This is a genomic window from Puia sp. (assembly GCF_036500295.1).
In the GTDB taxonomy this organism is placed as follows: Bacteria; Bacteroidota; Bacteroidia; order Chitinophagales; family Chitinophagaceae; genus Puia.
Genome location: NZ_DASYCH010000079.1, coordinates 1 through 57,671 on the forward strand (window position 1 = coordinate 1; position 57,671 = coordinate 57,671).

Genomic DNA, 57,671 nt, shown 5'->3' on the forward strand with positions numbered 1-57,671 from the left:
TCATCCCCCCGCAATGTCCCCGCCCTGGACTACCCATCATTTTACAACTGGACGCTCGCCGCCAGCCCTCGCCGTTGTACATTTATCCCAAAGAAAAAAGCACCATGAATATTCAATACAAAACCGGCCTCATCCCCACCACCGCCGAGATCATCGAAGTCTACGACAGCTCAGGCATCAACCGCCCGACAAAAGACCCCCATCGCATCGCGGGCATGTACGCCCACTCCAACCTCGTCATCACCGCCTGGGACGACCATCGATTGGTCGGTATCTCCCGCTCCTTGACCGATCTGCATTACTCATGTTATCTCTCCGACCTCGCAGTCCGCAAGGAATTCCAGAAACAGGGCATCGGCAAAGAGCTCGTCAGGTTGACAAAAGAAGCGCTCGGCCCTACCTGTATGCTCCTCCTGCTGGCCGCACCCGCCGCAATCGATTACTACCCGAAAATCGGAATGGACAAATTAGACAACGCCTTTATGATCAAACGGGATCATTAGTCTCAGCCGTTCATCCCATTGTCGCATTTCCCCCCAAAACTGTCTTGATCTCCACCCTTCGGGCAAAGGAATTATCGATAGATTTACGCTACTATTGCTAACATAAAATATCACACACAATGACAGCGTTCAACATTTATTTGAATTATCCCGGTACCAGCGAAGAGGCTTTCAATTTTTACAAATCTATTTTCGGCGGTGAGTTCACAGCAGTCATGCGTTTCGGCGACGGCCCCGAAGCAGGCCAGCTGCCGCCGGATGCCAAAAACAAGATCATGCACATCGCCCTGCCCGTGGGTAACGGCAATGTGCTGATGGCGACCGACCTGATGGAAGGCTTCGGCCCCAAATACGCTCCAGGCAACAACTTCAGCGTTAGCGTAAGCCCGGACACCGAAGAAGAAACAAAACGCATCTACGACAGTCTCTCCGCGGGTGCAACCATCACGATGCCCCTCGGCCAGCAGTTCTGGGGACTCTTCGGCTCCCTCACGGACCGCTACGGCATCAACTGGATGATCAACCATATGCCCAAAAAATAAGCGCAATCGCACTACCGCCGTTGATTAGCCGCCCGGTTGGTCAACGGCATTTTATCTCCCTCGCCATAACCTCCCCCGCATCGTCGTCTCATCGCGCTCGTCCCCCCATCATCGTTGCCCCCCGCAGTCCCCCCAGCAGCGTCATCCCCCGCGTGTGTCCCCGCATCCTCATTCCCCGCCCCTCCCTCAAACCCGCATCTGCTTCCGAAAATCCGCCGGCGACTGCCCCGTCTGCTTCTTAAAAAATGCGCTGAAATGCGTCGACTCCCCAAACCCCAGCGTATAGGCGATCTCCTTCACCGGCACCGACGCCTGTTGCAAAAGCGACTTCGCCTCCGAAACCGTCTTCTCGGCAATCCATACCGTTATCGGCTTCCCCGTCTTACTCTTAATGACGTTATTCAGGTAACTCGGATGCAGGCTTTGCAGCGCCCCATAGTCGCTCGCCCGAAGCACCTTATCCGCCTTCCCATGCACCAATTCGCGAAAATGTTTCTCCAGATCCCGCTTAAACGACTTCACGATCTCCGACCCCCGGTTTCCCTCATAGATCGGATTGTAATCGGTCCAAAACCGCGCCTTGATCTTCAGCAACAACACGACGAATAAATTCCCGATGATCTTCTTCTTGTAGGGTGAATCCCCCTGTTGCTCCGCATAGATCTGCAGGTACAACCGCTCCATTTCCACAAAAGCGCCCGCATCCAGCCGCAATGGCCGGATCGTCTCCGTTAACAAAAATGGAAACTCCCCATAAATATCCGGGTGCACATTCTCCTTCAGATAGGATTCATTAAACGTGATCAGATAAGCCTCCCCGATCTCCCTCCAGCCAAAAGTGCGGTAAACCCCCGGGTTGGTAAAATAGATGGTACCCGGCTCCAGATCGAAAGCCATGTTATCGATCGTACAACGGCCACGCGCATCCTTTATGAATAAGAAGTTGAAGAAGTTCGGCCGGAAGCTCGGCGACGTATAGGGCAACTCGGGAAGCAGCTCGCGCACGTTATGGATCGTAAACTCATCCCTGGGGTCGAGAAGACCCAGGGGCAGACCCAGCGAACGGTATAATTCATATAAGGTGTCGGGGATGATTTCCTTCCGGCTCATCCCCAAAAATAGCCCTTTTCCCCATCCCTCGTTTTGTCGTAACTTGAGGATTAAATTCCGACTGTGAAAGTGTATTTTACCTCTGGCATCGGCGCTGATCACCGGCTCTTCACCCATCTCCGTCTGCCCGAAGGATTCGAAGCGTCCTATATTCATTGGATCCCCCCGCTTGCCGACGAATCCCTTTCCGAGTACGCCATCCGGCTCAGCAAACAGATCGACACCAGCGAACCCTTTGTCCTGGCCGGGCTCTCCCTCGGCGGCATCATGTCCGTCGAAATGGCCAAACACCGGAAGCCTCTCTGCACCATCATTATAAGCAGCGTCCCCGTCTCCGCCCACCTTCCCCGCTATTACCGGATGGCCGGCCAGCTCGGTCTCGGCAAGATCATACCCGCTTCGCTGCTCAAAGCCGCCACTGCGGTAAAACATAGCCTGATGCTACGGTCCGCAGCCAACCGACGGCTAATGATGGACGTGATCCGGTCGGGTGATGACCACTTCATCCGCTGGGCCCTCACCGCCGTGCTCGAGTGGGAGAACACCGAGATCCCCCAGCCCCTTTATCATCTTCATGGCAGCCGCGACGAGGTCTTCCCCATCGGCCTCACCAAACCAACCCATGTCATCCGGAAGGCAGGCCATTTGTTCCTTCTCTATAACGCAGACGCCGTCAACCGCATCCTCAGCGAGATCCTGCTTCCCGTTCATCCCAAAGCGGACATAATCTAATCGAAAGCGAACAGTCGCTTCTCCCCCTAAAGTCATAAGACCCTGATAATCAGCGTCGGGCCTTTATGGCACCCGTCTGGCATCTCCCTATCCGACCCCGGCAGGATAAAAGTTCAACCAGCCGGCGGGTAAAAAAAACATCATGAAACCGATCAATACAGCCGCCAGCCACCCTTCATCCGTCATTTTTTACCGCTCAAAACAGTATTATGCCTTTCATGGTACTATGTATTGTCAAGTACCTGCTTTGAACACTATCTTTGTTATGCAAACCAACCGGAAAAGAAAGAAAAACTAGAGAAAAGATCGAAACAACCCAATCAACAAAATTTCGCAAAACTATAAAACCTAAGTATATGTCACTCTCAATCAAAACATTCGCCTTCGTAGCCATGCTCCTGACCGCCAGCAGCACCTTTGCTACCCCCACCCACGACAGCAACGAAGCCGTCCGGGTCGCCTTCCACAAAGACTTCAAAAAGGCCGAACTGATGACCTCCGAAGTCAAGGCCACATTCACCAAACTCACATTTAAAATGAACGGCGTAGTCATGTATGCCTTCTACTCCGATAACGGTCAGTTACTCGCCGTAACCCGGAACATCACCTCCAACCAGCTCCCCATCCAGTTGCTCCTGGACCTCAAAGCCGACTACGCCTCCTACTGGATCAGCGACCTGTTCGAGCTCACCGGTGAGGGCGCCAGCAACTACTACATCACCGTCGAAAATGCCGACCAGCGCGTAACCCTGCGCTCCAACGGCAGCGGCTGGGATGTCTACGAAAAGAAATCAAAAGAATAAGGGCTTCGCGCCTGCCTGTTAAAAACACCAAAACAGCCCCGCATCGCCGGGGCTGTTTTATTTGTATTGCGTATTGTATTCCTATTAATGTCGCGTCCTGGCGTCCCCGCCAACTAGTATAATTTCTTATCCCCCATCACCCGCCACAACCCAAACAACTCCGTCGCCGCCTCCACCGGCTGATGCACAAACGGGATCTTCCGCTCTCCCCCCTCCAGGCCGATCTCCCGGTAAATAAACGCATCGTCAAACCCCGCCTCCGCCGCCTCATGCCGCGTCGCCGCATAGATCACCCGCCGCGGTCGTGCCCAATAGAGGGCCCCAAGGCACATCGGACAGGGTTCACAGGAAGTATAAACATCGCAATCGGTCAACTGGTAATCCCCAAGCCGCCGGCACGCATTCCGGATCGCCACCACCTCGGCATGCGCCGTCGGATCGTTGGTAGACGTCACGCCGTTACAACCCTTCCCCACAACCACCCCATCCTTGACGATAACACACCCAAATGGCCCGCCCTTGCCGCCCTCCACTCCCTCCCGCGCCAGATCGATCGCCTGCCGCAGGAACTGAATATCCGTTTCGTTGATCATATCTCAAAATTGAATTATCGGCAAAAAATTTATGCAATTTAATTTTTTGCCTCAATACCATAAATGTCTGCCCTTCTGGCGAACCGGATTCCATCCGGTTCAAAGTAATCCCTGTTGCATCTTAAACATCAACTCCAACCCAAAACCGCTGATCAGCATCCGCTCCTTCTTATTCGCCAGCAACTGCTGCGTCCAATCCACAAACCCGCCATCGGCAATCTCCCACTCCGTTCCACCCCAGCCAATATATAATTTGAATTGGACCCCGCGATAATAATTGCTCTCCGCGGGTGGGCCCTCTTGTCCGGCCTTTTCGCTGTCGCTCGTATCCCGTTCGGCCGCTTCGCTGTCGCCCGGATGTCGTTCAATGTCTACCCCTTTCAACCGTTCCCCCAAAACCCCCATCACCCGATCCATCACCGGACTCCGCTCATCATACCCACCGCGTCTCCTTAACACCAGTCTACACGTCTCCACACCATATTTTTCCCTCAACAACTCCACCAAATTCCCAACATGCTCCGACAGCCCATCGCTCTCAAACTCATAACCACCCATATCCCTCCCGGCCGTAACCATACACCCGATCACAAAATGCGGCAAAAATCGCTTATCCGCAAACGTCTGCGTCCGCACATGCCTATGAACGGTGCAACACCTCATCCTCCCCCCGCCATCCGTGCTGTCCCTGGTCTTCCCGCCGCCATCCGTGCTGTCCCCGGTCTTCCCGCCGCCCCCGCCCCCTCCCTTCCGCCGGTCCGCCATATGCAATGCGATCGCATTCGTCGCATCCGCTACGACCTCCGTATTCCTCACCCCGGAAATTATCTTATCCTGACTCACCGTAGCTATAACCGAACAACTCCCCAACGCAGAAACCGGCGACAACTCCACCGGCGAAAACCCCCGGTCCCGAAAAAACCGCAACGTCTCCAGCTCCGCTTCGAGCAACGCGATCATATCCAGATCCGAAGGTTGCACCAGCCGGTTCCGCGCGTACTGCGCCAGCAACTCCGCCGGATCCATCTTCTCTGTTTTACGCTCGTATACCGCCAGCAACAATGAGCTCAGCTCACTGCCCGACAGCCCCGCGAGCACCCCGGCGATATCCGCCACCCCGACCTTCCCCGCGATCTTGTTGAGAATCGTTTCATTCATAATATTGCTGCCCAATTGTACCGGTCTCCCCACCACGCTGAGGAAATAACTCTACAAACGTCGACCCATTTCCTCATTTTTCCAAGCGCAAAAACCCCGCTCCCGTTTAGAAATATATTGGACCATATTTTGCTTTAGTATTAAGGCTTTTAATAGGATATTGGATTTTAGCAACGGCCTGGATATCTATCTGGGCTTCTTTTTTTTTATAAGGCGTGGGCGCCTCCATAGGACCGGGCTTTCCGCTGCAATTCGTCGCCCTCGCAAACTCGGGCTCCGGGCTTTCCACTGCAATCCCTGGCGCGGGCAAAATCGATATAGCACCTCATCCCTTAAAGATCTTGTCGATCAGCAAATTCAACACCTCCAGAAAAACCAGCACGATAATGATCCATTCCAGAAAAGTGCTGTTCCGGTATTGCAGCAGATCTTTAAATAATTCCAAATTCTCCTTCACGATCTCCAACCCCTCCCGGATATCCCGGTACCGCTCCTGCAGATCAAAGGTCCTTTTCAACCCCAGATCTATCCGGTTAAGATTCTCATCATCCCAGGTCTCCGGCGGCGAATCGAAAATATACAGGTTCTCCGAAATGCGGTTCTTCAGATTCAGCGTCTTGCCGATAAACATCTTCAACGATTGCCCCGTTATCGCCAGCCGCCCCCTTCGCTCCAGATTCGACGTATGGCTGTTGGTCTCCTCCAGCAACAGGTTCGTCTGCTCCGAATAATAATCCAGCGAGACCGACTGACTCACATTCAGCATGATCAGCCGAAGCACCTCGATATCCGGCTGGAGGATCTCGATCTTATTGTACCCGAACTTGTACTCCTTCGCATCCGTCTCCACCTCAAACTCCTCACTCAGCTTCAGCTCAAACGCATTCCTGCAGAATCCCGCGATCCGCTGCAAAAACGCATCCCGCTCCGCCTCACTGTAGTTGAGGAAACAAACCACCCCATACTTGAAAACGTAAACAAAAGATAACTCGCCGGTCTTGTAGAATAATTCATCGGCGTCATAATGATAGATCCCCTCCTTATAGCTCGCCCTAAACCCCCGCACATCGATGCTATCCGCTATCTGGTATGACACAACATGTAGCATACTTCAAGGTAGGCCTTTCCCCTGCAAAATAAAATACTAAAAAAATGCGTATTTGAACTAATTATTTTAGTATATTCGATAAAAAAACACCACCATGGAATCCCTTGCTCCCAATCTGTTCGTAAAAGACATGAACACCACCCTCGACTTCTATCGCCTCCTTGGCTTCCAGGTCACCATGTCCGTTCCCGAAAAAGGCCAGGGCCCGCTCGTCTGGGCCATGATGACCAACGGCAGGGTCACGATGATGTTCCAGACCATGGAAAGCCTCGGCGACACCCTCCCGCCCATCAGCCGCAAGGACGGCGCCTCCCTCCTGCTCTATATAAACCTCACGGACATCCGCGCTTTCTTCGAGTCCATAAAAGACAAGGTCACCGTCCTCCAGGGCCTGGAAAAGACCTTCTACGGCGCAACCGAATTCTCCATCGTCGACAACAACAACTACGTCCTCACCTTCGCCGAACACGAACAGCACTAAACCCGGCAACACCTGTTTGGGCTCATCGCCTCCGATGTCCGCGATCCCTCGGCCCGGCCTTTATTGTTTCCCTTTCAGCTTGTCCAGCTCCGCCGGACCAAGCTTTTCTTTTTCCATCAGGTCGATATCCCGGTTGATCATAACCATCTCCCCGCCATTCAAAACCTCCGGCTCATTATCGGTATCGGAATGATAGGATTTGCTTGCCCGCAAACGCCCCTCAAGCAGATCGGCCTCCTCTCCCGGCCTCGACCGGTTCGCATCCACATGAAACCGCGCCCCGCCATCCAACACCTCGAGCACGAGATCCCGGGTATGCACCCGGAATGGTAAGGACGTCGCACCGGAAACCTCGAGCATCACCTCCCCATCGACTTCCATATCCCGGTTTTCCTTCCCAAACCCCTTGGCCAGGGCAACCGTCGTATTCGGCATCACCAGTACACTACTCTCATCCGGCAACGCGAACCTCCGCGGATACCCCGCGCCGACATGAAACGAAGTACCCCCGGCCAGGGTCTTCCCAGGCCCCCCATGACAGGCCGCCACCAGCACCCCCATAATTAATAATCGATATCGCATGATCCGTGAAGCTACTAAATCTTGGCCCTATTCGCACATAGAATGTTACCTTTACCGCTATGATCCGAGTCGGTGAATACAATACATTACGGGTAAAAAAAGAACTGGGCTTCGGCCTCATCCTCGATGACGGCCAGGAAGGCATCCTCCTGCCCACACGCTTCGTCCCAAAAGGCGCAAAACCCGGCGACGAACTCACCGTATTCCTCTATCATGATGGCGAAGACCGCCTCATCGCCACCACGCAGCATCCCAAAGGTGTCCTCGGCGACATCGTCCTGCTGAACGTCGTCAGCCTCACCCCACAGGGCGCCTTCCTCGACTGGGGCCTGATGAAGGACCTCTTCGTCCCAAAATCCAAACAGCTGAGCGGCATGCGCCTCGGCGGGGACTATCTCGTAAAGATCTATCTCGATGAAAAAACCGGCCGCCTCGCCGCCACCGAAAAGATCGAGCCCTTCCTCAGCAACAAAGACGTCACCCTGAAAGAAAAAGACCTCGTCAACCTCATCGTCTACCGCCGCACCGACATCGGCTACGTCGTCATCATCAACAACCACCACACCGGCGTCCTCCATTTCAACGAGATCTTCCGCGATATAAAGGCGGGCGATCGCCTTCCCGGATTCATAAAGAACATCATCGACCCCGACCGCTCCGCCTCCGGCGAGACCGAGATCGACGTCGTCCCCGGCAAACCCGGCTATGAAAAGACCGAAGACGCCGCGGCAAAGATCCTCCGCCTCCTCAAAGAGAACAAAGGCCACCTGCCCTATCACGACAAGTCCGACCCCGAAGCCATCTACTCCTTCTTCGGCATGAGCAAAAAAACCTTCAAAATGACCACCGGCCGCCTCTACAAGGAAAAAAAGATACTCATCACCGACGACGGCATCCAGCTGGCCCGCTAACCCGTCCCCTAACTAAATAAATACGCCACATCCTCACTCGTCAGTTGTTTCACAAACCCACTTTCATCCGCCACCAGGTCCGCAGCCAGACTCCGCTTCCGCTCCTGCAACTGCAGGATCTTCTCCTCCACCGTATCCTTACAGATCATCCGGTACGCAAATACTTTCTTCACCTGGCCAATCCGGTGACTACGGTCGATCGCCTGCTGCTCCACCGCCGGATTCCACCACGGATCGACAAGATAAACATAGTCCGCGGCCGTTAGCGTCAGCCCCACTCCCCCCGCCTTCAGGCTGATCAGAAACACCCGCGCGGACCCCTCCCGCTGAAACTCCTCCACCGACTCCCGCCGGTCCGCCGCCGCCACACTCCCATCCAGATACAGATACGGTATCTCCCGCTCGGAAAGCGCGTCCCGGATCAGCCCTAACATCGAAGTAAACTGCGAAAAGACCAGGCACTTATGATCCCCCGTATTCTCCGTCACCTCCCGCACCAACTCCTCCAGCTTCACACTCGCATTCGGCCATGAGCGCGAATAGGCCTTCCCATCGAATGTAGGCCTATCCTCGCTCACCGCTAAAGTCTGACCTTCGGTCGAGGCCCCGTCAGGGCCTCCTGGTCCCCGCAATAAGGCCGGACTATCACAGATCTGCCGCAGCTTGGTCAGCCCTTCAAGAATATAGATACTGCTCTTCCCCATCCCCTCTTCCGCGATCCGCTCCAGCAGACTTTCCCGGTAATGGTCCTTATGACTGTCATAGATCTTCCGTTGCTCATCCCCCATCTGACACCAGAGGATCATCTCCGTCTTGTCCGGCAGATCCCGCGCCACCTGCTCCTTCGTCCGCCGCAGGATAAAAGGATAGATCAGCTTCCGCAACCGCTGCGCCGCCTCCTTGTCCCCATTCCGGTCGATCGGCCCCGCAAACTCCGCACGGAAAAAATCCGCGCCCCCCAGCATACCCGGATTTAGAAAATCCATCTGCGCATATAGATCAAAGGTGTTGTTCTGCACCGGCGTCCCGCTCAACGCAAGCCGGTTACGCGCCTGCAGCTGCTGGATCGCCTTGCGCACCTGCGAAGCAGGGTTCTTTATCGCCTGACTCTCATCCAGGATCACATAGCCAAACCGCCTCCGCGAAAAATGTTCGATATCGTTCCGCACCATGCCATAGCTGGTGATGATCACATGCGCCCGCCGGAAGCGTTCCTCATCCAGCTCCCGGTCCGCCCCATAATGCAGATAATAATCCAGCCCCGGCACAAATTTTTTCAGCTCCCCCTCCCAGTTATACAAAAGCGATGTCGGACAAACCACCAGGTGCGTCTCCTCGGGATATCGCTCAACGACATGTTGCAAAAAGCTCAGCGTCTGCAGCGTCTTCCCTAGACCCATATCATCCGCCAGGCAACCACCCCAACCCATCTCATCCAGCAGACACATCCATTGAAATCCCGCCACCTGATAGTCCCGCAGCTGCGCCCTCACCCCCGCCGGCATGGCCCATTCCTTCCCCGTTTCCAGTGACGCCCACCGCCGCTTCTTCTCTTCCAGCTCCGTCTGCAACGCCTCATCGGCGCCCCCGCCCGCCTCCGCCAGTATCGTCCAATGCAGCGCCGGCAGCCGGATCCCCCCTTCCCGGACCTGCCCCATCCGCAGCAGGAGCGAATATTTCTCCAGCCACTCTTTCGGCAACATCCCCAGGCTTCCATCAGACAATAGTATAAACTCCTGCTTCCCCAGGATCGCTTTGCGCAGATCGGCCAGCGGCACCACCAGTTCTCCATAACTCACGCGGATCGTCAGGTCGAACCAGTCGATCCCCTTCCCCGCCGTGATCTCCATCTGCGGGATATTCGTGTTGTATTTAAACTTCCGCAGTTGATTCATCCCCAGCACGGGGACATCCATCTCCTGCATCAGCTGGTAAAATCGCAGGAACCAGCTCTTCTCCAGCGCTTCTTTAAAATTCAGGTAGTAATAGCCGTTACTCTGCCCGGCAAACTTGGGATGCAATCCCCTCAACGCCTCCGCCAGCCGCGCCTCCTCTTCCTTCATCCGCGCGATGAGCAACACCCTGTCGTCCCGTTCCACCCTCGTCTCGGCCTCCTCATCTTCTTCCAGCTCTTCATCGGCATACAACCACTTCGGCCGGATCATCAGGAAGTTCTCGTTCAGCTCGCTGACGTACACCCGGCCCTGTGGCTGCTCCTCGATCTTCTCCATTCGGATCACCGCATCCATATTCACCGGGTAACGCTCTGCCAGCGGCCTCACCACCGTCGCCATAAATCGCGGCATCCCTTCCTCTCTCGCCTCGTAGTCCCCCGCGCGATATCGCTCCAATGCTTCCTGGTCCTCGCGCCGCAATAAAAAGAATTCATTCCCGCTTCGCAGAAAACAGCCCCATTGATGAAGATCCTCCAGCGGATAAACCCCGTTGTTGATCACTACCCGCACCCGCAGCCGCAGCCGGCCGGATTCCTTTTCCAGTACAAACTGCAGACCCGGGCTGGCCGCGCTCATCGACGCAGGGCGTATCGCTGTGGAATGGTAGGCTTCGGTTGGCGCGAGATAAAAAAGATATTTGATCGCCGGCGCCAGCGGCTTGAGTTCCTGCAACACCTCACTTATCCATCGCCGCAACAACGGGTAATGCCGCTCATCCAGGTGTTCAAACGGCTTATCCGCATCCCGCAGCCAGCCAAATCCGCTCTTCACCAGCTGCTCGATAAGCACCTCGTCGCCTGCCCGTCGCAACACCGCCGCTACCGGCGCCGGGAGTCCCTGCACATAGTTCTTGTAATGCGTTCCGGAAAGGGGGATCCGCTGATAACTTCTCCCCTCTTTTTTCTCCATCACCAGGATTAATTCCAGCGCGATGCCACCCCTTCTTTCCTGATTGAAATTCAATAATATGCCCGTAACGGGACTTCCGGCTAAAATGATCGTCTTCTTCGGCGTACTCAACTTTTGTTAATTAATTGTAAAGGGCGAAAACCCGTCCGCAAAAATAATAACAAAACCGGCCTCCCGTTGGTATATTTGTAGGCTCAATTGATTACGTACCGATTGACCTTGCCGGAAAAGTAAAATGGAATGTTATGAGCACTGTAGTAAGCAAGCAATCAAACATCTCGACGAGAATAAAGACCATCATCCACGAAAAGCTTGGCGTGGAAGAAACGGCCCTGGTGGACAATGCGGCCTTCTCAACCGACCTGGGTCTCGACTCTCTTGATGTACTGGAAACCTTTATGGCTCTCGAAAAAGAATTCTCGATGAAGATCAGCGACGAAGACGCCGAAAAGCTCACAACCGTCGGCTCCGTCATCGACTATATCACAAAACACACCCGAAGATGAAGTTCTTCCTTCGCATCCTGAAAGCCATCTTCATCCGCAAAAAGGACTGTTGTAAATAGCCCTGCGGTCCCCTCATACCCCGTAGCGATCCGCTCACCTACCCCCCATCCCCCTCCGATACTCCACCGGCGTCATCCCCACCTTCTCCTTAAAGATCTTACAAAAAGTAAGCGCGTCCATACTCAGCTCCTCAGCAATCTCCTTGACCAGCCGGTCCCCCTCCCCCAGCAACTCCTTGGCCTTTTGTATCCTTAACCCGATCAGGTACTGCCCCGGCGCCATGCCCATATATTGCTTAAAAGTTTTTCGAAAAAGCGAATAACTCACCTCCAACGTCTGTGCCACCTCCTCCGGAGATATTTTCTCACAAACCCGCTCCCGGAATAGCGCGCACGCCTTGTTGACCATCATCTCGACGCGATCGGCCGCGTGACGCCGGCTCTGCCGACTTTCCGCATGGATAAGCCCCAGCAGATAGATAATGACCCCGGAAATAACCGGCTGATAGCCGGGCTTCTCCTCTCTCGAGAACCGGTGAATATCGTTGAACAGGTTGACGATGGTCTCATTATAGCCGATATGAAAAAGAGCCTTCCCCGGTTGGAAAGGGTTCTCCCGAAGCAGATGGTCCACCAGCTCTCCGCGAAACCCAACCCATGCCTCATCCCATCCCGAGTCAGGATGCGGCCGGTAACGATGGCGTTCCCCTGGCTGCAACAGGATCACGGTCCCCGCGGTGATCTCTTCCCGGCAACTCTCCGATTCGAACAGCCCACCGCCATGCGTGATATAGATGAGTTGATACTCCTCCAGCACGCGGCCCTGGGTCCAATCGAAGTTATGGTGGGAGGGATGCGCCGTAGGCGGGTAACTACTGTTCTTTTCGATCCGGGTGCAACCGGTGTTGAGCACCGTAAGGCCTCTCGACCCCTCCCTTTCACCAACCGGGAAATAGAGAAAATAATTATCCATCGGTGTTGATTGACGGTACTAAGCTAAAAAAAAATGATCGGAACGCCGCATTCCAAAAATATCAGATCCGGCAACAGAAATGCCAAATAAGCCTACCCGCCAACGAAAACGCGCGCCTATGTTTGCGGAAATTCCCCACCATCATGAGCCACAATCTAACCATCGGCCTCTTCGGCATCGGCCTCGAGGCCTATTGGGACCAGTTCGAAGGTCTTGAAGAAAGACTCCGCGGATACCTCGCCGTCGTCGAAAAGAACCTAAAAGCGATCCATCCCGGGGTCATCAACCTGGGCCTGGTCGACACGCCCGAGAAAGCCTTCAAGGCCGGTGCCGAATTCCGGAAACAGGACGTCGATCTCATTTTTTGCTATGTCACCACCTACGCCCTCTCCTCCACCGTACTCCCCGTAGTACAAAGAGCGCGCGTCCCGGTGATCATCCTCAACCTGTCACCGGAAGCGGCGATCAACTATGGCCACTTCAATAAAATGACCGACCGGACAAAAATGACGGGGGAATGGCTGGCTTACTGCTCACCCTGCCCCGTGCCCGAGATCGCCAACGTCTTCAACCGCACCGGCATCCATTTCCACCAGGTCACCGGCATGCTGCACGACGATCCGGTTTGCTGGACCGAGATACAGGAATGGGTGGAAGCCGCCGGGGTCGCCCATGCGATGGCCTACAACCGGCTCGGCTGTATGGGTCACTACTATAGCGGTATGCTGGATATCTACTCCGACCTGACCCTCCAATATGCAAGTTTTGGCGGCCATATCGAACTATTGGAGGTTGATGAACTCTCCGCCTTACGAAAGACCGTCACCACCGAACAGCTCACCCAACGCGTCGCCCTCTTCCACCGGGAATTTGAGATCCAGCCGGACTGTACCCAAAGCCAACTCCTCCGGGCAGCCCGCACCTCCCTCGCGCTCGACCTGCTCGTAGAAAAGTATCAGCTCAACAGTCTCGCCTATTACTATAAAGGCACCGGTAACCCCGACAACGAAGACACCATCAGCTCCATCATCCTCGGCAACAGCCTCCTCACCGCCAATCACGTTCCCGTCGCCGGCGAGTATGAAATAAAAAACGCCCAGGCCATGAAGATCATGGACAGCTTTGGAGCCGGCGGCTCCTTCACCGAATACTATGCGATGGATTACAAGGATGACGTAGTCCTGATGGGCCATGATGGCCCCGGCCACATCGGGATTGCCGAAGGAAAGACCAAAGTGCGCCCGCTGCAAACCTATCACGGCAAGGTAGGCCGCGGGCTGTCGGTGGAAATGTCCGTGAAGAACGGCCCCGTCACCCTGCTCTCGGTCGTCGAACAGCCACTCAAAGGCAAGCTGATGCTCCTCGTCGCCGAAGGGGAATCCGTCGCCGGACCGACCTTGGCCATCGGCAATACCAATAGCCGGTATAAGTTCAAAAGCGGTGCAAGAAAATTTGTAAATGATTGGAACAGCCACGGCCCCGCCCACCATTGCGCCGTCGGCATCGGCCACATCGCCTCAAAACTCGAAAAACTGGGCGCCCTGCTGCAATTGGAGGTCGTAAAGGTCGGTTGATCGGGGTCGGCGCAAGTCGGCTAACCCGCCGCCTGGTCGGCTAACCCGCCCCCTGGTCGGCTAACCCACCCCCTGGTCGGCTAACCCGCCCCCTAGTTAATAAAATTAAACAAAAAGCAAAAATAATTAAAGATTAAGCTATTCTTATCTTTTGATTAATTCAGCCCCAAAACCCCACAGATCGTTTAATTTTATTTCCCTTCGTTTAATTTTATTTAAAAATAGGCTCAAAACCAATTTAAAAACATTTCCAAAACTTTAAAAGCATGATAGTACAGGATTGTTTGTTAACTATCTTAAACTATTTTAGAACTGTCGATTCCCGACTTAGAAACTCAAACCTTTCTAAACCAACTAGTTTGCCATTATGAAAAAGAATGTCTACCAACCATTCGGAAGGCTGCTTATTGTTTGCGCACTGCTTATAACCTTCACCGGAACTGCCCAGTCCCAAAATAATCAGCCCCCCACCGAACAAACCCGCAGCAAGATCACCGGCCGCATCACCGACGAAAAAGGCCAGCCCCTGCCCGGCGCAGCCATCATCGTAAAAGGTACCACCAAAGGAGTGGCCACCAACGCCGAAGGCTTCTTCGACATCGCAGCCACACCCGGCGCAACCATCGTCGTCCGCTCCATCGGCTACCAAACCAAAGAGATTATCCTGCAATCGGAGAAAACCCTGGCCGTCAGCCTCAAAGCCGTCGCCACCGAACTCAACGAAGTAACGGTCAGCTACGGGAAACAACGCCAGCGCGAAGTCACCGGCTCCATCGCCACCGTGAGCACCGAAAAACTGCAGGACCAGCCCGTCATGCAGTTCTCCCAGCAACTCGAAGGAAAGGTCGCCGGCGTTTCCGTCATGGAAAGCAGCGGTCAGCCCGGCCGTGGCGTCGACTTCCGCATCCGCGGCGCCGCCTCCTTCTATCTCAACAACCAACCGCTGTTCGTCATCGACGGCCTGCCCATCACCGGCAGCATCAATAACATCAACCCCGACGAGATCGAAACCTTTACCGTTCTAAAGGATGCCTCCGCCACCGCCCTCTACGGCTCGCGGGCTGCCAACGGCGTTATCCTCATCACCACCAGACACGCCAAAGCCGGCGACGCGAAGATCGAAGCCAACTCCAACTACGGCGTCCAAAGCCTCCCGCGCAATAAAGTGCCCAAGGTGATGAACGCCCGCGAATTCGCTACCTTCATGAACGAACGCTACCAGGATATGCGAACCTACGAAGGATTCACCGGCGCCATTCCCGCCGAATACCAAAACCCGGCACAATATGGCGCAGGCACCGACTGGTACAAACAACTGACTCACGACGCGCCCATCCAGAACTATGACGTCACCATCCAGTCCGCGACGGATCACTCCTCATCGACAGCCGTATTCGGCTACCAGGAACAACAGGGGGTATTGATCAACACCGGCACCCGCCTGTTCACCGGCCGCGTGAACAAAGATCTCACCACCGCCAACGGCAAAATAAAAATGGGCTTCAATATCGCCCCCAGCTACCGGCTCGATCACAACAACCGCCTGTCGACCGACGGCGTGGGAGGTCTCTTCGAACGCCTTTTCGAAGCCAGCCCCCTCATCTCACCCTTTAACCCCGACGGCACCTATCAACGCAACGTGTACTCCTCCGGCATGGTGGCCTACATCAACCCGCTGGCCACGTTCAAGCTGACAAATGATGATTACAAGACCACCCGCATCCTCGGCAACGGCTATTTTAATTATGAATTTGTCCGCGGCCTGCAGTTGAAGATCAACACCGGCATCGACAAAGGCGGCGAAACCCGTCAATATTATCAATCCGGCCAGGTCACCTCGACAGTCAACAACCCCACCGGCACCAGCAGCTCCGTCGACAACGGTTCCTATACGGCGGAAGGCTACCTGGATTATAAAAAGACCTTCGGCCAGGATCACAACCTCGAGATCCTCGGCGGCTATTCCGCGCAGAAATACAGCTCCACCAGCAACTCGCTGACCGGACTCGGATTCCCCAATGACGATATCCCCTACCTGACGGCCGCAACATCCGTCACGGGAAGCAGCTCGTACACGGCGTACTCCCTGGTCTCCGCCATCGGCCGTATCAACTACAGCTATAAAGGCAGATACCTGTTGCAGGCCGCCATCCGTAACGACGGTTCCTCGCTCTTCGGCGCCGATTCCCGCTATGGTACCTTCCCCTCCGTTTCCGCTGGCTGGATCGTCACCGACGAACCCTTCATGGAGCAATACCGGGACATCGGCTTCCTGAAGCTGCGCGCCAGCTACGGGATCACCGGGAATAATTCCTTCTCCGGCTACTACTCCGCACAGTCCACGACCTCGAATTATTACTACAACTTCAACAACACGATCACCCAGGGTACGACCATCGGGAACCTCGGTAACGCCGCACTCCAGTGGGAACGCAATAAACAGCTCGATTTCGGCATCGACCTCAGCATCCTGAAAGATCGCATCTCCCTGGCCTACGATTATTACCACAAGAATACCGACCACCTGATCCAAACCCGGCCGCTGCCCACCTCCTCCGGCTATTCCTCCATCCTCGACAACGTCGGCGCCATCGCCATGTGGGGCCACGAGATCACCCTCAACACCGTCAACCTCACCGGCCAGCTGAGATGGACCAGCAGCCTGAATCTCTCCTTCGACCGAAACCGCATCAAGGCACTCGTCGCCCCCGGTTACCTCAGAAGGAACAACACCGTTACCTCCGACTACTACCGCCAGCAGGTGGGTCATCCGCTCGGCGCCTTCTATGGTTTCAAGTTCCTCGGCCTGTACAAGAACGCCGACGACCTGGCCAAATCCGCGAAATATCTCGCAACACCCTCCAATCCAAACGGCTCTTCCGATATCGGAACCATCAAGGTCAGGGATATCAACGGCGATGGCGTGATCGATGACGTCAACGACCGCACCTTTATCGGCGACCCCACCCCGACCTTCACCGGCGGCTTTACCAACTACCTCAGCTATAAAAAGTTCGACCTGAGTATCAGCACGGCCTTCGACGTCGGCGGCCAGATCCTCAACGCGGCCAAATGGGCCTACCAAACCAATATGGACGGCTCACGCGTCCCCCTGGAAGCTGCCCTGAATCACTGGCGCTCTCTTTCCGATCCCGGCTCCGGCATCTATCCACGTACCAAAACAGGTACGACGGCCATCGGCCGCGAAGTGAACAGCCAATGGCTGGAAAGCGCCACCTACCTGTCGATAAAGAATCTCACGCTGGGCTACAACCTGAACATGCGGCACAATTCGATGTTCCGCAGCCTGCGTGCCTATGCTTCCGTACAGGAGCTGTTCGTATTCACCGGCTACAGCGGCATGAACCCGGAGATCAGCCTCAGCGGTCAGGACCCGACCCAGGGCATCAAAGTGGACGAGGAAGGTTATCCCATCCCCCGCACAATTTCCATCGGTTTGTCAGCCACATTTAAATAACCTATCTAACAGTCGACAATGAAAAAAATATATTTCCTTATTGCGATGGTGGGCCTGGCCACGGCGTCATGCAAAAAAAGCTATACGGACCTGGCGCCAAAATCATCCTACTCCGACGCCAACTATTTCCTGACCACCCAGCAGTTCAGCTCTGCCGTGACGGCCGCCTGTGCACCCTTGCGCGATGTGGTGGTGAACGATTACCTGATGAGCGAAATGCGCTCCGACAACACCATCTACCAGAGCCTCCTGAGCAATCGCGGCACCGCCTATACCGATCGCGAAGCACTCTGCAATTTCAGGGATGCCTCGACAAATTCCTATACCGCGCTGGAATGGCAATATTGCTACCAGGTCATCTCCCGGGCCAATATCGTGATCTCCCGCCTGCCCGCCGCCACCGCCGTTCCCGCCGACTCCGCCGCCCTGTACGACGGGCAGTGCAAGTTCCTGCGGGCGCTGATGTACTTCAAATTGGTTCGGCTATTCGGGCCCGTTCCCCTGTTCCTGAAAGAGGTCAAAACCCCCGATGACGCCTTCCTGCCCCGAGACTCCGTCGTCAAGGTCTACGCGCAGATCGCCGCCGATGCGGGCGATGCTATAAAGGAACTGCCCGCGCCTGCCGGTTTCCCCCAGTCGGGTGCCGCGACAAAAGGGTCCGCCACCATGCTGTTGGCTGACGTCGATGTCTACCTGAAAAAGTACCCCGATGCAGTTTCCCTCCTCAACACCCTACCCGCAATGGGCTATACGCTGAACGCCAACTACGCCGATGCGTTCCAGCCCACCGGCAAAAATGGCAAGGAGTCCCTGTTCGAGGTCCAGTTCCTGGGCGGCACCGCTACCGGGTCCACCCCCAATCCGCTGCTCTTCCACTTCCTGCCACGCAGCACCAGCACGGCGCTCGTCACCTCCCTCGCTATCAATAATACCACCACGGGCGGCTGGAATACCCCGACAACCGATCTTATCACCGCCTACGAGTCGGGAGACAAACGCCTCGACGCATCCATCGGTATGGTAGAAGGCACGTACAACGCCAGCAATTATTTCACGTACTCCGCCGTAAAAAGCGCGGTTGGCTATGCAGGTCCGCCGGCCGGCAAAGTAGCCGTACCCTACGTCAAGAAATACGAACATACCCCGGCCGCCATCACCGGCTCTTCCGACGACTTCCCCATCTATCGTTACTCCGAAGCGCTTCTCCTGCTGGCCGAAGCCCTCAACGAACAGGGACAGTCCCCGCTGGCCCCGCTGAATACCGTCAGAGCCCGCGCCGGCCTGACCGCCCTCACAGTGACCGATCAGGCCACCCTCCGCACCGCGATCCTGCACGAACGCCGCATAGAGCTCGCCTTCGAAGACAAACGCTGGCACGATCTCGTCCGGTCCGGCACCGCCGTAGCGGTGATGAACGCCTTTGGCACAACCCTGAAGTCACAGCTCACCTATATTCCGGCCGACTCCTACAACGTAAACGACAACAAATTGCTCTATCCCATACCCCAGGCCGAAGTAGGTCTCAATACCATGCTGACCCAAAACCTCGGATACTGATCAAACACGGCTAACTTTAGTAGGCAACTCACTTAAGATCCCGGTCAACCCGAATACGCAACTCACTTAAAATCCCGGCTAACGATGAAAGCAATGAAAATTTGGTATCTCGCAGCGGTCCTTGTCATCACCGGCAAGGCCGCCGCCCAGGAAAAAACCGTAAAGATCGATTGGGATCAAACGCGGCAGGTCTCCAAAACCATCCCCACCCTCCAGGTCGTATATAACCCGATGCTGCGGGAGAACTCGCCGATTTACCGATCGACGTTCGAGGCGTTAAAAAACCTCGGCGCAGAATATGTACGTTACGTACCCTGGTTCCCTTATCCAAAAGCCGCGGTAGCCGAACTAAAACCCCCGACGAAAACAGAAACCTTCTGGGACTTCAGCTATGCCGATCCGGTGATGGAGGCATTGATGAAAGCCCAGGACGGTCGCCCGGTGGTGATCAATTTCAGCACGACTCCTGCCTGGATGTGGAAGACGGCAAAACCCGTCGGGGTGGACGCCGATGCCGATCTCGTCAACTGGAACTACAACCAGGGCGCCCAACTGACGGACACCACCGGAAAAGAAGTGGCAGCCTATTTTGCCCGCCTCATCGGCTGGTACACAAAGGGTGGGTTCACAGACGAACTCGGGAAATACCATGCCTCCGGCCATCACTATAAGATCGGGTGGTGGGAAGTCCTCAACGAACCCGACCTCGAGCACCACATCACCCCGCAGTTGTATACCCGGCTATACGATGCCATCGTGACGGAGATCCACAAAGTAGCCCCGGAGATCCGGTTTACCGGGATTTCCGTCGCCTATGAAACAAACCCTGAATGGTTTGAATATTTTCTAAACCCGGCCAACCACCAACCCGGCATTCCGCTGGATGCGATATCCTACCATTTCTATGGCCGCCCGACGATCGACAATCTTCCGCTCGAAAACTACCAGTATTCTTTCTTCGACCAGGCCAACGGATTCCTCGACCGGGTTCGCTACATCGAATCCATCCGCAAACGCCTCTCGCCAAAGACGATGACCCAGATCAACGAGATCGGCACCATCCTGCTGGATCATGATTACAAACCCGCCATCCCGCAGGCGTACTGGAACCTCGCAGGCGCCATGTACGCATACCTGTACCTGGAGCTGACAAAAATAGGCATCGACGTGGCCGGCGAATCACAGTTGGTCGGCTATCCCACGCAATTCCCCGACGTCAGCATGATGAATTGGAAGAACGGCAAGCCCAACGCCCGCTACTGGGTGCTAAAGCTGCTGCATGATAACCTGGGTCCCGGCGACCGGCTGCAAAGCACGGAAGGGTCTTCACAAAACGTCTCGGCGCAGGCCTTCCTGACAAAAAAAGGGAAGAAATTACTGCTTATCAATAAGGTTGATAAACCCGCAACGTTAAAACTTCCCGAAGGCGCGGCCCATGTGACGTATGTTGACGAGACCACCGGTGACAATCCCGCCGCCGAAAGCGGGATCACGGGCAACCAGCTAACCCTGAAGCCCTTTACCGTAGCCATCGTCGATTTCAAATAACCCCGTTGAAAGATCCAATCCATCCCATGAGCATAAACAGGCGCAAATTCTTACAGGCCGGCTCGCTCGCCGCACTCGGAACCGCATTCACTACCTCCCGCTCCCTGGCCGCAATGGCTCAAGGCGCCGGTCCTGCCTCTGTTTCAGCAGGCGCCGGTCCCGATCTTTCCCTCCTGATCGCAAACTTCACCGCTCCCCCACGAAGCGTCCGGTCATCGGGCTATTGGTGGTGGTTCAATGGCCTCGTCGACAAGGAAGGCATCACGCGCGACCTCGAAGAGTTTCATGCCAAGGGTATGGGCGAGGTGTTGCTGGTCAACTCCGCAAGCGGCCTCGGCGGCGCGGCAGTCCCCCAGGGCGCCCCGCTTTTTTCTGAGGAGTGGAAAGAACTCTACCGCCATGCCATGAGCGAAGCCCGGCGCCTCGACATCGCCGTCGGCGTGAACCTGTGTTCCGGCTGGTGCATGGGCGGACCCTGGATCGAACCTCGCGATTCGGGACGTTGGTACCTGCAATCCGAACTCGAGGTGGAAGGACCACAACAATTCTCCGGCCAATTGCCCCTGCCCGGCAACCGCAGCGGCTATGACAAGGTCTTCAATCCTCCCGGGTATAAAAACTATATCGACCTCCCCCTGGAAAAGCTCGATTACCGCGACACCGCCGTCGTCGCAATCCCCCGCATTGGAACTTCCCCAAGTCGCATCACCGGCGAACGTGCCGCAACCCTCGACGCAAAAACCAACCACCGCGACGCCAGCAACTTCATCATGGCCGTAGACGTGATGAAGCCCTTACTCGAGCCCTGGCACAACGAACCGGGCGACGCCCCGGTTCAACCCCAGCAAGTCATCGACCTCACCGGCAAAATGGATAGCAACGGCCACCTCGACTGGCAGGTCCCACCCGGCAAATGGACCGTCGTGCGAACCGGTCACCGCATGACGGGCTCCCGCTTAATGATCGCCCAACCCGAGGCAGACGGCCTCAGCATCGACTGGTTCAGCCCCCACGGCGTCGAACTCCAGTTCGAACACCTGGGCAAGATGTTCATCGGGGAAGCCGCCAAAGTCGGCAACAAACCAAAATATTTCTGCGACGATAGCTTCGAAGACGGCTTCCCCAACTGGACCGAAAACATTCTCCAACAATTTAAAGAGTATCGCGGCTATGACGCCACCCCCTACCTGCCCGCCCTCTCGGGCTATTTGATCGGCAGCGCCGACGTCACCGACCGCTTTCTGAACGACTATCGCAAAACCCTGGGTGACTGCATGGCCGACGGACATTACAAACGCTTTGCCGAGCTCTGCCACGAACACGGCATGCTGGTGCAAAATGAAGCAGCCGGCCCAAGCCGCTCGGGCACCATGTGTATGGACGGCCTCAAAAACCAGGGCCGCAGCGATCTGCCCATGGGCGAATTCTGGCTGGCGCCCAATCACGAAGACGAATCGACCCTCACCGATGACAAGCCATACGGCACTTCCCGCCTCGACAAAGGACAGAATAAGGTGACAAAAATGGCGGCCTCGGCCGGCCATATCTATGGTCACCCGGTCATCTCCGCCGAAGCCTTTACCAGTTTCCGCCACTGGCTGGATTATCCCGGCTCACTGAAACAGGCGCTGGACCGGGCCTTGTGCGAAGGGATAAACCGCATCGCCATCCATACGACCACCGCCACGCGGCCGCGCGACGGGAAACCCGGCTATGAATATGGCGCCGGGACGCACTTCAATCCCAACGTCACCTGGTGGGAAATGGCAACCCCCTTCTTCGACTATGTAGGCCGTTGCCAGTATCTATTGCGCGAAGGGCGCTTTTGCGCGGATGTGCTTTTCTACAACGGCGATATTACGCCCAATCTCGTTGCACAAAAACACGTTGACCCGTCATTGGGCAAGGGCTATGACTATGACGTTTGCAACGAAGAGGTCTTGCTGACGCGGCTTTCCTGTCGCGACGGTAAGCTGGTCCTGCCCGACGGCATGAGCTACGAGTTGCTGGTGCTCCCCGATACCCCGCGCATGCCGCTGAAAATATTGAAGAAGATCGCCGGCCTGATAGAAGCAGGTGCGACCGTCATCGGTCCGCGGCCGGTGGAAGATTCGGGACTCCTGGATTATCCCCGCTGTGACGAAGAGCTAAAGACGCTGGCCGCCCGGCTCTGGCAATCCATCGACGGGAAAAGCACTATCCGCGAGGCCCTGGCAAAGAAGAATATCCGGCCCGATTTCGAGTACACGGGCGGCGAAGACGTCTGGCTCGATTTCATCCATCGCACCACTCCCGAAGCCGAGATCTATTTTATCACAAACCGCCACGGCCGGCCCGTTCGATCCGAATGTTCTTTCCGGATCATCGACCACACCCCGCAACTTTGGAACCCCATCGATGGCCGGCGGAAAACGGCGTTGAATTACCAACTGGTGAACAACCGCCTCGTCCTGCCGCTCAGCTTCGCGGCATTTCAATCCTGGTTCGTGGTGTTCCCAAAAAACACCCCCTTGCAAAAGCCCACCACACGGGAAAATTTCCCCGAACAACACATCGTTCAGGAGCTGACAGGCAAATGGACGGTGGAATTCGATCCCCAATGGGGCGGCCCGCGCCAGACAACCTTCCACCAGTTGGAAGATTGGAGCAGGAACGAGGATCCAAAGATCAGGTACTACTCCGGCAAAGCCATATATAAAAAGCAGTTCGAATATAAAGCAGCCAAAAGCGTCAAGGACCCCGGCGACGACAAAGTCTTCCTCGATCTGGGTATCGTAAAGAATATCGCCCGCATTCACCTCAACGGCAAAGACCTGGGCATCGTCTGGACAGCACCCTGGCAGGTCGACCTGTCCCCCGCACTAAATAAGGGAACCAATGAATTGTCCATCGAACTGATCAATCTATGGCCGAACCGGCTCATCGGCGACGCAGCCCTGCCTCCCGAACAACGCCTCACGCACACCAATATCGCGTTTAAAAAGGAGGCACCGCTTCAACCCTCCGGATTGTTGGGTCCGGTAACGCTGACTACCAATACACCGTATACAAGGTGAGCAAGATCGCGACGATCACAAGCGCTCCCACGGCAAAGGATTTGCTCACGCGGAACATACTGGGATCAACTTCCAGTCCCTTCTTCTCCACGCCCCGGTGGTTCTCCACAAAATTGATCACCGCCATGCCCGCGATGCAGAACACGAACACGATCCCCATCCGGTCAATAAAAGGGATCTCGAATTTTCCCATATTGTCGGGGTTGGCCTGATAAAGCCCAAACGGCGTCAGCCAGTCGAGGTTTACCCACATCGGCAGGAATTTCAACACGCAGGAGAGAACAAACCCGCCAATCGTCGCAAACAACGCCGCATTGGACGTGGTCCGCTTCCAAAAGAATCCCAGCAGGAACATCGCAAAGATACCCGGCGACACAAATCCGGTATACTCCTGGATATAGTTAAAGCCCTGCTTGCCCTCGCCCATCAGCTTCTCGCCGATGATCAGCGACATCAAGATCGCCAGGATCATCGACACCACCACCGTGATCTTCCCCATCGAAACCAGGTGCTTCTCGTCCGCATCCGGCTTGATGGCTTTCTTATAGATATCCAGCGTAAAAATGGTAGCGATACTGTTGGCCTTACCCGCCAGGGAAGCGACGATCGCCGCCGTCAACGCGGCAAAGGCCAGCCCTTTAAAGCCCTCGGGCAAAAGCGTCATCAGATTGGGATAGGCCTTGTTCACGTCCACCGCCCCCGAAGAGCTCAGCATAGCCGTGTGGAACATCCCTTTTTGATACAGGACATAAGCGCCGATCCCCGGCAATACCACGATCACGGGCATCAGCAACTTCAAAAAGGCGGCAAAAAGGATCCCGCCCCGCGCGGTCGGCAGGTCGGCGCCAAGCGCCCGTTGCGTGATATATTGATTACATCCCCAGTAATTGAGGTTCACGATCCACATCCCGCCAATCAGCACCGACAACCCCGGCAAACTCACATAATTCGGCGAATCTTTTTTGAAGATCATATGGAAATGGTCATTCGCCTCCGAGGTCATGATCTTAAACCCGGCGAGCAAACCCGACTGCCCCGATTTCTCGGCTACCAGGTGCAGCGCGATATAGGTGGCCACAAGCCCTCCCAGGATCAGGAAGAACACCTGGATCACATCCGTGTACCCGATCACCTTCATCCCGCCCAGCGTAATGATGATGGCAAACGCGGCCAGCCCGATAATAGAAGCGTAAATGTTGATCCCCGAGATGCTGCTCACCGCAAGCGCCCCCAGGTAAAGGATGGACATCAGGTTCACCACGATGTACAGCGCCAGCCAGAAGATCGCCATGATCATCGCCACCGTCCCGTTATACCGCTGGCTGAGGAACTGCGGCATCGTATAGATCTTATTCTTCAGGTACACCGGGATAAAAAAGATCGCCACGATCAGCAAGGTCGCCGCCGCCATCCATTCATACGTGGAGATCGCCAGCCCCATTTTAAAACCCGAACCACTCATCCCGATCATCTGCTCGGCCGAAATATTCGAGGCGATCAGCGAAGCCCCGATGGCCCACCAGGTCAACGCGCCCTCCGCCAGGAAATAATCCTTCGAGCTGGTATGCGCGGCCTTCTTCCGGTTATAGATCCAAAATCCATAAACGGCAACGATCACAAAATAGACGAGGAAAACGATGTAGTCCAGGTTTTGTAACATATGGCAACATATTTTTTGTTCGGCGCCTTTTGGGCTGCTCCAAAAATTAGCCCTCGGCGCCAAACGGCTAATGTCTGGGCCTTCGGCCAACGGACCCGTGGTCCGTTTTTTTATACCCCCCGGCCCACGCGGGCGGCTTCCAAAAATCTAAATATAACGATTTATAAGATTCTCCAGATACTCCTGTCTTCCGCTGATCGTCTTCGGTTCCCCCTTGGCGACAGCATAGTTCCGCAGGTCTTCCAGACTCAGCTTCCCCTTCTCGAAAGCCGCTCCCTCACCCCCGTCAAAGGACGCATACCGCTCGGCGCGCACCTTCCCGTAATCCGAACCTTGGAGCACCGCATCGGCCACCAGCAACGCACGCGCAAACGTATCCACGCCGCCGATATGCGCATGGAAAAGATCCTCGGGGTCCGTGGAATTCCGCCGCCGCTTGGCATCGAAATTGATCCCGCCGCCCTGGAAACCGCCGCCTTCGAGGATGATCAGCAACGCCTCGACAAGCTCGTTGATATTGTTGGGGAACTGATCCGTATCCCATCCATTTTGATAGTCTCCGCGGTTCGCATCCATCGAACCAAGCATCCCGGCATCCATACAGACCTGCAGTTCATGCGTAAAGGTATGGCCCGCCAGCGTCGCATGGTTCACCTCGATGTTCAGCTTGAAGTCCTTCAACAGGTCATATTGCCGCAAAAAGCCGATCACCGTTGCGCTGTCATAGTCATACTGATGTTTGGTTGGCTCACAAGGCTTCGGCTCGATAAAGAAGGTGCCGGTAAAACCCTGCTTCCGCGCATAGTCCTTCGCCGTATGCAGAAAACGTGCGAGATGCTCCTGCTCCCGCTTCATATTCGTATTGAGCAGGCTCATATATCCTTCCCGCCCGCCCCAGAACACATAATTCTGCCCGCCAAGCGCGATCGTCGCATCCAGCGCCGCCTTCACCTGCGCCCCGGCATGCGCCAGAACATGAAAATCAGGGTTGGTGGCCGCACCGTTCATATACCGGCGATTCGAAAAAAGATTTGCCGTACCCCATAACAACTTCACCCCGCTGGCCGCCTGCTTCTCCTTCGCATAGTCGACCATCGCCTGAAGCCGCTTCTCGTTCTCGGCCACATCGTTCGTATAGTCCACTACATCGACATCATGAAAGCAATAAAAAGGCAGCCCCAGCTTCGTCATAAACTCAAATGCTGCATCCATCTTATCCTTCGCCCGGCCCACAGCATCGCTCTTCTCATTCCAGGGATAAAGATGCGTCGGCTCGCCAAATGGATCGGCGCCATTGCCGACAAAAGAATGCCAATAGGCCACCGCAAATCGCAAATGGTCTTTCATCGGCTTACCGGCAACCACTTTATTCGCGTCATACCAACGATAGGCAAGCGCATTGTCGGTCTTGGGCCCCTCATAGCGGATCTCTCCTATTCCTTTAAAAAATTCCTTCTGTCCCGTGATTACTGGCATAGCTATATATTTTTAAGGTAAATATTTCCTCCATTCTCCATACAAAGCATCATAAACTCCGGCTTGTGTCGGTTCGATCAGCTGCACCGGCTTCAACCCCGCAAAAGCCTCCTTGCCGTCCCGGTAGATGCCGGCGCCGATACCCGCGCCGATCGCCGCCCCAATGCTCCCGTCGCTGTTATACAGTTCCACCGGCACGTTGGTGGCGTTGACAAAAGCGGCGGCAAACACCGGACTCTTGAACATATTCGCCTTGCCCGCCCGGATCACCCCGGGATTCATCCCGTTCCCCCGCATGATATCCAGGCCATACCGGAACGCAAACGCGATCCCTTCCTGCCCCGCCCGGTAAAGATGCGCGGCGCCATGCACGTTCAGGTCGATGTCCCGCACCTGCGCCCCCGGGATAGTATTGTAAAAGATCCGCTCCGCGCCATTGCCAAACGGCAACACCTTCAAGCCCGCCGCTCCCGCCGCCAGCCGCGCAGCCGCTTCGTTCAGTTCCTCATAGTCTCCCTTCGACAGATCCCTTACCCAGCGGTTAAGGATACCCGTACCGTTGATACAAAGCAGCACACCCACCCGCCGCGCCTCGGGCGAATAATTCACATGGGCAAAACTGTTTACTCTTGACCCGGGATCAAACGTCAATGCATCACTCACTCCGTAAATGACGCCCGAGGTACCGGCCGTAGCCGCCACCTCACCCGGTTCCAAAACATTTAAGGATAAAGCATTATTCAGCTGGTCCCCCGCCTTGTAGGTCACGGGGATCCCTTTCTTCAACCCCAATGCCGCGGCGACTTCCGCCCTCACCCCACCACACTCCGAAAACAAGGGCCGCACCGCCGGCACCAGCGCCCGGTCAAAACCGAAAAAGCGGAATACATCCTCCGATAACCCATCGGCAGCAAAATCCCAGAATATCCCTTCCGATAAAGCAGAAATAGTCGTCGTCGCCTCCCCCGTCAGCCGCATCGCAATAAAATCCCCCGGCAAAAGGAACCGGTCCACGCGCTCATATACGGCGGGCTCGTTCTCCTTCACCCACGCCAGCTTCGCCGCGGTAAAATTCCCCGGCGAATTCAACAGCCGCTCCAGACAACGCTCCTCGCCAATGGCTGCAAACGCGCGATCCCCATAAGGCACCGCGCGGCTGTCGCACCAGATGATGCTGTCCCGCAACACCCGCTGCTCCTTATCCACCAACACAAGCCCATGCATCTGATACGCGATCCCAATCGCCGCAATATCGGTCGGGTCATATCCCCCCGCCGCATGCGCGCGCCGTATCGCCTCCTGCACATACTCCCACCACAGCTCCGGCGATTGCTCGGCCCAACCCGGCTGCTTCGCAACAATGCCCGCTTCCTCATCCGGAAACTGCGCCGTAGCCAGCACCCGGTGCGTAGCAGCATCCGTAACAGCAACTTTAATGGAAGATGTACCCAGGTCAATGCCTAATAACAACATGGAGCAATCATTTTTTTATCCGTCAGCCCGTCGGTAAAGCCCCGCTCTCTGCGCAGCCGGCGCACCCCAAACCACGCAACCCCTCTCGCCTTCGCACCCGGCGCTCCGCAAACCGCGAAACCCCTCTCGCCTTCGCACCCGGCGCTCCGCAATCCGCGCAACCCCTCTCGCCTTCGCACCCGGCGCTCCGCAAACCGCGAAACCCCTCTCGCCTTCGCACCCGGCGCTCCACAAATCTCGCGCGCGCGCCACCGCAACCGGCGCTCCCCCAATCTCGGGCCGGTAAATATAACGCCGATTTCCCGGAATTGTAACCGATTGCATTATTTTTTTTAAAATCCTTAATTTTAAGCACTTATTTTAGGCCCCGGGCCAAAAAAGCTCGCTTATAATCGCCCCCACATTATGACCGGCAAAAAAGACATCACAATATACGACATCGCACGTGTCCTCGGCCTATCCCCCGCAACCGTAAGCCGCGGCCTCAAAGACCACCCCGCCATCAATATAAAGACCCGCAAACGGATCATGGACACCGCCCGCGAAATGGGCTACCGCTCCAACAGCTTCGCCTCCAACCTCCGGATGCAAAAGACCAACACCATCGGCATCATCGTCCACGAGATAAAAAGCCAGTTCATCAGCTCCGTACTCGCCGGCATCGAAAAAGTAGCGACAGAAGCCGGGTACGATCTCATTATCGGCCACTCCTCCGAAACATTCCGCAAGGAAGCCTCCAACGCCCATAACCTTTTTCATAAACGCGTCGACGGACTCATCGCCTCCCTCGCCTTCGACACCCACGACATGGACCACTTCCAACCCTTCGTACAAAAAGGCATCCCCATCGTCTTTTTCGATCGCGTCGAAGACTTCCCCTACGGCACCCGCGTCGTGATCGACAACGTCCGCGCTGGCTACGAAGCAACCGCCCATCTCGCCTCCCAGGGCTGCCGCCGCATCGCCCATATCACCGCAAGCCTCGCCCGTAACGTCTATGCCGGCCGGCTCAAAGGATACCAGCAGGCCCTCACCGACTTCGGCCTCACCCATGACCCCGAACTCATCATCGTCAATGACCTCAGCGAAGCAGCAGCCATCCGAACCGCCAAACAGATCGCCGCCATGAACCCCCGGCCCGACGGGGTATTCACCACAAATGACTTCTTCGCCGCCGTCTTCCTCCAAACCCTGAAAGAAGAAGGCATCAGGGTTCCCGAAGACATCGCCATCGTCGGCTTCAACAACGACGCCATCGCCCGCATCATCCAACCCAAACTCTCCACCATCAACTATCCCGGCGAAGAAATGGGCGAACAGGCAGCCCGCAGCCTGCTCGATCAGCTGGCAGGCCTATCCTCCGCCCGGACGACAGATACCATCATCATCCGCAGCGAACTGATCATCAGGGAATCCTCCCTCCACCGTAAAGTTTAAGAAAAAAAAGTCGCCGCTCGCCGTCACCCGGCCATATGGCGCCAACCGCTAGTCGTCACCCGGCTCTATGGCGTCGACCGCTCGCCGTCGCCCGCCGCTGGTCACCCGATCCGGCTCGCCCTGGGCTGAACCGCCCATTTCTTCAGCAGTCTCATCAACTCATCAAGCCGCACCGGCTTGCTGATATAATCATCCATGCCCGCCTCGATACAGTCCTCCCGGTCCCCGCGCATGGCATTGGCCGTTAGCGCAACGATCACCGGCTGATGACCCCTCCGGTGACGGATCTGCCGCGTCGCCTCCAACCCATCCATCTCCGGCATCTGCACATCCATCAGGATCATCTCATATTCCTTCCGCTTGATGGCATCGACGGCAAGAACGCCGTTCTCCACACAGTCCGGCTCATAGCCGAGGTTGCCCAATATCTGGCGGATCAACTGCTGATTGATAATATTATCTTCCGCAACGAGGATACTCAGCGGGTAGTGCTTCGCAAAATCCGTGGCCATCTTCTCCACCCCATCGATTTCCTCCTTCTCCTGCAACGACAACGCCTCTCCCGCCCGGCTCAATATCGTAAAACTAAATACCGTCCCCTGCTCCGGCTGGCTCTTCACCGCGATCTGCCCGCCCATCAACGCCACCAGCTTCTCCGTGATCGCAAGCCCCAGACCCGTCCCGCCATATTTTCGGGTCGTCGAAGAATCCACCTGCGAAAACGACTTGAACAGCATCCCGATCTTCTCCTCCGGGATACCGATACCCGTATCCTTTACCTCGAAACACAGCTGCATCATTCCCACAGCGTCCTCCGCCAACAAATGCACCCGAAGGAAGATCTCCCCCTCATGCGTGAATTTCACCGCATTGCTCACCAGGTTCATCAGAACCTGTCTCAACCGCAACGCATCCCCGACGATAAAAGGCGGAACTTCCTCGCCGATATGATACCGCAGCCGCAACCCGGACTTGCTGGCCTTCTCATAAAAAAGATCCAGCACCCCCTCGATACATCTCTGCAACTCGAAGCTGCGCTGCTCGATCTCCATCTTACCCGAATCGATCTTGGAATAGTCAAGAATATCATTGATAACACTCAGCAGGCTCTCGCCGCAATTGAGGATGGTCGAATTGTATTCACGCTGCTGCGGCGTCAGCGTCGTCTGAGCCAGCAACGAGGCCATCCCGATAACCCCGTTCATCGGTGTCCGGATCTCATGGCTCATCGTGGCAAGAAAAACGCTCTTCGCCTTATTGGCTTCTTCCGCTTCTTCTCTCGCCTTTCGCTCCTCCAGCGTAAGACTCGTCAACCGCTCCGTCCGCTCCTGCACCTGCCGCTCCAACTCCCGCGTAAGCGAATTCATCGTGTTTATCCGCAACCGGTAATAGACGATCCCCGCGCCGATGATCACCAGCACGAGCAATATCCGGAACCACCAGGTCATCCAAAAAGCCGGCGTGATCTGCACCTGCAGCGTAAGGACCTTGTCCGACCACTCCCCATCGTTGTTCATGCCCTTTACCTTGAACGTATACGTGGCAGGATCAAGGTTCGTATACGTAGCGCTTCGCTCCAGACCGACATAGTTCCAGCTCTTGTCAAATCCTTCGAGCATATACGCATACTGTTTCTTGTCTGGACTGGTATAGTTCAGGGACGCAAAGAAAAAACTGAAGACGCTGCTCTTATACGGCAACACGATCCGCTGCGCCTCCGTGATGGCGGTGTTCAGCGGCGAATGCACCTTCCCATTACCCCCGATCGGCACCTCCCGGTTAAACACCTGGAAGTTGGTCATCACCAGCGGCGGGTCAAAGGAAACCGTCTTCACATTCAGCGGATCGATCACGTTGAAACCATTGATGCCCCCGAAATAAAGCAACCCTTCCCGGCTCTTGCAATACGCCTGTTCCTTGAACTCGTTGGCCTGCAAACCATCCGCGACCCCAAAATTCTGTATTCGGTGATGCGCGATATCCCAACGGCAGATGCCCTTGTTCGTACTGATCCAGAGACAACCCAGCGTATCTTCGATGACGCCAAAGGTCACATCATCAGGAAGGCCGTCCTTCGTAGTGAAAGTCGTGAACCGGTTCGCATTTATCTCATAACGGCTCAGCCCTTCCGTCGTGCTGATCCACAACTCACCCTCCCTGGCCTCGACAATGTTGTTGATATTGTCGCTGCAAAGACTGTTTGGGTCGTCGGAATGCTTGTAATGCGCAAAATTTCCCGTCAGCGGATCAAAAAGATCGACGCCGCCCCCATCCGTCCCGATCCAAAGCCTTCCTTTACTGTCCTCGAGTATCGAATGGACCATATCGTTGGAAAGACTGTGAGGGTCACCTTCCCGGTGACGGTAATGGATAAACCCCCTATGACCTGGATCATATAACTCCAAACCCCCACCATAAGTAGCGATCCAGACCCGGTGCTGCCGGTCCTCGCAGATATCCCAGATATTGTTGCTCTTCAACGCCCGCGGATTGTCCCCTTCGGCCTTGAAATGGGTATACCGGTTGGTCTTGCGATTGTAGATCGACAATCCGTCCGCCCAACTGCCAAACCACATATTCCCCTTGCTGTCTTCCATGACGTCAAGGATATAGTCGCCGCAAATGCTTTGCGAATTGTTTGGATCATGCCGGAAATGCGTGAACCGGTCCGTCTTCCGGTCAAAAAGATTTACCCCGCCACCGTCGGTCGCGATCCACAGGTTGTTATGCAGATCCTCATAGATGCGCAGGATATGATTGTCGCTTAAACTGTACGGCGACGAATTATGCCGGTACAACGCAAATCGCCGCGTATCCGAATTCACAAGATCGAGCCCACCGCTGAAAGAACCCAACCACATATTTTTCTTCGAATCCCGGTAAATTCCATAAAGAGAATTGGTGCCGATGCTGGAAGCATCCACATCGTCATGCAGAAAATGATGCAGGACACCCGCCGTGTCGAAAATGATAAGCCCGTCATTCTCCGTTCCGACCCAAAGATTTCCGTCCCCATCCTCCGCCAGCGTATTGATGGTGTTATTCGTGATCCCGACACTATTGCCACTCCCGCCGCCCGCCACGTTGTCCTTCCGGAAATGCACAAACCCCCCGGTCGCCCGGTCAAAAAGCTCGAGCCCCGTATACGTTCCCACCCAAAGCCGATGGCGGCTATCCTCGAAAAGCGCGGAAATGGAATTGTTCATCAACGACCGGGGGTTCTTCGCATCATGCGCGTAATGCCGGAAACCATTCGTCGGCCGCTCGAAAAGATCAAGCCCGCCATCGATCGTTCCGACCCAGATTTGGTGGTCCCCATCCATGCAAAGCGACTTGACACAGTTATTGGCAAGACTCGCCGGGTCGTTGTCCCGATGTATATACCGCACAAACGATCCCGTGCCCGTATCCATCCGGTTCAACCCCGCATCCTCCGTCCCCACCCAGATAGTCCCCCTGCTGTCCCGCATAAGACAAAGCACCAGGTCACTCGAAAGACTAAGCGGATTGTTGGGGTCATGCCGGTAATGAACGAATTCATTGGTCTTCCGGTCATACCGGTCCAGCCCTCCACCCCAGGTGCCGATCCAGAGATAGCCCTTACTATCCTCGACGATAGCATTCACCACGTTGTTGGACAAGCTTTTATCATCACCCACCTTGTTCTTGAAAACAGTAAAGGTATAGCCGTCGTACCGGTTTAAGCCCTCCCTCGTCCCAAACCACATAAACCCACGGCTATCCTGCAACGCGCACATCACGTTGCTGTGCGAAAGTCCCTTGGTTGTCCCCAGATGCTCAAAAGAAAGATGCATGTGCTGAGCGGGAACAACAAAGAAAAGGAGCAGGCACAACCAACAAGACAATAATCGCCTCAGAAGATACATCATAATACAAATCGGACGGGGTTCCGTGGAAAACGCCCCCCTCGTCCGATTTATTGTAAATTATCATAAAGCATTCCGGCCCCCATACGACATCGGTATCGCCCCAATCAAATCATCACCTAATCCATTAATACTGAAAGCCTAGCTTAATAATTGCCACACCCCCGTCCGAGCCCTGTCCATAGCTGGCCGACAAAACCAGCTTCCTCAACGGACTGATCCAAAGTCCGCCCCCATAGCCGTCATGCCACTTATTGCTCTTTTCCCCCTGCTGCCACACCCTGCCCACATCGTTGAAAAACAACAATCCAAACGAGCCGGGAAACAGATAGGTGCTGAATTCGGTCAACTTGATCCGCAGGTCGATGTTGTGATAAAAACTCTCCCCGCCCGTGAACCGGTCCTTTCGGTATCCCCGCAGATTCTCCAGCGAACCCAGCGTCTGCGCCTGATAGAATTCATAGTTCCCAAAACTCTTCCCCCAACCCAGCCGGTTGGCAATGACAAAATTCCCCCGGGTATTGAAGCTAGTATACACCGCCACATCGCTGTTCAACCGGGAATACGCATGACTCGCATCATTAAGGCCCCCATATGTCCCGAACTTCGTCTCCCAGAAAATTCCCCGGGATGGCATCAGCTTGTCGTTCCGGTCATCCACGACAACCGCCGCCCGGCCACCCGCGTAGTCCCTGTCCCCGTATAGTTCCCCCGGATTCAGCCCGTTGGAAGGCGCCTGGTTGATAAATCGGTCGAAATTCTGTGCACTGTCCACCGAGAAGCGTTCAATGGCCGGACCCACCGCGATCGAAAATACCGACCCAAACCGCTTCCGCAATTGCACATCCGCCTCATAACTGTTGTACCTCGCCCGGTAGTACCGCACCCCTTCCTTCGCATTCTTATCAAACACCGTTTCATTCCCAAACCCAAAGAAATTGATCGTATTGTTCGGCGCCTTTACATCCGCATGCAGCAGGAAGTCCAGGGAACCCACCGCGTGAATCGCCTCGAAGCTGTATCTGAAGATATACGCCTCCGTCAACAGGGAGTGCGAAGCCATCAGGGTCTGAACGGTCTTATACGGTTCCTTATGAAAACCCTGCGTCGTATACCGGAATCCCGCGCCGATAAAGATGCCGTCATCCGGGTTATAAGCCACGCTCAGCAAGGGCGCGATCACATTGTATTTATAGCCTAGCCGGTCATACGCATTCACCGCCGGATCAGGGGACAGGAATTCCCGCTGCGCACCCTTCCCCTCGAAGACATTCTTCTCCGTGCTCAGATCATAGATGCGGGTCTTCACCGCCGGCGCATCCGCTTCGTTGCGATAAACATCGTTCCCCGGTCCGCCGATGATCCGCACCACCGTAGCCCCGCCATCGGCGCCATGGATATGGAATTGGTCATCGCCACCACGCCCATACAGCCGCAGTTCATGCGTCACCTCCGAAGAGAACGTCCGCTCATACAGCTTCTTGGCTTCCTTGCCATCCTTATTGATCTTATAAACGGTGACCACGACCGTGTCCCTGCCTTTCCGCTCGACATCGAAAAGTTCCTGCTTATCGCTGCCATAGATACCCACCGTCCCCGATAGGAACCGGTAGTAAGTGACCACCTCGTCGACATAATATTTGCGGCGCTCCTTCAGCTTCGCGATGATGGAGTTCATCGAATACCGTGCCGTCGCGGGCTGCAGTTTCAACGCCGCCTCGATAAGCGAATCGGTCATCGTCGCCAGGACTTCCTCCGCGTCTTTCCGCCAGTCCGCCTCCGTCATCTCGTTCAGGTAGTTGCGGTCAAAATTCCTCGCGGCATAGTTGTAGCTCTTGATATTTCTCGCCTTCGCCCGGAAACCCTGCAGCTGCGGGGTAACCCAGGCCGAACCCGCGATCCACGGGAGGATCCCCTCATTGATAAAAAACGGCTGGTCGCGGTCTCGCGGGACAGGACTCAGCGTTTTTCCCTTCCCGTTATCCTCCTGCATCCAGCGCCACTGGTCCTCATGCCGGTCGAAGTCCATCACGAAGATATCCAGCAGCCGCGCCCGCAGCGCCCGTCGCTGATCTATCGTATTGTCATTATCCTTTCGCAACAGGTCTTCGACATCATTCATATTGTAGGTCTTCTTCCCATTCCCCGGTTCTCGTTCCTCGATCATCGCGAAAAGATTTCCATAGTCTTCTCTGAAGCGGCCCAGCCGGGGATCATCCGGCACAAACACCAGCTTCGGGCTCGCATGCGGGACATGCAAAGCCTCGGCTATCGGCGGGATCGACAAAGCAGCATAAGGATAGGACGCCGAGATCCCGTCGGACACCAGGTCCTTTACAAATTCATCACCCTGCAACGCCACGGGCAACGCCTCATTCGTAACATATTTCTTTACGCCCCGCAGGACATACTGCTCGCCCTTTGCATTCACCATCCTCAGACTCCGGGTCTGAAGACCCCCGCCCCGTTCCAGCGGCGTCCACCCCGTCATATCGAATACCTTCACCTTGATGGGTGCTGCCCATTCCTTCCGGTAGTTGCGCCCCAGCAGCCAGCGCTTGAATCCGCCCGCGAGAAACTCACTGTCCCCCGTCACCGTCACGCTGTCGGGAAAGCTGCGGACGATCGCCGTCGTATCGACACGCGGTAACAAAGGCGGCACCGCAGCCGTATAAAAGGTCTGGTCCAGGTCCTTCGAATCCGCCGTATAGAACCGGATCTCGCTCTTCCCGCTGGCATGCAGCTCGATAGTCGCAAACCCGAGATCCTCCCGGGCCATCAGCGAATACGCGCCCTTCCTCACCCGGGTCTCCTTCGAGCCCGCACCGCTCACCACATAATACACGCTGTCATGTTGCAAAAGCTGCAACGTATGCTCATGCCCGGCTACATGGATGATATTGCTATGCCCCCGGATGATGGATTCCAGGTCCTCCCGCATCTCCTTATACCGGGGATTCTTCGTATCCTGCACACTCCCAAACACCCCACGCGATATCGGGTAGATCGACCCGATCACCGGCAACGGGATATACAATCCGGAATTCAGGTCCGTCAGCGGGAAGATATGCTGCTTCAACGTATAGTATCCGCCATGCTCTCCATGCGTGTAAAAAGGATGATGCATCGCCAGCACGATCAGCCGGTCGGGATACAGGCCGACGATATCCTTCAGCGCATTCATGATCGACTTGGGATCCTTGCACTCACAGCCCGACTCGAGTCCCGGCCGGTCCTTCTCGTCCTGCAGCCACCACTGGCTGTCCATGCAGACAAGCACCATCTTATTCCCAAGCGGAACCGCCACCGGCCCCGGACACCCACCCTTGGGAAGAAGGTCCACATTCGGCATCCCCAGCGAGGCGATATAGTCCTCTTCGTTCTTCACCTGCTGCAAGCCCCCCGGCTTCCCCCTCCGCCAGTCATGATTGCCGGGAACAAAAAACGCCTTCGCGGCCTTCCCCGCCACGACCGACACCTGGTAGTCCAGGATCCGCTTCGCCGCTTCGAGGCTCGCCGAACCGTCGCCCGGCATTCCCTGCGGGTAGATATTGTCTCCCAGATAGACCAGCACATTGCTGCTGTCATTCCAGTTGACATGCTGTTTTAGCCAGTCACAGACAGGATGGTGCCCGTCCTTCAATTCCCCCGCGTCCCCCACGAGGAACATCCGCTGGATGACGGGATCGGTTTGGCCGTACACCGCGTTCACGCTGGCTACGGTGATAAGTACAAGGCTGATGGTTCTTACTATTCGTCTCATGTTGATCAAATTTATGTACCCGCCCGATACGCCCATGGCGTTTTAAGGCTTATAGGAAAAGAAAAGAACATTCGCATTTCCCTGCGCCCCTTCATTGGAGATATACATATTCCCCTTCGCGTCGAACGCCAGACCCTCCGGCTGCTTGAAAAGCCCCGGATTCAGATCATACATCTCCTTCACCTTCCACTGATCGTCCAGCACCAGCAACACCTTGTTCACCGAAGAGATGATGTACCACTCCTTCGTTATCGGATGCCGCGCCAGACAGGACGGATGGAATTTTATTTTTTTATGGATACTCTTCAGCTTCGACGGCGATACCTCGATAAGAAAATGATCCGTCACCCGCAGAACATGCTTAGCATCGTACCGCAGCACATACGCCGACACCTCATCCCGCTGATCGTCATCCGGGCAGTTCTTGCACATCGCGATCAGCTTCCCGCCCTCATCGCCATAAAGCCCTTCATATTCCCCGCGCGGCAGGATATGTTCATAGATCTTCACCCCCTTATTATCCCCCGCACCGACCATCCCAGCAGGAAAAACAAACAGACTCCCGTCGCTTCGCAGCACCACAAACTCCTTATGATCCAGCACCGTCACATCCTCATAATCGCCATGCTTGCCAAACTTCCAGCTGGGGTACCGCCCATCGCCGGGATGGAAATAAAAAAGCCGCCCCGTCTCATCTTCGATAGCATACAGGGTATCGGCATTGTTGTGTAAAAAGGTGATCCCCGAGATCTCATGAAGGGACTCGCTCAGCACCGTCTTCTTCGGCGACCCCAGATCATATCCATGCGGCGACGGCACCAGCACGGCAGCCGGATTTACCTTTTCCTTAGGCGGCTGCTTTCCGCCTCCGCAAGATGCAATAGCAATAGCCAAAAATACGGGTAAGAGTATAATAGTTCGATTGATCATCAACGTTGCACGGCATCGGCCGCAGTCCTATCTCCGTCGCAGGTCCCACCGATCAGCCTTGCACGGCCTTATCCATCACCGCAACCCGTCCCATCGCATCAGCCGCGGCCGCCGGCCACAGCACCCCCACCCGAAGCGCCCGCAACCCGCTCACCCCCTGCAACTCCTCCAACTCAAGATGCTCCACCTCCACGCCAAGGATCTCCTTCTCCTGCAGATACCGGATATACCCCTCATATTCCTCACCCTCGCGATCATTGAAATAAATGATGGCGACCTTCCCGGGCTGCGTAAGCCGTTCGTTCGTATCCCTCACCCGCACCTTATCGATGCGCTTCTTCACCACCTGGTAACGGATATTATATCCCCCCTCCACATCGAATCGCCGCTCATCCTTTCGGAAACTGATGTCTATCGACGCGGAATGAACGAATATCAACTGTGTCGTCAACAACGGTTCGGCCATCTGCGGCAACAGGTTATGCGTCTGCAATGCCACCAGCGCCATCGACTTCAGCTGCCAAAGCCGGAGATTCCGCAGATACAGCAGGTCGAAGGTCCTCCCCGGCGAGATCGACTGCCCGATATAAATATCATATTCGACCCCATCGGTCCGGAATTTCTCGAAGTAAAAAGGATAGGATTGCTGCAGCTCCGCGATGGAGTCCTCCAGCTGCCCGTTCACCGTCTTGTTGACAAGCTGGATACAGGACTCCAGCTCCCGCCGGTGGCGAAAGGCCTCTCCATCCGGCTCCGCCGTAGCCTTAAGATAGGGGGTGATCAGATCGGCAAGGTCCGGTCTCGTCTCCCGGAAATGCACCAGGAAGAAATCCACCTTGTCCCGGAGGAAATTGTTCAGGTTCATCTCATCGGCCGTCGTCAGCGCACCGTTCATGGCCAACTGCCATTTCTGGGTCTGGTGGAGCAGCTCGTCAAGCAACTGCAGGCTCACCACCTTTTGCAACGACAACAGGGTCTCGCCAAGGATCCGGAATTGGGTCTGCAGATCCCGTCGCAACGCACTGTTCCGCTCGAGGGTCGAATTGCGGATATCGATAGCCCCATACAGGGGATAAATGTCTTTGAAATAGATGGTCTCCACCGAAGCGGGCTCGATCCCCATCTCCAGCATCCGCTCATAATGCCAGGCCGCTTCATTGAACTTCCATTCCACCGCGGGCTGTATCGAGGTGAAATTCTCTTTGACGATCGTCTTCAGATCGGCATCAAACTCGTCGATGCCCCGCTGTAGCAACTGCGCGATCAGGGGGATCACGCTATCGAGCCGTTCCAGCAGGCCGGCTTTCACCACGCCTTCCTCCCTGGCCGAAATTTCCAGCACACCCGCCTGCCGGTTATTATAATACACCGGTATCAGCCCGTAAGAAACGATCCCCGCACGCCGCAGGGTCTCGAGAAAGAAATATTCTCCCTTTTCTCTTGGGGGAAGGGTCTCGTATAACAAAAGCCGCGGCTCCTTGAAGTATTGATTCACCAGGCACAGATAGGTCTCCTCCGTCTCTTTGTCGCTCTCCGCCGCTTCCCCGAGGATACTGTGATAACAGCTCGTCTCCGAATAGACCGGCCGGCCATTCACCAGCAGCAGCGGCAAAAGCCCGAAGTTCACGTCATTGGTCCCCGCAAGCACGTTGAGATATCGGATCACCTCCGCCTGATGACTGTTCCCGCCACCAAGATCCGGACTGAGGATCAGGTTCTTGATGCTTTCGACGACATACTCCTGGGTGACATCCGTCACCGTGATCGCCGAGATGCCTTCGAAGACAAAGGCGTCAAGCGGCAGATGCTCGAGCAGCCAGGGGATCGCTTCCTTCGACGGCTTCGACCCCAGTTCCTCCAGATCGAGCGGCGGGACCCCGTTCTTTGCCGATACCTCGATAAACCGGTTGTCGATATTCAGCCGGAAATAACCGGGCAGCCCCGTCGCCTCATTGCGCAGGCTGCGGATCACCGTATTGCCCGCGGGAAGGTTATAATCGTATACCTGCCGCAAGATCATCGAAAAGACCAGCTCCAGGTTCACCTTCGTCCGCACCTGGTTCTTTCCATCGAGCATACAGACCTTCACCTCCTTGGTCAATGGGTCGCGCAACTTGTCATAGAAAAGTTCGGTGCCGTAGACGATCACCGGCTTCACCGGCACCCCAAGCGCCCAGGCCGTATCCCGTTCATCGGCCACCGCCGGAAAGATAACGGTATAGATCAACTCCAGCAGGTCGCCAAACTGGCCGATCTCCTCGAGTTCGATAAGGTGCTTTCCCCTTAGGCGCTCTTCAAAATGATGAATGACAAATTCCAGGAACTTGACCCGCATGGTCTTGTCCTCCTGACGGCGCTTCTTCAAAAAATTGATAAACCCGTCAAAGGATAACCGGGAATCCACCTGCCCCGCACCCTCCAATTCCTTGACGATATGAAAAACAGCATTCTGCATAAATTTATTGCCCCGGGCTTTTTAGCCGTGGCCACCTCCTTTAAAAGAATTTTCATTTGGTCGGAAAAGTCGGGAAAGCAAGCGCGGCGATCAGAAAGGCCAGTACCGAAGCGATAAGGCCATACATGAACACATTGTAGGAAAGCCTCAGCCAGCGGTACTTCTTTCCAAGGGCGATCCCCTGAAAATAGACGTCCCGGATAAGGCTGCCATACAAAAAGTCGCGATCATCCATCATGATCAGCATCCCGCTGGCGTACTGCTCGAGGCTCATCCGGTAAAAATTGCCAAAGAACAGCAGGTTCACTTTTTTCTCGTCGAGATCCGCCTGGCTGAACGTACCCGGCGGAATATGCGGCCTCGTGGCCAGAATGGAGAAGATGATCGTAACCAGGTTCACCGCAAGCAACAGGGTCGCCGGAATGGCAAGATTGGTGTGATCCTCGATCTTCCGGAGCAACAGGCTCAGCAATACGGAAATGATGATCGAATTCACCTGAATGAGAATATGCGCCTTGCTGTCCGCCTGCGAACTGAGCTTTTGATTGTTGTTGCTCGTGATCCGGAATACCGTATCGATTCCGCGGCCCGGATCCTTTTTCTTTTCCTTCTTCTTGTCCATCGGTTGCTGCTGCTCCTGTCTGCTCTCCTCCAGTCCGTGCTCCCGTAACAGGGTATCTATGGCGTTACCTCCCGCATCCGGGTCCTTCGCTCTTAGCTTCATAAGGTTCTCATGCTGCTTCTCGTTCAGCAGCAGCCGGCAATAGTCGGTGTAGTACTGGTGCGCCTCCAGGAACCGGATCGTACTCCGGCGCCATTCATCCTTGCTGATCTTCCGGCCCTGAACCGCCTCCGCCTCCTTGCGCATCAACTTGTTCCGGTCACTGAACTCGTCCGTCCCCAGATGATAAAGGTCCGCATCGCAAACAATCTGCTCGGACAACCCCACCGCCCGCTGCGGCAACTGGGTCGCGATGATACACCGCTTGACGGCCTCGATCACCCCAAATTCCACTCCCGTACCCTCCAGGAAGGACTGCACCATCCGCGCACCCCGCTCCTCATGCCCAGCCCCTGGCCCCGTCAGATACCCGATATCATGAAACCAGGCCGCCACAGATACGGTAAAAAAATCCCCATCGCTCAGCTGATAATGCTGCGCGATCTGCGTCGCTGCCTCTACAACCCCCTCCGTATGCCGTAGATCATGGTAGTACAGCTTGTCGTTTGCCTGTGCGTCGTATAAAGACCTGACATAGTGCTCAGCCTGCTCCAATACGGTTTGATGATCCATGGTGACAAATTAACAAATTCCCTGCGTTTCTGTTTGAATTCTGAATAATATGACAACAATATCTGCTTAATCGACATAAGATTTTTTCGCGCCACTTGCTCCGCCCGTTCCGCACATCTGCCCCTGCCCGCCACTCTCTACGATCCTGCTCGTCTCCCCTGCCCGCCATTCTCTACCGATCCTGCTCGTCTCCCCTGCCCGCCACTCTCTACCGATCCTGCTCGTTTCCCCCGCCCCCCACGCTCCGCTCGTTCGGCTCCTCCTATTCGGTTCCCGCCTCCGCCGGCTCCGGCATCCCCACCCGCTCCTTCACCCGCTTACGATATTTTGCCAGATTGATCAGCAAAACGCTCGTCAGGATCACCGCCAGCCCCAGCAACTGCATCGCCGTCATGCTCTCTCCGGCAAAAAATACCCCCAGCAATACCGCCACCACGGGGTTGACATAGGCATGGGTACTCACCTGCGTCGCCGGCCGCACCTGCAACAGCCAGACAAATGCACTATACCCGGCCAGCGACCCCATCGTCACGAGGTAGGCGATCGCCATCCAGGACGATAACGGCACTTCCCGGAAATGAAAATCCGCCCATTCGCCGCTGACCAAACTCGCGGGAAGAAAAACAAGCCCCGCCAGCAACATCTGCCAACCCGCATTCACCGCATTGGACACCGGCGCACTGCGATATTTCGAATAAAGCGAACCCGCCGCCCAGGAGATCGACCCCACGATAAGGATCACCAATGCCAATGTCGCCTGCCCGTTAGCCCCCTCGACCCCAGCTCCGGTCCCACCCCGCAACCGTTCCGCAAAAAGCAGCAACACCCCGACAAACCCGATCGCCAGCCCCACCAGCGTGCTCCGGCTGCGAAAGTTCACGGCCCACTGTCCCCGGTCCAGCAAAACAAACCACAACGGCCCCGACGCCAGCAGCACCGCCGCGAGACTGCTCGGGATATACTGCTCCGCCCAGATAAGGATGCCGTTGCCGCCGCAAAGCAGCAAAAAACCCGATACAAAGGCCGGACCGAGAACCGCTTTCGTGAAAACAGGTTTCCGCCGGATCAGACACCAGCTCAGCATCAGGATGCCCGCCACCAGGTATCGCAGCATCCCCACCAGCATCGGCGGGATATGCAATACGGAGAGCCGGATAAAGAAATAAGTACTGCCCCAAACGATATAGACGGTGGCAAAAGCGACCACCACCAGCATCGCCGAAGCAGGTCGGTTCGTAGGTTGTGACATGGGTTATTCTTTGTGTACCGCAACTTCTTTTTGTACGGCAACTTCTTTGTGTACCGCGACGGCGGCCGTCGGTCTCCGCCGGTGGCTGAGATAGTGGATCACCCGGTGCTCCAGCCAATGATGCAGTGGCACCAGGCCCGCCGCCAGCACGATCTTGATGCAAAGCACCTTCCAGGGTTCCTCCTGCGTCCATGCCTGGATCGTGTGGTCCAGCAGCAATATGATGAATTCGAAAAGGAAAATAAAAGAAAGAAATACCACCGTTCGGATGACCGAGACCGGTACCGTCAGCCGGCCAAGCAGAACGATCGTGATAAAAAGCAGGACCAGCCCGACCGTAAATCCCATATACTGGATATTATGCCGGTGCTCCGTATTCAACTCCTCTGCCCGCGCCTCCCGCTCCTTCCGCCGGTTCTCCGTGTCCACCTCCAGTTTCATGAGCTCTGTCTCCTGCGTCTGCGCCCGAAGACTGTCCCTCTCGCCCTGAGCCAGCCGGTTGAACGCCAGCGCCGACGGGTAATCCCCAACCCGCTCGTAAAACGCCTGAAGGGAATCCGCCGTACTCTCCTCCGATTCCAGATCCCCTTCGGCCGCCTTCTGTTCAAACGCCTTTCGGTATAGAGCGATCGCCGCACGATAATCCCGTTTCTGACTGTAAAAATCGCCAAAGCTCTGGTAAAACTCATATCTCATCTCATAGCTCCCCCGCGCCAGCACATTCGGCTGGGATGCCCGAAAATAATATTCCGCACTGTCGAGTTTGCCAGCCTCGGAAAAAGCCATGGCCTTCACTACTCCCAGGAAAAAACCAAATCCGAGATGATCGAGATATTCCAGCATCTCCCGCTGCCCCTGCATATATTTAAACCCCTTCACATACTCTTTGCTTTGGTAATACATCGAGAAGATGCGGAAGTAAGAATTGATCTTGAACAGATCGTAATGCAAGGTGTCGGCAAGCAGGAGACTGTGCTGGTACATAGTTAATGCAACATCCTGCTGATGGTTGTTGCCGAAAAGATCCCCGAGACGATACAGATCCATCAGCATGTTCGCCGCATCCCAGGAAGCCCGGTCCCGCCGGTAGATCTTCATGGTATAATCGATGGCCTTCCCGAATTCGTGCATATCTGCATAAAAATGCGAAAACCCCATGTCGGCCGAACGCAAAAGATCAGGGTCCTTATTCGCCTCGGCAAGTGTCAGCGCCTCTGAGAAATTCTGAAAGGATAAGGGCATCTGTTTCATCTGGCGGTAAACTTCACCCATCGTCACGAAGGCCATCACCTTCATCGTATCGTTGTCCGAATTGCTCGCCAGGGCCAGCGCCTGGTTGCTATAAGCAAGCGCCTTTTGATTATCCCCCTTTACCTGCAACACATTCGACAGCCAGTAATAAGCTTCCACCTGCAGCCGCGAAAGCCCGTTCTCTTTGGCAACCTGCCCGGCATGCTCAAACGCGCGCTGCGCCTTGTCCAGATTGCCTTCCAACCCCTGGACGTTCATATACCGGGCCCCGCTTTGGATATAGGTAAAGGCGATCAGCCGCCGGTCGCGGTTCAGTTCCGCGGTCGTAATGGCCTGAGTGGCATAGTTCTCCGCCTGTGTCGAGTCGGTGGAGACCATCGCCAGCAAGAGCAGGAACTGGATCTTCTCCTTGGGTGTCTTCGCTCCTGCAAGCCGGCGTTGAAGACTATCTGTAAATCGGCTATCCGGCTGCCGCGCAAAAACTCCCAGCCCGGCCACTAAGAAGAGAATAAGGAATAGGAATCGCATGCCCCAAAGATACCATCCACTTGAAGAGTTCGGGCTGCTTTTCATCACATTGATAAAAAGTGCAATAAGTTTCAATACTGTGGAACTTTTCCCCCTTTTTCGACCCCGCTCCTTCCTCGCGCCTCTGTCCCGCTCACCCTAAGGCACACCACTCACGCGATGTCGTCAATAAAGGCACGTCGATTCCCCGCGCATCCGGACACGACAACTCGCTGCCATTGGCTGATGCCAGGCAAGCCGGTCGATTGCCACCAGCCATAGTACCCCAGGGTCCACTTAGAGGACCCGCGTCGGGATCAGGAGCTCCCGGATATCCACATCCAGAGCGAGGGCAATCTCCCGCAATAGTTTTAAGGTGGGCTGAAATTCGTTGTTGCAGATCCTGGTCACACTGTTGGGCGCGACGCCGACTCTGATCGCCAATTCTTTATGCGATATATCTTTTTCTGCTAAGACGGCTTTGATCCTGTTGATTTTAAGCTTGTTTTCCATTTCTCCAGCGGTTTGAGGGGTAAGACAATTTAGGTTATTTCTCGTATAACCAATACGCAAAAGTGAAGATAAACTTCTAGGAATCAATGCCTTTCAAATTCTCATCCCCCTTTAACGTATTTATTAATACGTTAAAAGTATCATAAAATAATTTTTACGTATCTTACAACAGATGTAAGAATTTTACTAAGGCCCCCAATTTTAATTTGCGTGATCGTATCCGGAAGATCAGACCCCTCGCCCTCACCCCGGATTTTGTGGTCCAACTTCCTCATCTCTGCAAAAAACCGGCCCGCCTCCCCGCCACACTCTTTTCCACCCCAAACGCCACCTCTCCAGCACCCATCCAGTCGTCCCACCAAACCCCCGCCCACGCCGAAACTTCCCACCGCCGCTCATCACCCCCTCCCGCACTCCCACGTTCAGCAACACTCCCGGTACCCCGCCGCTCCAAGGTCCATCTCCACCCAATCCCACTCCTGGCACCCACCAGTCATCCCCCCAAAACCCCCGCCCCGCCGCAATCCCCTACCCGCCCGCTCGTCCCCCCAAACCTGCCGCCCGTCAACCACCCCCGAAATCCCCTCCGCCCCTCCCTGTTCCGACAGGGAAATATTTTTTATAAAACAAAAAAATAAATGTTATTTTGACAAGTCTTGTTAAAAGAAAAGCGCCTCCCCAACCAGCCATATGCCACGAGATAACTTTGTCATAGGAGTAGACTACGGTACGGACTCCGTTCGTTCCCTCATCGTAAACGCAGCCGACGGCAGCGAGATCGCATCTTCCGTCTTCTATTACCCCCGCTGGAAGGACGGGTTGTATTGCAACCCCACCGAGAACGTCTTCCGGCAACATCCCCGGGACTATATCGAAGGCCTGGAAAATACCATCAAAGACTGTCTCCGCCAGGCAGGTCCCGCCGTAGCCGCCGGGATCAGGTCCATCTCCGTAGACACCACCGGCTCGACACCCGTGGCCGTCGATGAGACCGGCACCCCCCTCGGCCTGCTCCCGGCATTCGAACAAAACCCAAACGCGCTCTTCGTACTCTGGAAAGATCATAGCGCCGTAAAAGAAGCCGCCGCCATCAATACCCACGCCGCCAGCTTCGACGTCAACTATCTGCAGTTCGTCGGCGGCATCTACTCCTCCGAATGGTTCTGGGCAAAACTGCTCCGGATACTTCGCGTGGACGAATCCGTTAGAAAGGCCTGCTATTCATGGGTCGAACACTGCGACTGGATTCCCTTCCTCCTCACCGGCGGGCGCAAAGCCGCGGAATTGAAACGCGGCGTATGCGCAGCCGGCCATAAAGCACTTTGGGCAACGGAATTCAACGGCTATCCGCCCGATGAGTTCTTCACCTCGCTCGATCCGCTGCTCGGCGGTTTCGTCAACCGACTCCCAAAACAAACCTATACAAGCGATAAACCCGCCGGCCGCCTCTGCCCCGAATGGGCGCAACGTCTCGGCCTGGCCGAGGATGTCGTGGTGGGCGTTGGCGCATTCGACGCTCACATGGGCGCCGTCGGCGGCCAGATCGAACCCTACCACCTCAGCAAGGTCATGGGCACCTCCACCTGCGATATGCTCGTCGCCCCATCGAAAGAGGTCGAAGGGCTTCTCGTAAAAGGCATCTGCGGTCAGGTACCCGGCTCCGTCATCCCCGGCATGATGGGAATGGAAGCCGGCCAGTCCGCCTTCGGCGACGCCTACGCCTGGTTTCGCAATCTGCTCGCCTGGCCTCTTCAACAGTTCGGCGGCAATGGCGCCCCCGCAAACGGACACATCACACCGGAAGCCGCAGCCCTCATCGATAAGATCATCCCCGAACTTAGCCGTCAGGCTGCCGCCCTCTCGCCTGAACCCGGTGCCGAACTCTCCCTCGACTGGTTCAACGGCCGCCGCACACCCGACGCCAACCAATTGTTGAAAGGCGCCATCACCGGCCTCGACCTGGCCAGCGACGCCCCACGAATATTCCGATCCATCGTCGAAGCCACCTGCTTCGGCGCCCGCACCATTGTCGATCGCTTTATACGCGAAGGAGTCCCCGTAAAAGGACTCATCGGCCTCGGCGGCGTAGCAAAGAAATCTCCCTTCATCATGCAGATGATGGCCGACGTCATGAACCGCCCGCTCCGCATCCACTCCTCCGAACAAACCTGCGCCCTCGGCGCCGCGATGTTCGCCGCCACCGCCGCGGGCCTCTATCCGAAAGTGGAAGACGCAATGGCCGCCATGGGCCAGGGATTCGACGCAACCTATACCCCCGACCCGGCCCGCGCCGCCATCTATGAGCGACGCCTCCGCAACTACGGCGAGCTGGGCCAATACATTGAACACACGACAAAAGATTATGAGTAAATACACCGATATCCAGGAAGCCGCCTTTGAGGCGAATCGACAACTTCCAAAGCTGGGCCTCGTCCTTTTCACCTTCGGCAACGTCTCGGCCGCCGACCGCAGCCAGGGCGTCTTCGCCATAAAACCAAGCGGCGTCCCATATAGCACACTCTCCCCCGAAAAAATGGTCATCGTCGACTTCGATGGCAAGACCGTCAAAGGAAAGCTCCGCCCCTCCTCCGACACCCTCACCCACGCCGTATTATACAAACACTGGGAAAAGATCGGCGGCATCGCCCACACCCATTCCACCTACGCCACCTCCTGGGCCCAGGCCCAGCGCGACATCCCCATCTTCGGCACCACGCACGCCGACCATAACACGGTCGACATCCCCTGCGCCCCGCCGATGAACGATGAAATGATCCTCGGCGACTACGAATATCAAACCGGTTTCCAGATCCTCAACGCCTTTCGCGACCGCGGTCTCAGCTATGAAGAGGTCGAAATGGTCCTCATCGGCAACCACGCCCCCTTCACCTGGGGCGCCACCGCCGAAAAAGCCGTCTACAACAGCGCGGTACTCGAATCGGTAGCCCAGATGGCCCTCCTCACCGAACAGATTCGCAAGGACACCCCCCGGCTAAAAGATTCCCTCGTAAAAAAACATTACGAAAGAAAGCATGGCCCACACTCCTATTACGGACAATAATTAATATCACACATGGACTTAAAGAAATTCGAGGTCTGGTTCGTCACCGGCAGCCAACACCTCTACGGAGAAGAGACATTAAAACAGGTAGCCGCTCATTCGCAAACCATCGCAAAAGCGCTCAACGATTCACCCCAGATCCCGGTAAAGGTCGTCTTCCGCCCAACAGTCAAGACACCCGAAGAGATCTACAAGACCCTCCTCGAAGCCAATACCACAAAAGAGTGCATCGGCATCATCGCCTGGATGCATACCTTCTCCCCCGCCAAAATGTGGATCGGCGGTTTACGCATCCTCCAAAAACCCCTGGTCCATCTCCATACCCAGTTCAACCGCGACATCCCTTGGGGCCAGATAGACATGGACTTCATGAACCTGAACCAAAGCGCCCACGGCGACCGCGAATTCGGATTCATCATGTCCCGCATGCGCCTCAACCGGAAAGTGGTCACCGGCCACTGGCAGGATCCCGATACCCTCGACCGCCTCGGAGCCTGGGCCCGCGCCGCCGCCGGCTGGAATGACTGGCAGGGCGCCAAATTCGTCCGCTTCGGCGATAACATGCGCCAGGTCGCCGTCACCGAAGGCGATAAGGTGGAAGCCGAAATGCAATTCGGCTATTCCGTCAACACCCACGGCGTAGGCGACCTCGTAGCCGTCATCAACAGCATCACCGACAGCGCCGTCGCCAGCCTCGTAAAAGAATATGAAGAGAAATATAAGGTAGCCGACTCCCTCCGCAAAGGCAAGGGCCAACACGACTCCCTGCGCGACGCCGCAAGGATCGAACTCGGCCTCAAGACCTTCCTCGAACAGGGCGGCTTCAAAGGATTCACCGATACATTCGAAGACCTTCACGGAATGGTCCAGTTACCCGGCATCGCCGCACAACGCTTAATGGCCGCCGGGTTCGGCTTCGCCGGTGAGGGCGACTGGAAAACAGCCGCCCTCGTCCGCGCCATGAAAGTAATGGGCGCGGGACTACCCGGCGGCAACTCCTTCATGGAAGACTATACCTATCACTTCGAACCCGGCAACAACATGGTCCTCGGCGCCCATATGCTCGAGATCTGCGAATCCATCGCCTCCGGCCAACCCTCCTGTGAGATCCACCCCCTCGGCATCGGCGGAAAAGCCGACCCCGTAAGGCTGGTCTTCAACTCCGCCGCCGGCCCCGCGATCAACGCGTCCGTCATCGACATGGGTAACCGCTTTCGCCTGCTGGTAAACGAAGTGGAAGCCGTGGCGCCCACCCACGAGCTCCCAAAACTTCCCGTCGCCCGCGTCCTTTGGAAACCTTACCCGGATATGCGCACAGGCTGCACAGCATGGATCCTGGCCGGCGGCGCCCACCACACCGGCTACAGCCAGAATCTCACCGCCGAACACCTGCGCGACTTCGCCGATATGGCCGGCATCGAGTTCGCCCTCATCGGCAAAAACACCGAGCTCTATTCCTTTCGCAACGAGCTCCGCTGGAACGAAGCCTACTATCAATTAAACAAATAACCGGAAGGGGCCCACGCCCCCTCTTTAATCATCTCCCCGCCGCCAATACAAAACCGATTGCTCATGAACAAAAGCCTGGTCACCTCCGATTATGTCGTCTTCGTAGTCTATTTCATCATAGTTGCTTCCTACGGCATCTGGATCTATCGCCGGAAAAAGAAAACCGTCACAGATACGAAAGACTTCTTCCTGGCCGAAGGTACCCTCACCTGGTGGGCCATCGGTGCCTCGCTCATCGCATCGAATATCTCCGCCGAACAGTTCATCGGTATGAGCGGCGACGGGTTCTTCGCCGGTATCGCCGTGGCCGCCTACGAGTGGATCGCCGCCGTAGCCCTCATCATCATCGCAGTATGGTTCATCCCGGTCTATCTCAAGAACAAGATCTACACCATGCCGCAATTTCTGAAGATGCGCTACAACGAGACCGTAGCCCTCATCATGGCGATCTTCTGGCTGTTGCTCTATGTCTTCGTCAACCTTACCTCCATCCTCTACCTCGGCGCCGCCGCCATCAGCGGACTCGTCTCCATGGGCGGGGTCCAGGTCTATGAGCATAACCTGCACATTATAATGATCGGCCTCGCCCTCTTCGCCCTTCTCATCACCCTTGGCGGAATGAAGGTCATCGGTTTCACCGACGTGATCCAGGTGGGCGTGCTCATCATCGGCGGCCTGGCCACCTCCTATCTCGCCCTGTCGGTCGTAGCCCAGAATTTTGGCCTCGGCAACAGCGCCCTCGCCGGCTTCAACGCCATGCTGAAAGACGCGCCGGAACACTTCCGCATGATCTTCAATAAACCAAGTCCCGTGTCCAGCCAGCTGGATATCGACAAGTACCTCGTCCTCCCCGGCATCGCGATGTATGCCGCCGGCCAGTGGATCGTGAATCTCAACTACTGGGGCTGTAACCAGTATATCACCCAACGCGCCCTCGGCGCCAATCTCCAGACGGCCCGCACCGGCATCCTCTTCGCCGGCTTCCTCAAACTGCTCATGCCCGTCATCGTCATGCTCCCGGGTATCGCCGCCTTCGTCCTCTATAAACATGGCAATCTCCACCTCGAAGGGGGCAGCAAGGACAACGCCTACTCCGCCGTCCTCGGCTTCCTCCCCGCCGGCCTCAAAGGTCTCTCGATCGCCGCCCTCACCGCCGCCATCGTCTCCTCCCTCGCCGGCAAACTCAATAGCATCTCAACCATCTTTACCCTCGATATCTACAAGAAATATTTCAACAAGACCGCCGGTGAGCAAAAGCTCGTCTGGGCAGGCCGCGTTACCGTCGTATTTGCCCTGATCGTCGGCATCATCTTTACCTGGAAAGACCTCCTCGGCATCAGCGGCAGCGGTGGCTTTACCTTCATCCAGAAGTACACCGGCTTCATCAGCCCCGGCGTTCTCGCCATGTTCCTCCTCGGCATGTTCTGGAAACGGACGACAGCAGCAGCAGCCGTCGCCGGCCTCGTCACCGGCTTCGTCCTCTGCGTCTTCTTTAATATCTACGCCCCCGACACCCTGGGTCACCATACCTGGCTCTATACCGCCTACCCAACCCAAGTGGTCGTCAACGGCGCTCTCGCAACCGTCTGGCAGATCCCCTTTCTCATCTGCATGGGCCTCGCCTTCCTCTTCACCGTTATAGTCATGGTAGGAGTCAGCCTGGGCGGCCCCCGCATCAATCCGAAAGCCTTCCATCTCGACCGGGAAATGTTCAAAGTGACCCCATCCACCGTCGCCCTCATCGTGGTCACCCTGGCGATCCTGATGGCCATATATGTGAAATTCTGGTAGAATCCTTATATTCACGCTAAAAGCAATCAAAGAATGAATCGTTACTCCGGTGAAACCCGTATGCTGGTGGCCATAGACTGTATCATTTTCGGATTCGACGGGACAGACATCAAACTACTACTTATCCAACGCGGCCTCAAACCGGAAAAAGGTAAATGGAGCCTCATGGGCGGCTTCCTCCAAACCGATGAAAGCATCGAACAGGCCGCCAACCGCGTCCTCAAAAAACTCACCGGCCTCGAAGGCGTTTACATGGAACAGTTAAAAGCCTTCGGCGAACCCAACCGCGACCCCGTCGAACGGACGCTCAGCATCGCCTACTTCGCGCTCATCGATATCCACCAATACGAAAAACAACTGAGCAATGAATACCACGCCGAGTGGATCCATATAAAAAAACTGCCCGAACTCATCTTCGATCACAAACGCATGGTCGAAGCGGCAAAAAAACAGCTGCGCTACAAAGCCGCACTCCATCCCATCCTCTTCGAACTCCTGCCCGCAAAATTTACCATCCCCCAACTCCAGATCCTCTACGAAGGCATCTACGATACGGCCTTCGACAACCGCAACTTCAGCCGCAAAGTGCTCTCCACCGAACTCCTCATAAAACAAAAAGAAAAAGACAAGGCCAACTCCAAAAAAGGCGCCTTCTACTACAAATTGGACAAACGGAAATACAAAGCCAACTTCCAGGCCTTCCTCAACTTCATCCCCAACCCCGATAAACTCCTGGTGTAACCCAATCTCCATGCTCCGCCAATCTCCACCGCACGTCGCACCCCGCCGTCATGCTCCGCCTACCCGCCAATGCAATCTCACCACTCACCCCGGACTCTTCGAAACCCGCCGACGGCTCTGCAAAATTTTCGCGAGGGTTTACTAAAATTTTGCATGCTGCCCGCATCGCCTAATCACCGTTATAAAGCTGTTAAAAAATTTACGCAAACGTTATCGGAATGCGTAGGCCATACGCAAACCTGTAATTTTATAACTAAATCCCGGAATTAGTGTGTCAGGTTATTTGCAGATTTCAATTTGAATGGTAAATTTGACAGTTAACTGACTCGACCTCAAATATTATCTTAATACACCTTTTTAGTTTTGAATGGTCACAAAGTCGTGACGCGAGGGCAATTTCTATTGCCCTCTTATTTTTTTAGCCAGCCCCATCAAAAAAAGTTGCAAAAAAATAAAAACCCTCGCCGGCAGGCGAAGGTTAGTCTATACTGTCCCCATCACTATGTTGAGTTACGTTATTCCATTATAATGTTATAAAACATCCCCCTCTTCTCATACTCCTAAATATACACGCACTGTGCAAACCCATGTAATATGCTATTTATCAATGCCTTATGTGATATGCCTTCGGCTGGACAAAGGCCCTGATCCCCTGATAACTAAGCGTCATCCCAAGCCCCGAATGCTTTCTTCCGCTCCAGGGCAAGCTTGCACTCACCCGGTCACAGCAGTTCCAGTAGACCGTCCCCGTATTCAGCTGCACCATAACCCGCTCCGCCCGCTCATAGCTCTTTGAATAGACAGCCGCCGTCAACCCATACTCCGTATCCCCCATCAGCGCAACCGCCTCCGCATCATCTTTCACCCGTTGGATCCCTACTACCGGTCCAAAAGACTCTTCCGTCATCAGTTTCATCCGGTGATCGACATTCACCAACACCGCCGGCTCGATAAAATATCCCTTCCGGTCCACGGGTCTACCGCCAGCAAGAAGTGTTGCGCCTTTTTCTACCGCATCACTGATCTGCCCCAGCAGAAACTCCAGCTGTCCCGGTCGCGTCAGCGCACCCACATCGGTTCCCCCATTCATCGGATCGCCCACCACCATCTTCCTGGCCTGCTCCGTATACGCCCGCACAAAAGCATCATAGATGCTCTCCTGTACATAGATCCGCTCCACGGCACAACAGCTCTGGCCATTGTTATATACGACACCTTCCAGCGCCGCCGCCGCCACTTTATCGATATCTTCGATATCATCCATTACATATAACGGGTCCTTCCCCCCAAGCTCCAGCTGACAGGGCACCAGCTTCGACGCCACTTTCTCCGCGATAAGCCGGCCCGTCCGGTAGCTTCCCGTAAAGAAATACCCATTCAACGGCAACTGAAGTAACCATTCCCCCGCCGCACCCTTGCCCGTCACCACCGTGAATACATCTTCGGGTACCCCACTCCGGTGTAACAGCCGTTGGATGTGAAGGCCCGTCAGCGTAGCATACTCCGACGGTTTATAGAGGACGCCGTTACCTCCCAGCAGCGCAGGGATAAATACATTCACCCCCACCAGGTAAGGATAATTCCAGGCCGAAATATTGGCGACGACGCCAAGCGGCTCGTACACGATCTTCTCCCGTGTAGCCCCTTCCGTTACCACCCATTCCTCCGCCAGCCAGCGCGCCGTGTTGTCCAGAAAATACCGGATCCGGCCCCGCGCCCCATTTAGTTCATTGTAGGACTGTTGCACCGGCTTACCCGTTTCGCTCGTCAGCGTCTCCGCCAATACTTTCTTTTCCGTCTCCAACGCCTCATAGAACCGCGCCATGCACGCCAGCCGCTCCTCCACCGTCCGCCCCGCCCACGCCCGCTGTCCCGCCTTCACCGACCGGTACTTTTCCTCCACCGTCGCCTGCGTATCTTCCGTTACTTCCCCGATAACCGCTTCCGTAGCGGGATTTATGATCTGCATTATTTTGATATTTTCTTGGAATAATACTTTCTAAACCAATTCGGAATTTCTTTTTTATTCATCTTATCCCACACTTTTTTGTCGCCATTCTTTTTAAAATGGGCGAACATCAGAAGCTCAACATCTTCTACAGAATTGTCAAAAAAGAAAACTTGATAGGAGAGCTGGCACGCATCATAAAGCAGGTCCAAAGATCGATAATATCTGCTTTCAATTTTGTCGACTGGGACATCATGTCCACCCTTCTCTTTTCGCGCAGCAACACGAGACTTATTAATTACAGGTGATTCTGTGGAAACAAAATATAGATATACTTTATACCCCTCTAAGGCCGCTTGCCTCATTATATCTAACTTGGATGGATGAGAAAAGACCGTTTCAAATGAAAATCGCCGCCTTTCTTTTAATAGTCTCTTTCTTAAAAAATCGGCAATTATTTGCGCCAGCCTTTCATCTGCGGACTTTTCTCTGAGCTTCAACATGTTTTTGCGTAGTGAATAACTTTGCTCAAGAGTCGCTTTGTCAAATTGATCCCCTACCAGGCCGGAACCCAGCGCAATGTCCTTAAATTGCTTGTTGGTAACAGTACTCTTCCCCGACCCGTTGGGTCCTGCGAAAACACGAAGCCTTAATTGGTGTTGATCCCTTGTCTTGGTCTTAGTCGAGGACAAGTCTTGTATTTTCAGGAGACTCGAGGCGTTCTAATTTTTCAATTTTCCCGTCACGATACTTTTTTACAACCCAACCATCCTTTACAATTACGACAAAACCCATAATTTCCATGGTTTCCTTTGCCGCCTTCCGTATTCCTGAGCGAGCAGCACTTACCAATATCCGCTTGGTCAGATAGGGCTGTTTATTTGACCTTTTCTTTGCCATATACTAAAGTTACAAAAAATACCGATACCTATATTCCCGTCCTCACCTCCCCCACAAATCGATCCCTCACCGCCTTCCACAACCCCGCATCCCCTACCCCATTCACAAACATCCGCTCCGGATGCCACTGCACCGCCAGCAAAAACGGCTTCCCCGCCGGCTCCGCCCACTCGAGCCCCTCGACCGTCCCATCCTCCGCCCGGCAATTCACCCGCAGATCGGCCCCCAATCGGTCCACCGCCTGGTGATGCGCACTATTCACTACCCCGCGAAATGTATCCCCGATCGACCCTGCTCTCACCGCTTCACCCGCCGCACCCGTTCCACCCACGGTCGTCGCCATCGCCCCCACCACCGTACTCAACAAACTCCCGGGCTCCACAACCACCCCATGCACCTTATCCACGCCCGTTACATTCTCATGAACTCCATCACCCACCTCCCCCAGGTCCTGTACCAGGCTTCCCTGCCGCGCTACATTGATCAACTGCAACCCGCGGCAAACGCCAAGCACCGGCAACCCACCTTGCCACGCCCGCTCCAGCACCGACAACTCGAACCCATCCCGCACCGGCTGCCATCCATTCGCCGGCGCCTTCATATATTGTTCCGCTCCGCCATAGAATGTGGGCGCAATATCGATCCCCCCCGACAACACCAGGGCATCAAGCCCGGCCATCACATCCCCGGTCATACCCGCCTCCAGCCGCACCACCTCGATATCGGCATCTCCCGCCTTCAGCCATCGAACATAGTTGTCATGCTTGGTATCCGTACCTGTATAGGTCAATCCAATCCTCATAACGCCTCCTTATATAACTGATAAAAATCTTCTCTGCTCACCGGCTTGGGATTATTCGGATGCGCAAAATCCGCGATCGCCAGATCCGCCAACGGCGCCAGATGCTCCTCCCGAACTCCCACATCCCGCAACTTCACCGGCAACCCCAACTCCCTGTTCAAGTCGAACAGCCGTTCCACCACCGCCTCACCCGCAGCCCGGTCAGCCGCCACAATCTCACCCGCTGCAATGTTCACCGCCCCAATCTCCCCCCCCGCATTGTCCCGCAACTCCATCGCCTGCGCGATCACCCTGAACTTCTCCTCGCACCCCCCAATATTAAATCGCATCCCATAAGGAAGATTCACCGCATTAGCCAGCCCATGATGCGTATCCAGCAACGACGACATCGGATGCGCAAGCGAATGCACAACACCCAGCCCCTTCTGAAAAGCGATCGCCCCCATTAGCGAACCGATCATCATCTGACTCCGCGAAGCAAGATCGGGCTGATGCGTAGCCGTCACGATCGACCGATGGATCAGCCGGATCCCCTCCAGCGCGATACCCTCGCACAGCGGGTGCCACATCTTGGCAATATAGGCCTCGAGATTATGCGTCAACGCATCCATCCCCGTCGCCGCCGTCACAAAGGGCGGTAACTCCATCGTCAGCATCGGATCGGCATAGACCATCTTCGCCAATAGCTTCGGCGAGAAAAGGATCCGCTTCCGATGCGTGTCATCCTCCGAGATGATCGCACTCCGTCCCACCTCACTCCCGGTTCCACTCGTCGTCGGAACGGTGATGAAGTAGGGCACTTCCTCCGTCACATAAACATCGCCGCCGATCAGGTCATCATAATCAAACAGGTCACGATGATGATGGATACGCAACGCGACGGCCCTCGCCACATCCATCGCCGCCCCGCCGCCGATCCCGATAATGCTGTCCCGGCCCGTGCCGG

General features: G+C 55.5%; 41 protein-coding genes (1 of these 41 running past the window's edge). 18 read left to right on the forward strand and 23 right to left on the reverse strand.

Translation table 11 applies throughout. The annotated features are described in order from the left end of the window. Together VGM48_RS15205 and VGM48_RS15210 are read left to right on the forward strand one after the other, a co-directional pair. Positions 1-503: GNAT family N-acetyltransferase (locus tag VGM48_RS15205; RefSeq protein ID WP_331580561.1), on the forward strand; the 503-nt coding region annotated here is incomplete at its 5' end. Between the two features lie 119 nt (positions 504-622). Further along, entirely contained in the window at positions 623-1,045 is a 423-nt protein-coding gene (locus VGM48_RS15210; RefSeq protein ID WP_331580563.1) for a VOC family protein, read from the forward strand. Between the two features lie 186 nt (positions 1,046-1,231). On the opposite strand, the gene VGM48_RS15215 is transcribed toward VGM48_RS15210, so the two are convergent. Beyond that, positions 1,232-2,155: a helix-turn-helix domain-containing protein gene (locus VGM48_RS15215; protein WP_331580565.1), complete on the reverse strand. Its 924-nt coding sequence runs from the start codon at positions 2,153-2,155 to the stop codon at positions 1,232-1,234. Positions 2,156-2,218: 63 nt separating this feature from the next. Between VGM48_RS15215 and VGM48_RS15220 the strand changes: the two genes are divergently transcribed. Continuing rightward, the gene (locus tag VGM48_RS15220) at positions 2,219-2,887 is read left to right on the forward strand and encodes an alpha/beta hydrolase (protein ID WP_331580567.1); all 669 of its coding nucleotides are present in this window, start codon (positions 2,219-2,221) and stop codon (positions 2,885-2,887) included. A 356-nt stretch (positions 2,888-3,243) separates the two neighbouring features. Beyond that, on the forward strand, positions 3,244-3,690 hold the full coding sequence (locus tag VGM48_RS15225) for a hypothetical protein (RefSeq protein ID WP_331580569.1): 447 nt from the start codon (positions 3,244-3,246) through the stop codon (positions 3,688-3,690). Positions 3,691-3,803: 113 nt separating this feature from the next. Here the strand turns inward: VGM48_RS15225 and VGM48_RS15230 are convergent, their stop codons facing one another. The 3 genes from VGM48_RS15230 to VGM48_RS15240 all read right to left on the reverse strand — a co-directional run bounded on the left by VGM48_RS15230 (position 3,804) and on the right by VGM48_RS15240 (position 6,549). Further along, entirely contained in the window at positions 3,804-4,283 is a 480-nt protein-coding gene (locus tag VGM48_RS15230) for a nucleoside deaminase (RefSeq protein WP_331580571.1), read from the reverse strand. A gap of 99 nt (positions 4,284-4,382) precedes the next feature. Continuing rightward, positions 4,383-5,441 carry a hypothetical protein gene (locus VGM48_RS15235; protein ID WP_331580573.1) on the reverse strand — a complete coding sequence of 353 codons (1,059 nt, stop codon included), beginning with the start codon at positions 5,439-5,441 and terminating at the stop codon, positions 4,383-4,385. A 325-nt stretch (positions 5,442-5,766) separates the two neighbouring features. After that, positions 5,767-6,549: an RMD1 family protein gene (locus VGM48_RS15240; protein ID WP_331580575.1), complete on the reverse strand. Its 783-nt coding sequence runs from the start codon at positions 6,547-6,549 to the stop codon at positions 5,767-5,769. Positions 6,550-6,643: 94 nt separating this feature from the next. Between VGM48_RS15240 and VGM48_RS15245 the strand changes: the two genes are divergently transcribed. Continuing rightward, positions 6,644-7,030: a VOC family protein gene (locus VGM48_RS15245; protein WP_331580577.1), complete on the forward strand. Its 387-nt coding sequence runs from the start codon at positions 6,644-6,646 to the stop codon at positions 7,028-7,030. 60 nt (positions 7,031-7,090) lie between these two features. Here VGM48_RS15245 and VGM48_RS15250 read toward each other — a convergent pair whose 3' ends face one another. Then, entirely contained in the window at positions 7,091-7,612 is a 522-nt protein-coding gene (locus VGM48_RS15250; protein ID WP_331580578.1) for a FecR domain-containing protein, read from the reverse strand. A gap of 59 nt (positions 7,613-7,671) precedes the next feature. Here VGM48_RS15250 and VGM48_RS15255 point away from each other — a divergent pair, with 59 nt between their 5' ends. Continuing rightward, positions 7,672-8,523, forward strand: a complete 852-nt coding sequence (locus VGM48_RS15255; protein ID WP_331580579.1) for a CvfB family protein — start codon at positions 7,672-7,674, stop codon at positions 8,521-8,523. Between the two features lie 8 nt (positions 8,524-8,531). Here VGM48_RS15255 and VGM48_RS15260 read toward each other — a convergent pair whose 3' ends face one another. Continuing rightward, positions 8,532-11,498 carry a DEAD/DEAH box helicase gene (locus VGM48_RS15260; RefSeq protein WP_331580580.1) on the reverse strand — a complete coding sequence of 989 codons (2,967 nt, stop codon included), beginning with the start codon at positions 11,496-11,498 and terminating at the stop codon, positions 8,532-8,534. A 134-nt stretch (positions 11,499-11,632) separates the two neighbouring features. Here VGM48_RS15260 and acpP point away from each other — a divergent pair, with 134 nt between their 5' ends. Then, complete coding sequence (gene acpP / locus VGM48_RS15265; protein WP_331580582.1) at positions 11,633-11,893, forward strand: acyl carrier protein; 261 nt, start codon at positions 11,633-11,635, stop codon at positions 11,891-11,893. A gap of 93 nt (positions 11,894-11,986) precedes the next feature. Here acpP and VGM48_RS15270 read toward each other — a convergent pair whose 3' ends face one another. Further along, complete coding sequence (locus VGM48_RS15270; RefSeq protein WP_331580584.1) at positions 11,987-12,865, reverse strand: AraC family transcriptional regulator; 879 nt, start codon at positions 12,863-12,865, stop codon at positions 11,987-11,989. A gap of 143 nt (positions 12,866-13,008) precedes the next feature. Here VGM48_RS15270 and VGM48_RS15275 point away from each other — a divergent pair, with 143 nt between their 5' ends. From VGM48_RS15275 to VGM48_RS15295, 5 genes are all read left to right on the forward strand, one after another. Then, positions 13,009-14,439 carry an arabinose isomerase gene (locus tag VGM48_RS15275; protein ID WP_331580585.1) on the forward strand — a complete coding sequence of 477 codons (1,431 nt, stop codon included), beginning with the start codon at positions 13,009-13,011 and terminating at the stop codon, positions 14,437-14,439. 367 nt (positions 14,440-14,806) lie between these two features. Next, the gene (locus tag VGM48_RS15280) at positions 14,807-17,917 is read left to right on the forward strand and encodes a TonB-dependent receptor (protein WP_331580588.1); all 3,111 of its coding nucleotides are present in this window, start codon (positions 14,807-14,809) and stop codon (positions 17,915-17,917) included. A gap of 18 nt (positions 17,918-17,935) precedes the next feature. Further along, positions 17,936-19,474 (forward strand): RagB/SusD family nutrient uptake outer membrane protein, encoded by a 1,539-nt coding sequence (locus tag VGM48_RS15285; RefSeq protein ID WP_331580590.1) that lies wholly within the window; start codon positions 17,936-17,938, stop codon positions 19,472-19,474. A gap of 84 nt (positions 19,475-19,558) precedes the next feature. Then, positions 19,559-21,022, forward strand: coding sequence for a glycosyl hydrolase family 39 (locus tag VGM48_RS15290; protein WP_331580592.1), 1,464 nt, complete (start codon positions 19,559-19,561; stop codon positions 21,020-21,022). Positions 21,023-21,048: 26 nt separating this feature from the next. Further along, complete coding sequence (locus VGM48_RS15295; protein ID WP_331580594.1) at positions 21,049-24,078, forward strand: glycosyl hydrolase; 3,030 nt, start codon at positions 21,049-21,051, stop codon at positions 24,076-24,078. On the opposite strand, the gene VGM48_RS15300 is transcribed toward VGM48_RS15295, so the two are convergent. The 3 genes from VGM48_RS15300 to VGM48_RS15310 all read right to left on the reverse strand — a co-directional run bounded on the left by VGM48_RS15300 (position 24,053) and on the right by VGM48_RS15310 (position 28,687). Then, complete coding sequence (locus VGM48_RS15300) at positions 24,053-25,738, reverse strand: sodium/sugar symporter (protein WP_331580596.1); 1,686 nt, start codon at positions 25,736-25,738, stop codon at positions 24,053-24,055. The two genes, VGM48_RS15295 and VGM48_RS15300, sit on opposite strands and share 26 nt — an antisense overlap. Before the next feature lie 147 nt (positions 25,739-25,885). Beyond that, complete coding sequence (gene xylA, locus VGM48_RS15305) at positions 25,886-27,214, reverse strand: xylose isomerase (protein ID WP_331580598.1); 1,329 nt, start codon at positions 27,212-27,214, stop codon at positions 25,886-25,888. Between the two features lie 12 nt (positions 27,215-27,226). Next, a complete protein-coding gene (locus VGM48_RS15310; protein WP_331580600.1) occupies positions 27,227-28,687 on the reverse strand; it encodes a xylulokinase in 1,461 nt (486 codons plus the stop codon). Positions 28,688-29,092: 405 nt separating this feature from the next. Here VGM48_RS15310 and VGM48_RS15315 point away from each other — a divergent pair, with 405 nt between their 5' ends. Beyond that, the gene (locus VGM48_RS15315; protein ID WP_331580602.1) at positions 29,093-30,124 is read left to right on the forward strand and encodes a LacI family DNA-binding transcriptional regulator; all 1,032 of its coding nucleotides are present in this window, start codon (positions 29,093-29,095) and stop codon (positions 30,122-30,124) included. A gap of 101 nt (positions 30,125-30,225) precedes the next feature. Here the strand turns inward: VGM48_RS15315 and VGM48_RS15320 are convergent, their stop codons facing one another. The 8 genes from VGM48_RS15320 to VGM48_RS15355 all read right to left on the reverse strand — a co-directional run bounded on the left by VGM48_RS15320 (position 30,226) and on the right by VGM48_RS15355 (position 45,973). Next, complete coding sequence (locus VGM48_RS15320) at positions 30,226-33,939, reverse strand: two-component regulator propeller domain-containing protein (protein WP_331580604.1); 3,714 nt, start codon at positions 33,937-33,939, stop codon at positions 30,226-30,228. Positions 33,940-34,138: 199 nt separating this feature from the next. After that, positions 34,139-37,774, reverse strand: a complete 3,636-nt coding sequence (locus VGM48_RS15325) for a BamA/TamA family outer membrane protein (protein ID WP_331580606.1) — start codon at positions 37,772-37,774, stop codon at positions 34,139-34,141. 42 nt (positions 37,775-37,816) lie between these two features. Continuing rightward, complete coding sequence (locus tag VGM48_RS15330; RefSeq protein WP_331580608.1) at positions 37,817-38,599, reverse strand: SdiA-regulated domain-containing protein; 783 nt, start codon at positions 38,597-38,599, stop codon at positions 37,817-37,819. A 157-nt stretch (positions 38,600-38,756) separates the two neighbouring features. Then, entirely contained in the window at positions 38,757-41,159 is a 2,403-nt protein-coding gene (locus VGM48_RS15335) for a GAF domain-containing protein (protein WP_331580610.1), read from the reverse strand. Between the two features lie 52 nt (positions 41,160-41,211). Beyond that, on the reverse strand, positions 41,212-42,453 hold the full coding sequence (locus VGM48_RS15340) for a Pycsar system effector family protein (protein WP_331580612.1): 1,242 nt from the start codon (positions 42,451-42,453) through the stop codon (positions 41,212-41,214). Between the two features lie 262 nt (positions 42,454-42,715). Continuing rightward, positions 42,716-43,702, reverse strand: a complete 987-nt coding sequence (locus VGM48_RS15345; RefSeq protein ID WP_331580614.1) for an EamA family transporter — start codon at positions 43,700-43,702, stop codon at positions 42,716-42,718. 3 nt (positions 43,703-43,705) lie between these two features. Continuing rightward, positions 43,706-45,481, reverse strand: a complete 1,776-nt coding sequence (locus VGM48_RS15350; protein ID WP_331580616.1) for a tetratricopeptide repeat protein — start codon at positions 45,479-45,481, stop codon at positions 43,706-43,708. A 276-nt stretch (positions 45,482-45,757) separates the two neighbouring features. Then, the gene (locus tag VGM48_RS15355) at positions 45,758-45,973 is read right to left on the reverse strand and encodes a helix-turn-helix transcriptional regulator (protein WP_331580618.1); all 216 of its coding nucleotides are present in this window, start codon (positions 45,971-45,973) and stop codon (positions 45,758-45,760) included. Between the two features lie 690 nt (positions 45,974-46,663). Between VGM48_RS15355 and VGM48_RS15360 the strand changes: the two genes are divergently transcribed. From VGM48_RS15360 to VGM48_RS15380, 5 genes are all read left to right on the forward strand, one after another. Continuing rightward, on the forward strand, positions 46,664-48,343 hold the full coding sequence (locus tag VGM48_RS15360; protein WP_331580620.1) for a ribulokinase: 1,680 nt from the start codon (positions 46,664-46,666) through the stop codon (positions 48,341-48,343). Beyond that, a complete protein-coding gene (locus tag VGM48_RS15365; protein ID WP_331580623.1) occupies positions 48,336-49,034 on the forward strand; it encodes an L-ribulose-5-phosphate 4-epimerase in 699 nt (232 codons plus the stop codon). Before VGM48_RS15360 ends, VGM48_RS15365 begins: the two co-directional genes overlap by 8 nt. A 12-nt stretch (positions 49,035-49,046) precedes the next feature. Then, positions 49,047-50,543, forward strand: a complete 1,497-nt coding sequence (gene araA / locus VGM48_RS15370; protein ID WP_331580625.1) for an L-arabinose isomerase — start codon at positions 49,047-49,049, stop codon at positions 50,541-50,543. Positions 50,544-50,606: 63 nt separating this feature from the next. Then, positions 50,607-52,334, forward strand: a complete 1,728-nt coding sequence (locus tag VGM48_RS15375; protein ID WP_331580626.1) for a sodium:solute symporter family transporter — start codon at positions 50,607-50,609, stop codon at positions 52,332-52,334. 33 nt (positions 52,335-52,367) lie between these two features. Beyond that, on the forward strand, positions 52,368-53,075 hold the full coding sequence (locus VGM48_RS15380) for an NUDIX hydrolase (RefSeq protein ID WP_331580627.1): 708 nt from the start codon (positions 52,368-52,370) through the stop codon (positions 53,073-53,075). Between the two features lie 604 nt (positions 53,076-53,679). Here VGM48_RS15380 and VGM48_RS15385 read toward each other — a convergent pair. The 5 genes in view from VGM48_RS15385 to VGM48_RS15405 are tightly spaced (at most 28 nt apart) and all read right to left on the reverse strand, a layout consistent with a single transcriptional unit that may run on beyond the window. After that, positions 53,680-55,044, reverse strand: coding sequence for an aldehyde dehydrogenase family protein (locus VGM48_RS15385; RefSeq protein ID WP_331580628.1), 1,365 nt, complete (start codon positions 55,042-55,044; stop codon positions 53,680-53,682). Further along, positions 55,044-55,715 carry a zeta toxin family protein gene (locus tag VGM48_RS15390; protein WP_331580631.1) on the reverse strand — a complete coding sequence of 224 codons (672 nt, stop codon included), beginning with the start codon at positions 55,713-55,715 and terminating at the stop codon, positions 55,044-55,046. The genes VGM48_RS15385 and VGM48_RS15390 overlap by 1 nt, the downstream gene beginning before the upstream one ends. Then, complete coding sequence (locus VGM48_RS15395) at positions 55,702-55,923, reverse strand: hypothetical protein (protein ID WP_331580633.1); 222 nt, start codon at positions 55,921-55,923, stop codon at positions 55,702-55,704. The genes VGM48_RS15390 and VGM48_RS15395 overlap by 14 nt, the downstream gene beginning before the upstream one ends. Positions 55,924-55,951: 28 nt before the next feature. Further along, on the reverse strand, positions 55,952-56,725 hold the full coding sequence (locus tag VGM48_RS15400; protein WP_331580635.1) for a gamma-glutamyl-gamma-aminobutyrate hydrolase family protein: 774 nt from the start codon (positions 56,723-56,725) through the stop codon (positions 55,952-55,954). Further along, a protein-coding gene (locus VGM48_RS15405; RefSeq protein ID WP_331580637.1) for an iron-containing alcohol dehydrogenase crosses the window boundary here: on the reverse strand, positions 56,722-57,671 show its 3' portion. The gene runs 265 nt beyond the window's last position; the window shows 950 of its 1,215 coding nt (coding positions 266-1,215); its start codon lies beyond the right edge, outside the window — the gene reads right to left on this strand; the stop codon is at positions 56,722-56,724. The genes VGM48_RS15400 and VGM48_RS15405 overlap by 4 nt, the downstream gene beginning before the upstream one ends.

Coding starts and splice junctions, on each gene's coding strand:
- VGM48_RS15210 (WP_331580563.1), top strand. CDS start 623: ATGACAGCGTTCAACATTTATTTGAATTATCCCGGTACCAGCGAAGAG.
- VGM48_RS15215 (WP_331580565.1), bottom strand. CDS start 2,155: ATGAGCCGGAAGGAAATCATCCCCGACACCTTATATGAATTATACCGT.
- VGM48_RS15225 (WP_331580569.1), top strand. CDS start 3,244: ATGTCACTCTCAATCAAAACATTCGCCTTCGTAGCCATGCTCCTGACC.
- VGM48_RS15230 (WP_331580571.1), bottom strand. CDS start 4,283: ATGATCAACGAAACGGATATTCAGTTCCTGCGGCAGGCGATCGATCTG.
- VGM48_RS15235 (WP_331580573.1), bottom strand. CDS start 5,441: ATGAATGAAACGATTCTCAACAAGATCGCGGGGAAGGTCGGGGTGGCG.
- VGM48_RS15240 (WP_331580575.1), bottom strand. CDS start 6,549: ATGCTACATGTTGTGTCATACCAGATAGCGGATAGCATCGATGTGCGG.
- VGM48_RS15245 (WP_331580577.1), top strand. CDS start 6,644: ATGGAATCCCTTGCTCCCAATCTGTTCGTAAAAGACATGAACACCACC.
- VGM48_RS15250 (WP_331580578.1), bottom strand. CDS start 7,612: ATGCGATATCGATTATTAATTATGGGGGTGCTGGTGGCGGCCTGTCAT.
- VGM48_RS15255 (WP_331580579.1), top strand. CDS start 7,672: ATGATCCGAGTCGGTGAATACAATACATTACGGGTAAAAAAAGAACTG.
- acpP (WP_331580582.1), top strand. CDS start 11,633: ATGAGCACTGTAGTAAGCAAGCAATCAAACATCTCGACGAGAATAAAG.
- VGM48_RS15270 (WP_331580584.1), bottom strand. CDS start 12,865: ATGGATAATTATTTTCTCTATTTCCCGGTTGGTGAAAGGGAGGGGTCG.
- VGM48_RS15275 (WP_331580585.1), top strand. CDS start 13,009: ATGAGCCACAATCTAACCATCGGCCTCTTCGGCATCGGCCTCGAGGCC.
- VGM48_RS15280 (WP_331580588.1), top strand. CDS start 14,807: ATGAAAAAGAATGTCTACCAACCATTCGGAAGGCTGCTTATTGTTTGC.
- VGM48_RS15285 (WP_331580590.1), top strand. CDS start 17,936: ATGAAAAAAATATATTTCCTTATTGCGATGGTGGGCCTGGCCACGGCG.
- VGM48_RS15290 (WP_331580592.1), top strand. CDS start 19,559: ATGAAAGCAATGAAAATTTGGTATCTCGCAGCGGTCCTTGTCATCACC.
- VGM48_RS15295 (WP_331580594.1), top strand. CDS start 21,049: ATGAGCATAAACAGGCGCAAATTCTTACAGGCCGGCTCGCTCGCCGCA.
- VGM48_RS15300 (WP_331580596.1), bottom strand. CDS start 25,738: ATGTTACAAAACCTGGACTACATCGTTTTCCTCGTCTATTTTGTGATC.
- xylA (WP_331580598.1), bottom strand. CDS start 27,214: ATGCCAGTAATCACGGGACAGAAGGAATTTTTTAAAGGAATAGGAGAG.
- VGM48_RS15310 (WP_331580600.1), bottom strand. CDS start 28,687: ATGTTGTTATTAGGCATTGACCTGGGTACATCTTCCATTAAAGTTGCT.
- VGM48_RS15315 (WP_331580602.1), top strand. CDS start 29,093: ATGACCGGCAAAAAAGACATCACAATATACGACATCGCACGTGTCCTC.
- VGM48_RS15320 (WP_331580604.1), bottom strand. CDS start 33,939: ATGCATCTTTCTTTTGAGCATCTGGGGACAACCAAGGGACTTTCGCAC.
- VGM48_RS15325 (WP_331580606.1), bottom strand. CDS start 37,774: ATGAGACGAATAGTAAGAACCATCAGCCTTGTACTTATCACCGTAGCC.
- VGM48_RS15335 (WP_331580610.1), bottom strand. CDS start 41,159: ATGCAGAATGCTGTTTTTCATATCGTCAAGGAATTGGAGGGTGCGGGG.
- VGM48_RS15340 (WP_331580612.1), bottom strand. CDS start 42,453: ATGGATCATCAAACCGTATTGGAGCAGGCTGAGCACTATGTCAGGTCT.
- VGM48_RS15345 (WP_331580614.1), bottom strand. CDS start 43,702: ATGTCACAACCTACGAACCGACCTGCTTCGGCGATGCTGGTGGTGGTC.
- VGM48_RS15350 (WP_331580616.1), bottom strand. CDS start 45,481: ATGCGATTCCTATTCCTTATTCTCTTCTTAGTGGCCGGGCTGGGAGTT.
- VGM48_RS15355 (WP_331580618.1), bottom strand. CDS start 45,973: ATGGAAAACAAGCTTAAAATCAACAGGATCAAAGCCGTCTTAGCAGAA.
- VGM48_RS15360 (WP_331580620.1), top strand. CDS start 46,664: ATGCCACGAGATAACTTTGTCATAGGAGTAGACTACGGTACGGACTCC.
- VGM48_RS15365 (WP_331580623.1), top strand. CDS start 48,336: ATGAGTAAATACACCGATATCCAGGAAGCCGCCTTTGAGGCGAATCGA.
- araA (WP_331580625.1), top strand. CDS start 49,047: ATGGACTTAAAGAAATTCGAGGTCTGGTTCGTCACCGGCAGCCAACAC.
- VGM48_RS15375 (WP_331580626.1), top strand. CDS start 50,607: ATGAACAAAAGCCTGGTCACCTCCGATTATGTCGTCTTCGTAGTCTAT.
- VGM48_RS15380 (WP_331580627.1), top strand. CDS start 52,368: ATGAATCGTTACTCCGGTGAAACCCGTATGCTGGTGGCCATAGACTGT.
- VGM48_RS15385 (WP_331580628.1), bottom strand. CDS start 55,044: ATGCAGATCATAAATCCCGCTACGGAAGCGGTTATCGGGGAAGTAACG.
- VGM48_RS15395 (WP_331580633.1), bottom strand. CDS start 55,923: ATGGCAAAGAAAAGGTCAAATAAACAGCCCTATCTGACCAAGCGGATA.
- VGM48_RS15400 (WP_331580635.1), bottom strand. CDS start 56,725: ATGAGGATTGGATTGACCTATACAGGTACGGATACCAAGCATGACAAC.